We start from the raw sequence: 53725 nt of genomic DNA on the forward strand, positions 1-53725 counted from the left end.
CCTGCTCTTCTTCACGGCTCTGCTCCTCCCATCAGGGTCTCACAAAACCGGAAAACTCGCACTCAGGCCGGACCAAAGCGATGGGGGGACGTCAAGGGTCCGAACGTGAGCTTCCGGTTCAGCTGGCCCGAGAACCTGCCGAAGCGGTGAGCCGACAGATTGTGCGGGGCTGGCTCTGGCGCACGCATCCACGCGTCTCCTGCGATGCTGGCGAGGCATTTCTGCTGGCGCGGTTCTTCATCAGAATTGCTGGATCAAATCACCGTGTACCTTCCGAGAATTGCAGGATATTTGTGTAACAATTTTCTCTCTCGGACTTCACTATCGTGAAATCTAAATAACGCAGGATCTACTCCCGAATGCCACTCGAGCAGAGCCGACCTCGCGCCTGTCTAGGGAGGTTCCCGCCCCCGACCAGATGAGGCGAATTGTCCCGTGAAGATTGGTTGTCTGCGGAGAGGATTTGCCCATACTTTCCGTAAACTTAGCATTAAAACGCGCAATTTTGCCGCCATAAAGCGGAATTTAACCTGAGTTGTTTCTTCCGGATCCGGTTCCTGATCTACAGAGCTTTAAGTCCTCGCAGGGGAATATCGCATCTCGTGCCGGAATCCGTGCTCATCACCGGTGGCGCTGGCTTTATCGGCCGCCATCTCTTCATGGAGCTCTTGCGCCGCGGCTACCGCGTGCGGGTGCTCGATAACCTGATCGAGCAGGTCCACGGCGGCAACAGGAGTGGGGCTGCGGCGCTGCCGCCCGAGGTCGAGTTCCAGGTCGGCGACGTCCGTGACGGCGCGGCAGTGGCCAAGGCCCTGCGCGGGATCGACCGGGTCGTCCACCTCGCGGCCGAGGTCGGCGTCGGCCAGAGCATGTACGCGGTGGAGCGGTACGTCTCGGTCAACGATTGCGGCACGGCGGTGCTGTTCCAGCAGCTGATCGAGGCGCCGGTGAAGCGCGTGGTCGTGGCCTCCTCGATGAGCGTCTACGGCGAGGGACTCTACCGAACCTCGGATGGCGCCACCGCGGAAGAGGTCGTGCGCCGCCCGCGCCGGCCCGGCGAGCCCTGGGATCCCCTGGACGCGCGCGGGGAGCCGATGCGACCGATCCCGACCCCGGAGACCAAGCGCCCAGCGCTCGCCTCCGTGTACGCGCTGACCAAGTACATGCAGGAGCGCCTGACGCTGACGCTCACCCCCGCCTACGGGATGGAGGGCGTGGCGCTCCGCCTGTGGAACGCCTACGGGCCGGGCCAGGCGCTGTCGAACCCCTATACCGGCGTCCTGGCGATCTTCGCGGCGCGCCTCCACAACGGCCAGCCGCCGATGATCTTCGAGGACGGCGCGCAGCGGCGCGACTTCGTCCACGTGGAGGACGTCGCGCAGGCCTTCGCGCTGGCCCTAGAGCACCCAGCCGCCACCGGTCAGGTCTACAACGTCGGCAGCGGCCAGGACCGCACGGTCAGCGAGGTCGCCCGCCTCCTCGCCCGCGCCATGGGCCGCGAGGACATCGGGCCAGAGGTGACCGGCCAGGCGCGGCTCGGCGACATCCGCCACTGCATCGCCGATATCGGCAAGATCCAGCGGGAGCTCGGCTACGCGCCGCGCCGCGACTTCGCCGAGGGCCTCGCCGAACTCGCCGCCTGGGTGGCCGAGCAGCAGGCCGTCGATCGCGTCGCCGAGGCGCGGCGCGAGCTCGAAGCGCGCGGCCTCGTCGCGTGAGCGGCCGGCCGATCCTCGTCACCGGCGGCGCCGGGTTCATCGGCGCCAACCTGTCCGACAGCCTCGCGGCCGACGGCCACGCGGTGATCGTCTACGACATCCTCTCGCGCCCCGGCGTCGAGGCCAACCTCGCGTGGTTGCGGCAGCGCCACGGCAACCGGATCGTCCCGATCGTCGCCGACATTCGCAATATTCAGGAACTCGGCCGCGCGGTGGCGGAGGCCGGCGCGGTGTTCCACTTCGCTGCCCAGGTGGCGGTGACGACGAGCCTCGTCGCGCCGCGGGCCGACATGGAGATCAACCTCCTCGGCACCGTGAACCTGCTGGAGGCGCTCAGGGTGCAGGCGCGGCCGGTGCCGCTCCTCTACGCCTCGACCAACAAGGTCTACGGCGACCTGCCCGACATCGCCCTGGAGGCGGTCGGCGACGCCTATCTGCCGGCCGATCCGGAGCTGCGCCGGCGCGGCATCGGCGAGACCCGGCCGCTGGATTTCCACACGCCCTACGGCTGCTCCAAGGGAGCGGCGGACCAGTACGTCCTCGACTACGCCCGCAGCTTCGGCATCCCGGCGGCGGTGATGCGGATGAGTTGCATCTACGGCCCGCGCCAGATGGGCAACGAGGACCAGGGCTGGGTCGCCCACTTCCTGATCCGGGCGCTCGCCGGCGAGGCGGTCACACTCTACGGCGACGGACGACAGGTGCGCGACATCCTGCACGTGCGCGACGTGGTGGCGGTCTACCGGGCGGCGCTCGCCCGCATCGACGACGCGGCGGGCCACGCCTTCAATGTCGGTGGCGGCCCCGGCAACGCGGTCAGCCTGCTGCAACTCCTCGACCATGTCGGCACCCTGCTCGGGCACCCGGTATCGCGCAGCTTCCAGGCCTGGCGACCGGGCGATCAGCGCTACTACGTCTCGGACACGCGCCGGGCCGTCGCGCGGCTCGGCCTCGCCCCCTTCACGGGTTGGCACGACGGCGTCGCAGACCTCGCCGGCTGGCTCGCCGCCGCGCGCGTGTCGTCGGACGGCGCGGCACCGATCGCGGGAGCGGCCGCATGAGAGTCGCCCTGGTCAACCCGCCCTGGGACTACCGCAACAGCATCTATTTCGGCTGCCGCGAGCCGCACCTGCCGCTCGAACTCGGCTACGCCGCCGCGCTGCTGGTGGCCGCCGGCCACGAGACGCTGCTCGTGGACGCCCATCTCGAGGGCCTGACCGCCGAGGCCGCCGCCGACCGCGTGGCCGCCTTCGACCCCGCCATGACGGTGGTGGCGACCGCCCCCACCTACCTGTTCTGGCGCTGCGCCCCGCCGGAGCTGCGGGTGCCCCGCCTGTTCCTCGACACCCTGGCGGGCCGGGGCGGGACGACCGTGGCGGTCGGCCCCCACGGCTCGGCGACGCCGCGGCCGGTCCTCGACAAGCTCGGCTGCGCCGTCGCGGTGCGCGGCGAGTGCGAGGAAGTCGTCGCCCGGCTCGCCGGCCTGCCCGACCTGCGCCCGGATACGCTGCGGACCGTGCCCGGCCTCGCCGTCCGAGACGACGAAGCGGCCATCGTGACCGGCCCGCCCCAGGCCGGCCGCTTCACCGACCTGCCGGCCCTGCGCTGGCCGGAGGGCTGGATCGCCCGGCACCGGCACCACCACCACCGGTTCGACGCCGCGCCGGACGGCCCGGGCGCCGAGGTTGAGGCCTCGCGCGGCTGCCCCTACACCTGCTCGTTCTGCGCCAAGATCGACTTCCGCGACGCCTATCGCCGCCGGGAACTCCCCATCGTCCTCGACGAGATCGACGGGCTGATCGCGCAGGGCGTCACCTACGTCTACTTCGTCGACGAGATCTTCCTGCCGCAGAAGCCGCTTCTAGAGGCGCTGGTCGCCCGAAACGTCCGCTTCGGGATCCAGACCCGGATCGACCTGTGGAAGCCCGACATGCTCGACCTTCTCGGGGCGGCGGGCTGCGTCTCCATCGAGGCGGGGATCGAGAGCCTGACCGAGGCGGGCCGCGCCGCCCTCGACAAGCGCTGCCGCGCCTCGACCGACGACCTCGCGGAGCGCCTGATCCACGCCCGCCGTACCGTGCCGTTCGTGCAGGCGAACCTCATCGCCGTGGCGGGGGACGACCCCGACCTCGTGGCCGCGTGGCGCGACCGCCTGCGCGACCAGGGGGTCTGGGCGAACGATCCCGTCCCGCTCTACCCGTACCCGAGCTCCCCCGATTACCGGCGCCTCTGGGGCGCGCCCGACGACCAAGCCTGGGAGCGGGCACACGCCCACTACCTCGGCCAGTTCACCCAGTTCAGCGACATCCAGGACGAGCGCCCCCTCCCGTTATCCGAGCTGGAGGCCGCATGCGGGTGCTGCTGAGCCCCCCTCCGGCGACGGCGCCGCACGTCCTGATGAGCGCGGACGCGGTGGGCGGCGTCTGGCAGTACAGCCTTGACCTCGCCGCCGGCCTGGTGCGGCGGGGCTTGGCCGTGACCGTGGCGGTCCTGGGACCCGCGCCCGCCGACGCGCGGATCTCGGCGGCCGAGAGGGACACCGGCGCCCGCATCGTCGCCACCGGCCTGCCCCTCGACTGGACCGCCGGGACGCCGGACGCCGTGCTCGACGCCGCGCGGGCGCTGGCGGATCTCGCCCGCGCCTGCGGGGCCGACCGCGTGCACCTGCACAGCCCCGCCCTGGCCCTGGCGGCGTTTCCCGTGCCGGTGGCCGCCGTGTGCCATTCCTGCGTCGCGACGTGGTGGGACGCCGTCGAGACCGGGCCATTGCCGGCCGACCTCGCGTGGCGCCAAGACCTCACCGTGCGGGGCTGCCGCGCCGCCGACGCCCTCCTCGCCCCCACCCGCGCGCACGCCCTCGCCACCGCCCGGGTCTGCGGACTCGCGCGGCCGCCCGTCGTGGTCCGCAACGGGCGCGATCCGAGCGGCCTGCCGCCCCGGGCTGCCGCCCCCGTCGCCTTCACGGCCGGCCGCCTCTGGGACCGGGCGAAGAACAGCGCCGCCCTCGACCGCCTCGCGGCCCGCCTGTCCGTACCCCTGCGCGCCGCGGGCTCCGTCGACGGGCCGAACGGCGCCCGGGTCGAGACGCGCCACCTGCAGCGTCTCGGGCGGCTCGACGACGCGGGCATCGCCGCCGAACTCGCCGGCCGGCCGGTCTTCGTCTCGCTCGCCCGCTACGAGCCCTTCGGCCTCGCCGTTCTGGAGGCCGCCGCGGCCGGCTGCGCCCTGGTGCTCTCCAACATCCCGAGTTTTCGCGAGTTGTGGGACGGCGCCGCCGCCTTCGTGGACGCGGACGACGACGAAGCGGCGGCCGGTGCCGTGCGGGGCCTCCTCGACGATCCCGTCCGGCGCGAGGCCGCCGGCCAGGCCGCCGCGACGCACGCCGCCCAATACGGCGTCGCGCCGATGGTCGAGGGCGTGCTCGGCGTCCTGCGCGGCCTCGGCGCCGGGGCGCCGGCCCGGCTCGGGGGAGCCGCCGCATGAGGATCGCCTACTTCACCCACTCGCTCGCCTCGTGCTGGAACCACGGCAACGCGCATTTCCTGCGCGGCGTGCTGCGGGACCTGATGGCCCGCGGCCACGCCGTGACCGCCTACGAGCCCGAGAACGCCTGGAGCCTCGCGAACCTCCTGCGCGACCACGGCGAGGCCGGCCTCGACGCCTACCGGGCGGCCTATCCGGAGCTTGCCTCCACGCGCTACGCGGATGTCGACGCGGTGGTCGAGCGCGCGGCGGACAGCGACCTCGTGCTGGTCCACGAGTGGAACGAGCCGGCCCTGGTGGCGGCCCTCGGCGTCGCCCGGCGGCGCGGGGCGCGCTACACGCTCCTATTCCACGACACCCACCACCGGGCGGTGAGTGCCCCCGAGGAGATGGGGCGGTTCGATCTCTCCGGCTACGACGGCGTGCTGGCCTTCGGCGAGACCCTGGCCGCGGTCTACCGGGCGACAGGGTGGGGCCGCCGGGTCTTCGTCTGGCACGAGTCCGCCGACACGCGGCTGTTCCGGCCGCCCGCTCGGGAGGGCGCCCGCGCCGGCCTGATCTGGATCGGCAACTGGGGCGACGACGAGCGCAGCGCGGAACTTGAGACCTACCTGTTCCGGCCGGCCGCGCAGGTCGGCCTTCCCCTCGACATCTACGGCGTGCGCTACCCCGCGGCGGCGCTCGCGACGCTCGAGCGCTACGGCGCCCGCTATCACGGCTGGGCGCCGAACGCCGTCGCGCCCGGCCTGTTCGCCCGCCGTCTCGCCACCGTGCACGTGCCCCGGCGCTTCTACGTGGAGCGGCTGCCCGGCATCCCGACGATCCGGGTGTTCGAGGCGCTCGCCTGCGGCATCCCGCTGGTCTGCGCGCCCTGGGATGACGCGGAGGGCCTGTTCCGGCCGGGTCTGGACTATCTCGTCGCCCGCACCGGCGCCGAGATGGAGAGCCACCTGCGCGCTCTGCGGTCGGATCACGGCCACCGGCAGGCGCTCGCCACCGCCGGCCTCGCCACGATTCGGGCGCGCCACACCTGCGCGCACCGCGCCGAGGAACTCCTGTCCATCGCCGCGAGCCTGCGGGCGCCCGCCACCCTGGAGGCCACCGCATGAAGATCGCCTTCTACGGCTCCTCCCTGCTGTCGTCCTACTGGAACGGCGCCGCCACCTATTACCGGGGGATGCTCGCCGCCCTGGCGCGGCACGGCCACACGATCACCTTCTACGAGCCGGACGCCTTCGACCGGCAGCAGCACCGGGACATCGAGCCCCCGCCCTACGCGGCGGTGAACGTCTACCCGGCGACCATCGAGGCCGCCCGGGCGGTCGTTGCCGAGGCCGCGCAGGCCGACGTGGTCGTCAAGGCGAGCGGCGTCGGGGTGTTCGACGACGAGCTGCTCCAGGGCGTGATCGCGGCCTCCCGCCCGGAGGCGGTGCGGATCTTCTGGGACGTCGACGCCCCGGCGACGCTCTTCGAGATGCGCGCCGATCCCGACCACGCGCTCCGCCGCGCCCTGCCGGACCTCGACCTCGTGCTCACCTACGGCGGCGGCCCGCCGGTGGTCGCGGCCTACGAGGGCTTCGGCGCCCGGGCCTGCATCCCGATCTACAACGCGCTCGACCCGGAGACCCATTTCCCGGTGCCTCCGGAGCCGCGCTTCGCGGCGGATCTCGCCTTCCTGGGCAACCGCCTGCCCGACCGCGAGGCCCGCGTCGAGAAGTTCTTCCTCGCGGCGGCGGCGCGCCTGCCGGAGCGGTCTTTCCTCATCGGCGGCAACGGCTGGGAGAGCCGCGGCCTGCCGCTGAACGTCCGGCATCTCGGCCACGTCTACACGCGCGAACACAACGCCTTCAACACGACGCCCCTCGCCGTCCTGAATATCGCCCGCGACAGCATGGCGGCGGTCGGCTTCTCCCCCGCCACCCGGGTGTTCGAGGCGGCGGGTGCCGGCGCCTGCCTGATCACCGACGCCTGGGAGGGCCTCGGCCTGTTCCTCGACGAAGGCACCGAGGTGCTGGTCGCCCGGGACGGGCGCGACGTCGCCGACCACGTCGCCGCCCTGACCCCGGAGCGGGCCCGCGCCATCGGCGAGGCCGCCCGCCTGCGCATCACAGCCGAGCACACCTACGCGCGCCGGGCGGTCGAGGTCGACGCGATCCTGAGGGCCGCGGCGGCCCGCAAGGCGGACGCGACCCGGCGGAGCGTCGCGTGAGGGCGGCCCCGATGCGCCTCGTCGTCCTGGGGCTCAGCCTAACCTCCTCCTGGGGGAACGGCCACGCGACCACCTACCGGGCGCTGCTTAAGGCCTTCGCGGGGCGCGGCCACGACGTCCTGTTCCTGGAGCGCGACGTGCCCTGGTACGCCGCCCACCGCGACCTGCCCGAGCCGGGTTTCTGCGACCTCGCCCTCTACGCCGACCTCGACGGCCTCGACGCGCATCGCGCCGCCATCGCCGGGGCCGATGCCGTGGTCGTCGGCTCCTACGTGCCGGAGGGGATCGCCGCGGGCGACCGCGTGCTCGACTGGGCGCGGGGCGTCACCGCCTTCTACGACATCGACACGCCGGTCACTCTGGCAGCCCTGGAGGCCGGCACCTGCGCCTACCTCGCGGCCAGGCAGATCCGGGATCACGACCTCTACCTGTCCTTCACGGGCGGCCCGACCCTGCGGCGCCTGGAGCGGGATTACGGGGCGCCCGCCGCGAGAGCCCTCTACTGCTCGGTCGACCCGGATTCCTACCCGGCCCTCGACCGCCCGGCGCGCTACGACCTCTCGTATCTCGGGACCTACAGCCCGGACCGGCAGCCCACGCTGGAGCGCCTGCTGATCGAGCCTGCCCGCCGCGCGCCCGATCTCCGCTTCGCGGTGGCGGGTCCCCAGTACCCGGCCGGCATCGACTGGCCCGCCAACGTCGAGCGGATCGAGCACCTGCCGCCGGACCGGCACCCGGATTTCTACGCGGCGAGCCGCTACACCCTGAACGTCACCCGCGCCGACATGGTCCAGGCCGGCTGGAGCCCGAGCGTGCGCCTGTTCGAGGCGGGCGCCTGCGGCACGCCGGTGGTCTCCGACCGGTGGGACGGTCTCGACACTTTGCTCGTCCCGGAGCGCGAGATCCTGCTGCCCGACGGCGCGAACGGCGTCCTGGCCATCCTGCGCGGGCGCCCCGAGGCGGATCGGCTCAGCCTCGGCGCCGCCGCCCGCGCGGCGATCCTCGCGCGGCACACCGCCGCCGCCCGCGCGGAGGAATTCGAACGCTTCCTCGGCGAAGCGGGCGCGCGGCCCGGATCCGCGCGCTCCGGCGCGCCCGATCTCGCGATCATCGGTCACTAGGCACTCGGGAGAATGATGGTGGGAACCAGGAGCGGCATCCGAGTCCTCGTCGCCGGCGGCGCCGGGTTCATCGGCTCGCATCTGATCGACGCGCTCCTCGCCGACGGGGCGCGCGTCACCTGTGTCGACAGCCTGCTGACCGGGCGGCGGGCGAATCTCGCCCATCTCGCCAACGAGGCGCGGTTCGATTTCGTCGAGGCGGACGTGACGGAGCCGCTGCCGGCGCTGCCGCGGTTCGACTGGGTGTTCAACCTCGCCTGCGCGGCCTCGCCGCCGCACTACCAGGCCGATCCGGTCCACACGATGATGACCAGCGTGCTGGGCACCGGCCGGCTGCTCGAGATTGCCCGGGACGCCGGGGCGCGCTTCCTCCAGGCCTCCACCAGCGAGGTCTACGGCGATCCGGAGCGGCACCCGCAGCAGGAATCCTACTGGGGCAACGTCAACCCGACCGGGCCGCGGGCCTGCTACGACGAGGGCAAGCGCTCCGCCGAGACCCTGACCTTCGATTTCGAGCGCCAGCACGGCCTCGACATCCGCGTCGCGCGGATCTTCAACACCTACGGGCCGCGGATGCGCGCCGATGACGGCCGGGTCGTCTCCAACGTGATCTGCCAGGCGCTCGCCGGCGACGACATCACGGTCTACGGCAACGGCGAGCAGACCCGCTCCTTCTGCTACGTCAGCGACCTAGTGGACGGGCTCCTCCGGTTGATGGCGGCGGAGACGCCCCTCGCCGGCCCGGTCAACCTCGGCAACCCACGCGAGTTGACGGTCGGCGCACTGGTCGACCTCGTGGTGCGGATGACCGAGACCCCGTCCCGGATCGTGCGCCGGCCGCTGCCCGTGGACGATCCCCAGCGCCGCCGGCCGGACATCACCCGCGCCGAGACCCTGCTCGGCTGGTCGCCGCGGGTGCCCCTGGAGGAGGGCCTGGAGGCGACGATCGCGTGGTTCTCCCGCGAGATCGCCCCGCGCCGGGCGCGTCCGGCCATCGAGGAGCGCGCCGTTGTCGCCGGCTGAGCCACGCCCTGGGCGGCCGAGGCGCTGATGGACGCCGCCCCCATCCGCGTCGGCCTCGTCGGAATCGGCAACTGCGCCTCGTCCTTCGTGCAGGGGCTGCACCATTACCGCGACGCGGCGCCCGGCGAGCCCGTGCCCGGCCTGATGTCGCCGGATCTCGGCGGCTACCGAGTGCGCGACATCGCGGTCGTCGCGGCCTTCGACGTCGCCGCCGCCAAGGTCGGGCGCGACCTCGCCGCGGCCATCCTGGCCGCGCCCAACAACACGCAGGTCTTCACCGCGGTGCCGGAGACGGGCGTCACGGTGCGGCGCGGGCCGACCCACGACGGGATCGGCCGCTACCTCGAAGGGGTGGTCTCGGAATCGCCCGAGCCGGTGGCGGACGTGGTCGCGGAGCTGCGGCGCACCGGCGCGCAGGTGCTGGTCTCCTACCTGCCGGTTGGCTCGCAGGCGGCCACGGAGTTCTACGCGGACTGCGCCCTGCAGGCCGGCTGCGCCTTCGTGAATTGCATCCCGGTCTTCATCGCGTCGAACCCGGAATGGGCGGAGCGCTTCGCCGCCCGGGGGCTGCCGATCGTCGGGGACGACATCAAGAGCCAGGTCGGTGCCACCATCGTGCACCGGGTGCTGGCCAATCTCCTGCGCGAGCGCGGCGTCCGGCTGGACCGGACGTACCAGCTCAACTTCGGCGGCAACGCCGACTTCCTCAACATGCTGGAGCGTGAGCGGCTGGAATCGAAGAAGCTCTCGAAGACCCGGGCGGTGACGAGCCAGCTCGACGGAGCCCTGGCGCCGGGCGACATCCATGTCGGTCCGAGCGACCACGTTCCATGGCTGACCGACCGGAAATGGGCGCATATCCGGCTGGAGGGCACGGCCTTCGGCGGCGTGCCGCTCAACATCGAGCTGAAGCTCGAAGTGTGGGACTCGCCGAACTCCGCCGGCATCGTGATCGACGCGGTGCGCTGCGCCCGCCTCGCCCTCGACCGGGGCCTCGGCGGGGCGCTGGAGGGGCCGTCGAGCTACTTCATGAAGTCGCCGCCCCGGCAGTTCACCGACGCGGAGGCGCGGGACCGCACCCTGCGCTTCGCGGCGGGCGAGGGCGTGTGATGGCGATCCGCGCACCGGCGGGCGCGGAGCGGACGACGCGTTCGCTGACCCCGATCGCCGTGTTCCCGGCGGGCCGCCCCGCATGAGGCAGGTCTTCCTCGTCCGCCACGGCAGCCACGACCGGCTCGGCCGGATCCTGTGCGGGCGCATGCCGGGCGTCTCCCTGGGCGAGGCCGGCCGCGCCGAGGCGCGGGCGCTGGCCGACGCCCTTGCCCGCCGCCTCGCCGGGCGCGGCGCCGGCACCCTGCTGGCGAGCCCGCGCGAGCGCACCACCGAGACCGCCGCGCCGATCGCCGCGGCCGTGGGGCTGACGGTCGCGACCGAGCCCGACCTCGACGAGATCGAGACCGGCGTTTGGACGGGCCGCAGCTTCGACGCCCTCGCGGCCGATCCCCTCTGGGCCGCCTGGAACGCGGAGCGCGCGACCGCGCGCCCGCCGGGCGGCGAGAGCATGGCGGAGGCGCAGGGGCGGGTCGGCCGGGTCCTCGCTCGCTTCGCTCAGGACGGCGCGCCGGTGATCCTGGTGAGCCACGGCGACGTCATCCGGGCCGCCCTCCTCGGGCTCCTCGGCTTGGGGCTGGACGCCTACGACCGGATCGTCGTCGACCCGGCCTCCTGCAGCGAACTCGCCCTCTGGCCCGGCGGCGGGCGGGTCGTGTCGATCAACGAACGGACCGCACCATGACGGACCGCACCGCGACGGCCTCCGACCTGCGCCGGCAGGCCGACGCCCTCGGCCCCTGGTTCCACAACATCGACCTCGGCGGCGGCGTCTGGACCGCCCCGGACCATTTCCTGGGCGACTATCCGGGCGTGAAGTGGCGGCGCTTCGCCGACGCGCTGCCCGCCGACCTGACCGGCAAGAGCGTCCTCGACATCGGCTGCAACGGCGGCTTCTACGCCATCGCGATGAAGCAGCGCGGCGCGGCCCGCGTGCTCGGCCTCGATTCCGACGAGCGCTACCTCGCCCAGGCCCGCTTCGCCGCCGCCAGCCTCGGCCACGACATCGAGTTCCAAAACCTGTCCGTCTACGACGTCGGCACCCTCGGCGAGCGGTTCGACGTCGTGCTGTTCATGGGCGTGCTCTACCACTTGCGCCACCCGCTGCTGGCCCTCGACCTGATCCGCGAGCACGTGGCCGGCGACCTCCTGGTGTTCCAGTCGATGCTGCGCGGCAGCCGGGCGGTCGAGCCCGTCGCCGAGGATTACGACTTCTGGGACATGGACCAGTTCGAGCGGCCCGGTTACCCGCGGATGCACTTCGTCGAGCGCGCCTACGCGCACGACTGGACGAACTGGTGGATCCCCAACCGGGCCGGCATCGAGGCGATGCTGCGGGCGAGCGGCTTCGCCATCGCGGCCCAGCCGGAGGCGGAGATCTATCTCTGCCGAACCGCGCCGGTTCCCTACGGGCTGGGGGCCGAATACCCCGCGCGGTCGAAGCCGGACGAGAGCGGGCAAGGACGCGGAAACACGCGATGATCGACTCGGTGATGCTCTGGAACGAGCCCAACAACAAGTCCCACTGGGACCCGGAGATCGACCCCGACTGGCTGCTCTTCGCCGAGATGGCCAAGGAGGCGGGCCACGCGGTCCGGGCGGCGAACCCGAACCTGATCCGCGTGCTCGGCGGCATCTCGCCGATCGACCCGGTCTTCATCCGCAACATGCAGGGACGCGGCGTCCTCGACGCCGTCGACGCCGTGGCGGTGCACGGCTTCCCCCTCGACTGGAATCTGTGGTCGATCCACGACTGGCCGGCCAAGCTCGACGAGATCCGCGCCGTGACCGACCTGCCGGTCTGGGTCTCGGAGGTCGGCGTCTCGACCTTCGGCGCCGAGGAGGTGCAGGACTGGGGCCTGCGCCGCACCCTGGAGCTGCTCTCGGGGCGGGCGCCGCGGATCCACTGGTACAGCCTCTACGACCTGCCGCGGGAATGGGAGGCCACCACCCGCCACAAGGAGGCCGAGGGCTCCTCCTACTACCGGCACTTCCACATGGGCCTGCTCCGGCAGGACGGCACCCCGAAGATCGCCCTGGAGAGCTTCGCCCGCCACGCGCCAGAGATCGGCCTGTGCCAGTGGTTCCACTTCGAGGACCACCGGCTCGACGAGGCCGTCGCGTGGATGAGGCGGCTCGGTGTCCGCTACCTGCGCACCGGCCTGTCCTGGGCCGACAGCTTCCGGCCCGGGGCGCTGGACTGGTTCGACCGGCAGATGGCGGCGCTGCAGGATTTCGACGTCACCGTCACGTTCTGCTTCACCCCGGAGCACCGGGGCATCTCGCCCCACCACACCAGCGCGCCGCTGGTCCGCGCCGAGTTCGCGGAGTTCTGCGCCGCCATGGTCCGGCGCTACGCGCCCGCGTAGGTTAACATCCGCTTCCGGAGTACGGGCCAAGCCCTGCGCTGGCTGTTCCGGATCGGCGGCCGCACGGTCGAACTCACGCCGAACGCCGGCATCGTCACGGACTTCAGCGATGCAGTCGCGGCAATCTAGGTAGCCGAAGGCGGCATTGGCGTCTCGCCGATGTATATCGTCGCGTCCTACGTCGAGCGGGGCGCGTTAGTGCCGGTCCTGCAGAGCTTCGCCACTGAGCGTTCCGTGTTCACGGCGCTGTGGCCGGAGAGCCGACGCGGCGATCCAAACGTGAAGGCTTTCCTGGCATTCCTCGGTGGTATGCTCCCATCCCCGACACCTTGGGACAAGCTGTTCGAAGGTGCGGCGAGGGCGTGAGCGGTCCCCGTGGAGATGTCCGCTTCGGGACATCCGCCGGTCGGAAGCAGGCGGGCAGGAAGCCACCCGAAACAGTCTGGAAGATAGTCAGCAGAGCTTCCCAGAAACGGCCGTTCGCCGATCCGGCGCTCCGATCGTGTGCGTCCCGGGCGGCGAACTCTACGACCGAACGTGCTCCCACACCTTGGAGATGACGACCGATCCCTCGCCGACCGAGGCTGCGACCCGCTTGACGGAGCTGGCGCGGACGTCGCCGACCGCGAAGATTCCCGGATGCGACGTCGCGTAAGGCGAATGCGCGCCGATCGCGTCTCCGGTCAGGACGAAGCCGTGTCCATCGAGCTCGACGAGCCCCGAGAGCCAGCCGGTATTGGGGGCGGCGCCCACCATGACGAACACGGCGCAGGTCGAGATCCTGCGCGTCGCTCCGTCGGCGCCGGTGCGGATCGTGACCGCGTCGAGATGGTCGTCGCCGTGCAGGTCGGTGACTTCGGCCCCGTACTCGATCGTGATCGCCGGGTCTGCCTCGAGCCGGCTCGACAGGTACCTCGACATGGAGGTGGCGAGCGATTGCCCGCGCACCAGGACGCGAACGTGTCGCGCTGAGTGGCTGAGATACATCGCAGCTTGGCCCGCCGAGTTGCCGCCGCCAATAATGATTGCCTCGGCATTCCGGCAGTAGCGCGCCTCGATCTCCGTCGCAGCGTAGTAGATGCCGGCGCCCTCGAACGCTTCGAGGCGGTCGATCGGCAACCTTCGGTACTGGACGCCGGTCGCGACGACGACGGCCTGTCCCCGAACGCGCCGGCCGTTGTCAAACGTCGCACAGAACGATCCGTCCTCGAGCCGCTCCAACTTCGCCACCCGTCGCGGCATCGCGAAGCGAGTGCCAAACTTCATCGCCTGGATCTCGCCGCGCCAGACGAGGTCGGCGCCCGAGATCCCGGTCGGGAAGCCCATGTAGTTCTCGATCCGGCTCGATGTGCCGGCCTGACCGCCGATCGCCACATCCTCGATGACCAACGCGCGCAGCCCCTCCGCACCCGCATAGACGCCCGCTGCCACCCCGGCCGGCCCGCCGCCCACGATGAGGACGTCGAAGGCCTCGTCGTCGACGAGGTTGTAGTCGAGGCCGAGCAGCCGCGCGACCTTGGCGGGCGTCGGCTCGGCCACGACCACGTCCCGGCCGAAGATGACCGCCGGTCGGTTTGCCGAGATCGAGCAGGCCGTTGCGACGCTTGCCGCTTCCGGGCTGCCCAACGGATAGGTCCTGTAGGGAAGCCGGTTGCGGCTCGCGAACTCGGCGATCCGCCGAACGCTCCGGTCATCGTCCTCGCCGATGAGCACGAGCGTGCCGTCGTGCGAGTCGAGCTGCCGCCGCCGCCGTGCGGCGAGGACTGTGATGATGATGTCCGACATCTCCGGGATCTCGGACATCAGTCGCAGCATCTCGGGGCGCGGCACCTCGGTGACGACCGTATCTGCGCTCGCCCGCATGGGCATCGACCAAACGCCGCCGTTCAGGAACGAGATTTCGCCCATGAACTGGGTCGGACCGAGGGTGGATGGGAGATGGCGCTCGTCCGTGAAGGGATTCACGACTTCGATCTCGCCGGCCTCGACATACACGAAGCGATCGGCTGGCTCACCGGCACGGACGAGAAAGGCGCCTGCGGAGTAGTGCTTCTCGGCCCCGATCGCCCGCAATGCGGCGACATGCGATGCAGCGAGGGGTATGCGCTGCATCTCCCGCAGGTCACGGCCGATCGTTTCCAAGGGTCGCTCCCGTCGTAGGCCATCCGCTGCGGCGCAGCATCGATGGCTCGGCCGCTACAGGCAAGACCCTAGGCGGTGGCGATCGTTTGATCGAAGCAGGTAGCCCGAAGTGCCTTGGGTGGACCTGCAATTCGGACCTGGTCAACGTCCGCTTCGGAGAAGCCTGCGAGAATCCTTAATCGGCAAAGTTGGGCGCATAGCAAAACGTCCGGTTTGTGAGGATGCGTTGCAGTTGGATGAGATCTTCCGCTGATAATTCCGAGCTACGTAGCAGCGGAGCCTCAAAAATTGTCGAGCCACCTCAATGATATAAATGTTCGTGCTTTTTGTTCGGACTGACGCACCCGACACGATTCGAACGTATGACCTTTGCCTTCGGAGGATTAGCCTAACATGTTTTCTCGTGATTGCTAGAGTTTACTCGTTATTGCCAAACTGCTGCTGCCCCTTGTGAAATCGGCGCGCCGGGCTTTTCTCTGGTTTCCGCCGGATGGGCTCGGGTTGCTTCCGCGTGCTTCCGCAGTGCTTCCGCAGAACCGGAGGGGAGGGCATGCCCAAGCTCAGCAAGCGCGTGGTCGAGGCGGCCGAGCCGCAAGGCCGGGACTACTTCCTCTGGTGCGACGAGCTTCCAGGCTTCGGGGTCCGCATCTTCGCATCCGGCCGGCGCAGCTACCTCGTGCAGTACCGCGCCAGCGGGCGGTCCCGGCGCTTTACGATCGGGCTGCACGGCACCCTGACGGCTGACGAAGCCCGCCGTGAGGCGAAGGGGCTGCTGGGCCAAGTGGCGAAGGGTGAGGATCCGGCCGAGGAGCGCGCCACCCGTCGAGGCTCCATGACGATGGCTGAGCTGTGCGACGCCTACCTCGCGGCGGCCGACAGGGGCCTGATCATGGGGAAGAGCGGCCAGGCCAAGAAGGCCTCGACCCTCTACGTCGACAGGGGCCGGATCGAGAGGCACATCAAGCCGCTGCTGGGCCGGCGCCTGGTCGCCGAGCTGACGACACCGGACGTGCAGCGCTTCGTGCGCGACGTCCAGGCTGGCAAGACCGCTGGCGTGGTCAAGACGGGCTTCCGAGGCAAGGCGGTGGTCGAAGGCGGCCCGGGCACTGCGGCGCGCACTGTGGGGCTTCTGGGCGGGATCCTGAGCTACGCGGTCAGTGAGCGCGTCATCACCATCAATCCGGCCACGGGGGTGAAGCGGCCGGCGGACAAGAAGCGGAAGCGCCGCCTCACACCGGACGAGTACGCCGCGCTCGGCAAGGCGCTCGCCGAGGCGGAGGAGGGCGGTTCAGAGCGGTGGCAAGCCGTGGCCGGCGTTCGGCTGCTTGCGCTGGAGGAGCAGACGCGCGTCGCGTTGGCGCTCCTGCGGAGCAGGGGTGGGCGGCCTCAGGATTGGGCACCCTTCAACCCGGCGCTCCGTGCCGCCATTCGCCGGGGTGATCGAGCGCCGTTGGGCGTCGGTGTGGCTAAGGATGCGGCCGCGCTAGAACCCAAGCTGATCAAGGGCCTCGACGGTAAGGAAGGTCTCGACCTCGGCAACGGCACGATGCGGATGCCGGACGGGTCGATCCGGTCGATCACCCGCAGCGGGCTAGAGATCCCGGACGCGCCGGCGGGCGGCATCGGCGGCGGAGGATGCCGCGGCATGTCGGAGCTTCGCGAGCACGTGGCCGAGTTGAGCCGGCACATCGAGCGCTTCGGTCAGTCCGGCTTCCACGGTCAGATCGAGGTGACGGGCCTACGGCAGGCGGGCCTGCGGGCGACGGCAATTCGGGTTCGAAGCCGAGGCGGACTGACGGCCGACATGAGCATTACGTGCCCGAGCACGAAGGAGGACCTGTCGGATCGGAGTTGAGTGAGCGTCTACGTCGATACAATTCAGAAAACTTCCAAGAAGATGTCGAAATCGGCTGAAATCCCTCGAGTATCAGTAAACACCTCTTGACGAATGATCGAAATGGCCTTGTTCGTGACGCACCGATCGAGGAGATGCAAATGGACGAGAGCACTTCTGTTTCTGCGCCGGCACAGACCAATTTCATCGAACTCACCTCTGGCATCGTCGCGGCTTACGTGTCGAAGAACTCGGTTCGGCCAGCCGACCTTCCGCCTCTCCTGGCTGAGGTCCATGCGGCTTTTTCAGGCCTCACTGCTGCCTCTGCTCCCGTCGAGTCTAAGGCAGAGAAGGCGACACCCTCGCAGATTCGGAAATCCATCACTCCGGACGCACTGATCAGCTTTGTCGACGGCAAGCCCTATAAGACACTTAAGCGCCACCTCACCGGCGCCGGCCTGACGTTCGATGAGTACCGCGAGCGCTTCGGCCTGCCGCTGGACTACCCAACCACGGCGGCCAACTACTCGGCCCAGCGCTCCGCGCTCGCAAAGAGCACGGGCCTGGGCCAGCAGCGTCGGAATGCGGCTACGAAGGTGGTCGAGTCGGCAGTAGCTCCTGCCGAGAAGCCCACGCGCGCTCGCAAGACCAAGCAGGTCGCTGCCGCAGCGGAGTGAAGCTACCAGGCGGGGGAGCGGTGCGGAACCGCGCCGCCTCCCGCGGGTCTACCGAGCGTCACGAAGAGACCACCTCAAACCGCCCGGCTCCGGCCGCGGCGGTTTTTTCGTGCCGATGCCCCCCCGAACGGGTGATGTCGCGGCAGCCGACGCGCTGCTATCCGGTCGGCGAGACTCTACACCTTCAGCCCCGCCGGCACCGCCGCGCGGGGCTTTTCTTTGTTGGCGGCCAGCGTAGAATGAGGGTGGGTCCGACGCTTCCACCCGAAGCTCGGATCTGTGAAAGCCCGCCCGGTTCGCCGGCGCGGGCTTTTTCGTAGCCCCCCCACGCATCTAATCTGCGTAATAGCGTCGCCGGCTGGCCGCACTACCGTGCCCCTATTGCTGGCAAGCTCATCTGGGTGCCGGCGGCAGAGAGACAGGTGAACTTTCACCTCTCCAGTTTGGAGGCCGCATGCCGCGCTACTACTTCCACGTGCAGGACGGCGTCAGTATGCCGGATAGGGTCGGAACCGAACTCGTTGATTGGAGCCAAGCCCGCATCGAGGCTATCCAACTCGCCGGGCAGATCCTTCGCGACGATGCTCCGACCATCGCCATGGGCGAGGATTGGCACCTTGATGTGACGGACGAGTTCGGCCTCGTCTTGTTCCGGTTCGACTTCATCTCTCACGAGGCCGCAGCGCTCTCGAGCCACAAGAGAAGGCTAAGCAGGCCGTCGTAGAACCACCGTTCGATGTTGAGATCTTATCCGGAACGCCCGCGCAGCTGGCCTCGCCAAGCTCGGTAACCGCCTCCGGCCATCCTGCCGCCGAGCCAAGTCGCGTATCGGCTCGGCTCTTCGAACCGGCGCTGGCGCGTTGGGTTTGCTGCGTAGGGGGTATCCGTTCACGGAGGCCTGCGTGCCCCGCTACTTCTTCGAAATCAATGACGGCCGCAACGAGCGCGACGAAGTGGGCTTCGAGTGCGCTGACCTTCAGGCTGCGGTCAGGCACGCCAAGCAGGCGCTTCCCGAGATCGCGGCCGATGAAGTGCCTAGAGATGGCGAGCGGCATGCCCTGACTGTCCTGATCAGGGACGAGAACGGCCAGCCGGTCTATTTGGGCGCCCTTGCCTTCACGGGAACATGGTTGCTCGCTTAGCGCCTCAGCGAGGCTCGGCTCTCACACTGGTGAGATCGGACGCTGCCCCGCCCCGTGAGCAGATCGGGGCGGGGCCGAGCCTCACCGGATCACCCCCGCGCCGCCCGCCAGCCCGCAGCCTTCGCCTCGCCCTCGCTGCAGAACATGCGCTCGCCCGATCCCGTGGTGATGACGGTCCGGTCGTAGTCCCGCATCCCGGGGACGTGGTAGATCTTGTCGCCCTTGCGCGAGATGTTGCCCTTGATGGCGCAGGCGGCCTGTGTGGGCGCCGGAACGGCCGCCGGAGGCTTCTCCATCTCCGGCCGGGTCTCGACGCCCCCGGCGCGCTTGGCGCGGCGCCAGTCCGACGGCGGATCAAAGGTGCCGGCCCAGAGCCCGCGCTTCAGCGCCCTCGCAGTGGTCTCGGCCCCGACGTAGTCGCGCGACTAGCGCTGGTAGGCCGTGGCGTAGCCCTGGCTCACCATCCAGGCGTTCAGGTCCTCGTCGCCTTTCCGGCACACGGCAACCGTGCGGCCATATCGGTCTGTGTCGCGCGGCTCGCACGAGATGTTCGCCTCACCGATCCGGTCAGCCAGCGCGAGCGCCGCCACCTGCCCGCATCGGTAGGATTTGCCGGCGGTGTCCTGGCAGAGCTGCGCGCTCTCCGGCGCGTCGATGCCGTGCAGGCGGATGCGGGTTCCGCGGATCACCACCGTGTCACCGTCGGTGACCGAAGCACGGCCGACGATCGGCTCCGCGGCCAGGGCCGGTCCGGTGAGCAGTATGAGGGCGGCGAGGGCTTGGCGCATCCCCTAGATAAGAGTCATAGGAGTGACGTTGTCGAGAGCTTCAGGGCCGCTTGCCAAACTCAAGGTTGTACATACGCTGAGCTAGCTGTGATAATCGTTCTGGCGCGCTTGTGACAAATCAAGTTTGAGTAGTTATCTAAAAATTCATCCCGCTTTGTAAAGCTTTCAACAAATGAGGGAGTTGATTTACGCAACGATCTGGATCATGATACAAACAATTATAAACAAATAATCATATATAGCAGGTGGCAATCATACTCTTGAAAAAACGAACCTTACGAGCAAAAGAAAAGAATAAATCAGCATCTCGCCGAAATTATTGAAGGCCATCACACCGACCACAATACGGCACACATGCTTAAGCGGGCGCTAGGAATCTCCGCCTATGCATGAGGCGCCTCATCGAATGTCTGTTAGTAACGGATAAATTCCGTGGATCTCAGATCTCGGCCCACGAAATTGCCTATATATCAGACAAGGAATGGAGGGAACCATTCGCATCTGAGACGGCAGAATCTCTATCCGGAAACTATGACTTTACCACACGGATTCTGCGAAATCATAGCCCAAAAACCATGGCAGATAAGATACTTCATGCCCCGGTGATCGCCGTCATTATTGACAGCAGTGAAATACCAGACTGCGTTTTAATTGCCTCAGACATGCAGCGTAAATCATCGCTATTTCAATTCATGAAAGATGAGATCAGTGACTTGTTTGATAAGTTTTTGGATGACGAGGTTAGAATACAGATAGACAGCTGGTGTGACGAAAACGGAAAGCTGCTAGAAGGCAGCAGACCGAGGAGCGTTCGCGAGTGAGCTGCCCGTCTGCCCTGATTGGTTGTCTGCCATGGTCAGCTTTCCTCCTGCGCTCTCAGTGGCGCATGAGGGGGAACGGCTCAGCAGCGGAGGTGATCCCCCGTAGGGCTTAAGGCCTGCAAGGACCAACTCAAGCCGAGAGGAACGGTTTGTCCGGGAGGCTGCGTCATCGTGCTCCGGACGATAAGGCGGCCGGTCTCGTTGTAGCGGGCCGCTCGCTTAGTCAGGGCGGTTCGCAGTCCGAAGCCGAGATGAGGTGCGGAACCCGCCTCGAGCTCCGTCAACCTCTTCCTCGGTGGGTAGCTCGCACCGGTTATGGATGTCCGTGGCCGCCATAGCCGCATGGCCCATAGCGACCACCACCTGATCGAGGCCGCGGACCACGCCGCCGGCGGCGTAGAGGCCAGGTACCGTGGTGCGATTATGCACGTCAACGATGAGGGCTCCCGTCCCGTCGTGCTCGGCGCCCAATCCGAGTGCGAGCTCAGAGCGAAGCTTCAGCCCGAGGGCCGAGTAGAGAACCTCGAAGCGGTGTTCCTCGCCGCCCGCCGTGCGCAGAACCGTGATCCTGCCCGCCACGATGTCGAGGCTGACGACCGGCTCGTGGACGACCTTGATGCCGTGCTTGTCGGCCCGGCCGCGCTCGCTTGCATCGAGGTTCATGCCTTCGCCCAGCGTCAGCAGCGTCACGTCTGATGAGTAGGTGCGGGCGACGAAGACCGCCTCGCCCAGCCCCTTGTGTCCGTGACCGATCACAGCGACGCGCTTGCCTCGTGCCTCGTAGCCGTCGCAGATCGGGCAGTAGCGCACGAGACCACGCCGGATTGCGTCGGGTAGGTCCGGCAGGTCCGGCTCGGTGTCGTCGGCGCCGGTCGCGAGCAGCACCCGCCGCGCCCGTACCTCGCGGGTGACGTCGGTCCTTGGATCTTCCTCAACGCTGGCGATGAAGCTTCCCTCCGCCCCGCGCAATGTTGTGACGGTGCCTTCCACGGTCCTGGCGCTGTAGCGCGCCAGGTGCTCGCGTTGCCGGGCGAGGATCTCCCGCCCGGAGATGCCGTCGGCAAAGACCGGCATGTTGTGGCTAGTCGGGATCAAGGCCGCACGAGAGTCGCCCGCATCGACCAACAGGAAGCGGCGCTCGAAGCGGGCAAGGTACAGCGCGGCTGTCAGACCGGCCGGGCCGCCGCCGACGATCAGGCAGTCGAAGGGCTGGTCAAGCTCAACGGACGAGGTTCCTGCCATCAGCGCATCCGCTCCAGAGGAGAACCGCTCTGGAATGACCGACTTCAATCAGCAACGGTTCCATGCCCCTGAGACGTCAGGCGTGCCGCCGGAAGCGGCAACGGCATCGGGATCTTGGCTTGGCTAGGCCGAAACGTGACCGTCTGGCGTGTACCGGTCGACGTGGCCAAACACGTGCTTGCGTTCTCCCTTCGGCTTGAGAGTGGCCGGTGTCAGAGGCTCCTTGTGCAGGGTGGCGCCGCCCATCGTCACGCTCCTGAGGTCCGGCAGGATGTCGATCGGCGTTAGGGGGCCTTGCGGGGCAAGAAACCCGGCTAGCTCCTGCATGACACGGTCCCAGAACTCTTCGGTGCGGAAGAGGTCTAGCTGGTCGTCGAACTTGGCCAAGCGGACCTAGACGCAAACCCTCTCGGTTCTGACGTTCTCCGCGCTGGCTTCGATCGCGGCATTCTCGGCCTAGAGCTTCCAGGCGAGTGAAAGCCGGTGCTTGCGGTCCGCGGTCTTACGCGGTCATCTGCTGGAGGGTCCGATTCGGATAATGCACAGGAGTGAGCCGAAATGACCGGGTCGGGCGCGAAACCGAACGTCCGGTTATGCGCGTGACGGCGTTCCGGCATGACGTAGTCTGGCCGAGAGCGGAATGGCCGCCGTGGAGCGCGACCGCCGCAAAGGCGGATGGCCTCCCACCGACCCGACCCTGCCATCAGAGCGTATCGGCACGTCTCCCGGAAGCGATCCTCCAGCGTGCAGCGACCGGACGATGCGCGCCCAGCTTAGTGCGCCAGCGATCGGTCCGATGCGTCCGACCAGCGCCTCTTCCTCTTGCGCTTGCTCGCTTTCAAGACCACGTCCGCGTTGTCCTCGGCGATGCGCTCAGCCAGCGCGAAGTCGTGAAGCTCCGCGGTCGCACTCTCAGCGGCGGTCGGCCCTTCTGTCACGGCGTAGAACGCGGCGCGGACGATCTCTTTCTTGCTCGCCTCCGGATGCCGCTCACGGATGGCGGAACGGATCGCCTTCGGCTTCATGCCTGGCGCGGCGATCTTCCTCAGCGTGTCCGCGATCTCCCGGATCGATGCCATACCGCTATCTTCACCTGACCCCTTCTGCCGGCTCACAAACCCGTCAGCCGACGGGGCGTTCCGATGCCGCGGCCACACAGGTGGCTTCGGCCACACAGGTGGCTTCCCGCGCGACGCGCCGCACCCGCGGACGTGAGGTCGCGCCGACGCGCCGCGATCCTCCCGAGACCGGAACGCGCTCGGCGCGCGCGGGGCGCGCAAACGGTCCGCGTTCACCTCAGTAGCGGGTGATGGCACGCAGGCCGAACACCGCGGCGCCGCGCACCCGCTTGCCGTCAAGATCGCGCGGATTGGCGATCCCGCCACCCGGATGGGCGATGTACTGCACGGTCGGTTGCAGGGCGATGCCGGGAGCGAGCACGGCCTGATAGGTCGCTTCGAGCAAGATCTCGGCGCTCCGGCGGGGTGCGGGTGTCGTGCTCTGGAGCGCGGCGATCGCATCGAGCCGGCGTGCCGCCGGGGAGATGCGGGTGATGCCGACGGCGAGGCCCAACGTGTCGTCCGACCGGCCGGGAATCAGCCCGCGATAGGCGACGCCGCCGTCGATGTAGAGATCCACGAGATTGCGGTCCCCCGGCGAGACGGACGCACGCAGGAAGACGCTGGCGCCGTCGTTGGGATCGTCCGGCTCCTGGTAGATCGTCTGGTCGATGAGCCCGTAGAGGCCCGAATTGCCCGAAACCCTCCGATCGAGGCCACTCACCGGATCCGGCGTGAGGGCATCGACGCGGCCGAAGCGGCGCCAGCCGCCCAGCGTGACGGTGCCCGGCCGGCCTTCGGAACCCGGACGGGTGTTGTAGGCGTAGGCGACCTCGGCGATGACGAGCGGGGGGTCGAGGACGGGGAAGCGGATACCGTTCGGATTGCGGCGCTGCGGGTCTACGCCCGAGCGGGGATGGCCGCCGCCGGGTGTGCCGTCGATCACGCTCGCCTGGAACGAGAGATCGGGCGTCGGGACGTACTTCAGGCGGACGGTCGGCGCCGAGAGCGGATATGCCGGCCCTCCGTCCACCATGTTCGCGGCGAAGATCTCCGGCCAGCCGAAGGTACCGTTGGTGAACAGGATGCTGGTCTGGCTCACCATGTACTCGGTGTCGGCGGAGAGCTGGCCGACACGGACGGACAGCCTGTCGTCGAACAGGCTCTGCTCCAGCCACAGCTCCGAGAGCCGCGAAGCTGGCAGGGCCTCGATCTCGCTGATCGTCATGAGGTTGCCGACGCGGCTGCGGGAGGCTCCGCTACCCTGGATCTGGTAGACGGTGGCGTGGGCCGTGGCCCCCTTCCACCCGGCGAGCGTGTCGAGATCGACATCGACGTCGAGATCGAGCAGCGTCAGGCCCGTGGAGCCCCGCCGCAGGCCGCCCCGCAGGTTGCGGTATGTCTCGGCCACACTGATCAGGCCGAAGGTGATCCCGCGGCTCTCCAGGAAGGCGCGGTACCCGCCGGGATCGCCGGCGGCCCCGAGGAGAGGCTGGAACGAGGTCGTGACCTCCGCCGCGCGACCGGCCGAGAACACGGGCTGAGCGACCGAGGTCTGCGGATCGCCGCCTGCGCCGGAGGGTGAACCGATGGCGAGGCCCTCCGCGGCGACCCGCGCGGCCGTCGCCAGCGGATCCGCGGCCGGTTCGGCCAAGGCACGGCCGACCGGCGCGATGAGAACGAGCGTGATGCCAGCGAGGGCGCAGATGACAGAGCGCACCAGGACCTCTGGAGACATCGGGCTCGGCGAACGAAGGCATAGCCTCGTGACCATTCGACGACGGCGGTGGCGAGACATCGCCGCGAATTGATGGGACAGACGCGGCACTGACGCTGGCTCGTACAACCGCAGGTCGCTAGGGTTCTCCGCATCACCGGAGGTCCTCCACCGTGCGTACGCTCGCTCTCGCCTCGGCCCTCGTCTTCGCCTGCACGGTGTCCGTCCGAGCGCAGGCCCCCGCACCCTCGGCGGCTCAGACCGCGCAGCGGGATCGGATGAAATCCTGCAACGTGGATGCTGGGACGCAACGGCTGTCGGGCGCCGCGCGCAAGAGCTTCATGGCAGATTGCCTCGCGGGAAAGAGCGCCGCGCCGGCCAAGGAGCTGACGCCGCAGCAGATGAAGATGAAGAGCTGCAATGCGGATGCCTCGGCCAAGAGCCTCAAGGGCGCCGAGCGCAAGACGTTCATGAGCACGTGCCTCAGAGGTTAGTCGCCTGCGCCCATACCGCGTCCCTGTTCGGCTTCTGACCAATGTCAGGGCTGCGTGAAACGGATGCCGTTCGAGATACCGACCGATCTCGGGCGTCCTGAACGTCACTCGGGCTTCCACGAAGCGGTCGACGTCCCCCTCACTCTCCCCCCGCTCCGTCGCGGAACGGTTTTGCCAGCCTCGCCGTAACTGACCCATCGAGCCGCGACGGCGCGGGTCAGATGGCCGAGGCGGTCCCAGCATGAAGCGCGCTCCCTTCCGCATCCTGATCCGCATCGAGGGCGATCGGCGCGTCCTGCGCGCGACCTCGGAGCGCGAGGCGGCGCTCAAGGCCGAATCCGTTCTCCGGCGCTATGACGGCCCGCCCGGCGGCGCCGGCCTCATCATCGAAGCGTCGGACACCCGGGCGAGCGCGCGCATCGCGGCCTATCTGGCCGACGTCGCGCTCGAGATGGAAATCGCGTGATCGGCCTCCGAGGATGACGGTCTCGGACAGCGCGGTCCCCTACGTGCTGGGCGCTGCGGCGGTGCGCTCGGTCGAGGTCATCGACGGCGGCGGCACACTGGCGATCCGATTGCGGTCGCCCGACGACAGTGAGTTCTGCGTCCTGCTGCCGATCGGTGTCGTGGGCGACCTCCTCTTTCAACTCGCGGATGTGATGAGCGTCAGCCTTGACCCACGCCCATGACCGAGAGGATGCCCACCTGGGCGAAGGGGATGACCCGGTGCTCGACGCGGTCGCCGTGCTTCGGTGCCGCGGGTACACGGTCGAGCCGGATGACGACTGCGCGCGCTGGCGGATCGACGGTGCTGACTGGATCACGCTCAGCGACCTGTTCGCGCGGGCTCTGCGGCTCGGCTTGAGAGACGGGCCGGGACGCGCGCAGTAATCCCCGGCCAGACCGGGAGCCTGTCCGCTGAGGGATCGACCGGCGGGATCAAACACCTAGTTGATCAGGCAGAAGCCGGCTTCCGCCCTGTCGACGCCGCCGACGCGCCTCCCGGTCTCGCAACTCGGGGCGACGGCGCGCACCGCTTGGACACGCGGCGTTTCGGGCGGCGGGCGGAGGAGGGTGGGCTGTGGCCGAAGCTCCGGCTCGCGCGCTTCGGCCGGGGTGTTCGCCACCGCTGCCGCGGCCGCCGCAGGAACGGCCGCAGCGATGGGGGCCGGCGCGATCGCGATGGTGGGACGGTAGCCGGCACGGCCGCTCGGGGCCGTGTCGGTCGCGGCGACAGACGGAGGCAACGCGGGTCGCTGCGCCGTCGACGACCGCCCGAAGAACAGACGCCCGCGCCCCTCGACGGTGTCGATGCTACCCACAAGTGTAGAGAACGCCACACCTGCCACCAGCCACGCGCGCATGATGTCCCCCACCGCACGCGAGGAGTATGGCATCGAACCAATTCAATAGTGCTGCCATGACCTTTAAAATTCGATTGATTTGATGAATGCAGAACGCGGGATCTCCGCGCGCCTGACCTGTCGGCACCGAGCCGCGATCGACCGGACAACGCTGTCCTTCAGCAAGAGCGGCTCCCGGCGCGCCGATGACCGATTGCGCCGTGCACCGTCCGCCGTGTCGCGTGCTGAGCCGACCGATACGGTGTGGTCGCGCAGCCGGGAGGACACGCCCCCGCGGCAAGTCTCGCGGGCAGGACTTCCGGGCACGACCCAGCGGCAAGCCTTCTTACGCCCCCGGCCCCGCGGCGCCGGAGACCGGGGCCGAGACAGCCGGGCGTCAGGTACCGGGGCGGCCCAACCAACGACACCCTGGAGCCGCACCGCCCGGCGGGCCGCGCCGTGCCGGAGGGCCGGATGAGAACGGTGACTCCACCCGTTCTCGATCGAGGGCCCGTCGCCCGCCGGATCTCCTGCCCGTGTTTCGACGCCGCAAGACTTCTCCGACCGACGCGTCGCCCGGCGCCGGTTCAGGTCCCGCCGCGGGGCAACTCGCGGTGTCGGGCGTGAGCCGACGCTACGGCCGGACGCTGGCGCTGGACAACGTGTCGCTGACGCTCGGTCCGGGCGAGATCCTGGCGGTGCTCGGCGCCTCCGGCTGCGGGAAGAGCACGCTGCTGCGGCTCATCGCCGGCCTGGACGCGCCGGACGCGGGCGAGATCGCCTTCGGCGATCGCCGCGTCGCCGGGCGCGGCCGCAACGCGCCGCCCGCGAGCCGCGGCGTGGGCCTGATGTTCCAGGACTACGCGCTGTTTCCCCACCTCACCGTGCTGGCCAATGTCCGCTTCGGCCTCGCCCATCTCCGCGGCGCGGACGCGCGGGACATCGCCCGCGAGCGCCTCGATCAGGTCGGGCTGGCACACCGCGCCGACAGCTATCCGGGCACGCTGTCGGGCGGAGAGGCGCAGCGGGTGGCGCTCGCCAGGGCCCTGGCCCCGCGTCCGCGGGTGCTGCTCCTCGACGAGCCGTTCTCGAACCTCGATGCCGGCACCCGCGAGCGTGTCCGCGCCGACACCCTGGCGGTCCTGCGGCGGGACGGCATCGGCGCGATCCTCGTCACGCACGACGCGGCCGAGGCGGTCGCCTGCGCGGACCGCATCGTCCTGATGCACCGGGGTCGGATCGTCCAGAGCGGCAGCGCCGAGGCGCTGTACGCCGCGCCGGCGACGCCGTTCGCCGCCCGGGCGCTCGGCGAGATCATCGAGATTCCGGGCCGCGCCGTCGACGGCCACGTCGCGACACCCCTCGGCACGCTGCCCCGGCCCGACGCCGTGCCGGAGGGCGCGGTCAAGGTCTGCCTGCGCCCGGAGGCGATCCGCCTCGGGCCGGCGGGTGCCGGGGTGCCGGCCAGGATCCTGGGCCGGGCCTTCGCGGGGCCGCGTCTGCGCCTGGACATCGCGGTCGCGGGCCTCGGCGCGCCGCTGCGCCTCGACCTCCCGCCGGAGGAAGTCCCGGGCGAGCAGGTCGGCATCGAGCTGCTGCCCGGGCGCGCCCACGTCTTCCCGCTGCCGGACAGAGCTCAAGTGTTGTCAGATTGTAATTAGAACATATCTAAATAAATCCGCCTTGCGGGGCGCATTCTTACTGTATAGCACCGGCTCGTCGCTCGACGAACGGGGTTTATCATGTTGGACGTCTGCAGAACCGGAGCCTGGGCGAGCCTGTGCTTGTCTCTCTGCTTCGGCGGACCGGCCTACGCGGCCGAGGTCAACCTCTACACCACCCGCGAGCCGGGCCTGATCCGGCCGCTGCTCGACGCCTACACGGCGCAGAGCGGCGTCACCGTGAACACGGTCTTCGTGGAGAAGGGGCTGGCCGAGCGGGTCGCCGCGGAGGGCGCGCGCTCGTCCGCCGACGTCCTCATGACGGTCGATATCGGCAACCTGATCGAACTCGTCGACCGCGACCTGACCCAGCCGGTGCGCTCGCCCGTGCTCGAAGCGGCCGTGCCGGCGCCCCTGCGCGGCGCCGACGGGCGCTGGTTCGCCCTCTCGATGCGCGCGCGCGTGCTCTACGCCGACACGGGCCTGAACGATCTCGCGGCCGCGACCTACGAATCGCTCGCCGACCCGCGCTGGAAGGGCAAGGTGTGCCTGCGCTCGGGCCAGCATCCCTACAACACCGCCCTGATCGCCGCCTTCCTCGTCCGCCACGGCGCGGAGAAGACGGAGGCGTGGCTGCGGGGCGTGAAGGACAACCTCGCCCGCAAGGCGACGGGCGGCGACCGGGACGTGGCCCGCGACATCGCGGCCGACCTCTGCGAGGTGGGCCTCGGCAATTCCTACTATGTCGGACTGATGCGCTCGGGTCGCGGCGGGGCGGACCAGCAGAAATGGGGCGCGGCCATCAAGGTCGTGCTGCCGACCTTCGAGGGCGGGGGCACGCACGTGAACGTGTCGGGGGCGGTCGTCGCCAAGAACGCGCCGAACCGTGACCAGGCGGTCAAGCTCCTCGAGTACCTCGTCTCCGACGCCGCGCAGGCGCTCTACGCCAAGGTCGACTACGAGTATCCGGTGAAGGCCGGCGCCCCGATCGAGCCGCTGCTCGCGGAGCTCGGTCCGCTGAGCGTCGATCCGACGCCGCTCGTCGAGATCGCCCGCAACCGCAAGGCGGCGAGCCTGCTCGTCGACAAGGTCGGCTTCGACAACTGAGTTCGAGCCGGGCCGGATGTCGGTGACCCGCTCTCTGGGCTGGGCGGGGGCGGTCGCCCTGGCGGCGCTGCTGCTCGCGCCCGTGATCTCCCTGGGCTTCACGGCGTCCGAGGGCGGCGGCGAGCTGTGGCCGCACCTCGCCGCCTACGTGCTGCCGCAGGCGATCCGCGACACCGCCCTGCTGCTCGCGGGCGTTGGCCTCCTGGTGATCGGGCTCGGGACCGCGACGGCGTGGCTGGTCGCGGCGTTCGACTTCCCCGGTCGGCGCCTCCTCGAGGCCGCCCTGCTGCTGCCGCTGGCGATGCCGACCTACGTGGTCGCCTACGCCTATCTCGACCTGCTGCACCCGCTCGGGCCGTTCCAGGTCGGGCTGCGGAGCCTGCTCGGCCTGTCGAGCCCGCGCGATCTCGCCCTGCCGGACCTGCGCTCGCTGCCGGGCTGCAGCCTGCTGCTCGGCTTCGTGCTCTACCCTTACGTCTATCTGCCGACCCGCGCGCTGTTCCTGATGCAGGCCGGCTCGCTGCTGGAAGCCGCGCGCGCGCTCGGGGCCGGGCCGTGGCGCAGCTTCCTGCGGATCGCCCTCCCGCTCGCGCGGCCAGCGATCGCCCTCGGCACCGGCCTCGCCCTGATGGAGGCGCTCAACGATGTCGGCGCGGCCGAGTTCCTGGGTGTGCGCACGCTGACGGTGCAGGTCTACGCCACCTGGGTGAACCGCTCGGACCTGCCCGGCGCCGCGCAGATCGCGTTGGTGATGCTGGCCGCGGTGGTCGCGGTCGTCGGCCTCGAACGGCTCGCGCGGGCCGGCCGCGGCTATGCCGGGGGCGCCCGCCGCCACACGGCCGGCGCGCGCCGCCGGCTGGACGGCTGGCGGGCCGGGGCGGCCGTGGCCCTGGGCACGGCCCCCGTCGCGATCGGATTCCTGGTGCCGGCGGGCTCTCTCGGCCTCGAGGCGTGGCGCCGGATCGACGCGAGCGGCTTGCCCGACGCGCTCGCCGCCCAGGCCCTCAACACGGTCTACTACGCGGGCCTCGCCACGGCAGTGACGGTGCTGGCGGGCCTGGCGGTGGCGGCCGTTCCCTCCCTGCTGAGCGCCCGGGCCGGGCGCCTGCTCATCGGCGCGGCCGGGATCGGCTACGCCATGCCCGGAACCGTGCTGGCGGTCGGGCTCCTGGGTCCTCTGGCGCTGGTCGAGGCCGGGTTGTTCGAGGCCGGCCTGACGACCGCACGGGTGGGGCTCGGGACCGGCGCCGCCCTCGTCATCGCCTACGCCCTGCGCTTCCTGACCGTCACGGTGGGCGCCAGCGAGGCCGGCTTCGCGCGGATCCCGCGCACCATCCCCGACGCCGCGCGGGTGCTCGGGCGGGGTCGGCTCGCCACGCTGGTCACCGTGCAGCTGCCGCTGGCCTGGCCCGCGGTGCTGAGCGGCGGCCTCCTCGCCTTCGTCGACATCGCCAAGGAACTGCCGGTGACGCTGCTCCTGCGTCCCCTCAACGTCGAGACGTTGAGCACGCATCTCTACGGCGAGGCGGCGCGCGGCACGTACGAGGACGGCGCCGTCGCCGCCGTGCTCATCGTGATGATCGGTCTCCTCCCGGTGACGCTCCTGCTCAGGCTCGACCGGAACGCGATCGGGCCGGGACGGTTGGCCGGGGAAGAGCCGCGGACCGGCCGGGGATAGGCCGGGGAGAGGTCGGGGAGAGGTCGGGGAGAGGTCGGGGATCGATCGCCCGCCCTTCGCGGCGCCCGCTCCCCGCGCCGGTATCCGTCCCGCGCCCGTCTCCGCGTCGCGGGCCTCGGCGGTCAGGCGGCGGTCGGCACGATCCCGCCCTCGACCCGGAGCGCGGCGCCGTTGGTCGCTGCGGCGAGGGGACTCGCCAGGTAGGCGATCATGGCGGCGACCTCGTCCGGCTCGATCAGGCGCTGGATCAGCGACAGCGGCCGATGGAGCCGGAAGAACTCCGCCTCCATCGCCTCGGGCGACAGGTCGGGATCGGAGGCGACACTCTTCAGGAAATCGCCGATCCCGTCGGAGCGCGTGGGCCCGGGCAGCACCGTGTTCACGGTGACGCCGCTGCCCTTGGTGAGTTGCGCGAGTCCGCGGGCGATCGTCAGCTGGGCCGATTTGGTCACGGCGTAGTGGATCATGTCGGGCGGCGGCACGATCCCGGACTCGCTCGAGACGAACAGGACGCGCCCCCAGCCGCGCGCCTGCATCCCCGGGAGATAGGCCTGCGCGAGCCGGGCCCCCGACACGACGTTGACCGCGAACAGGCGGTGCCAGTCGTCGTCGGCGATATCCGGGAAGGCCTTGGCCTCGTAGATCCCGAGATTGTTGACGAGGATGTCGACCGCGGGGGCCGCGCGCACGAGCGCGGCAGCGCCCTCGGCCGTGGCGGGATCGGCCAGGATCGCGCGCGCGCGGCCCGCCGCGGCGACCGCGGCCGCGGCCGCGTCGAGCTTGGCCTGCTGGCGCCCCGCGATGATGACCTCCGCGCCCTCCGCGGCCAGCCGTTTGGCCACGGCGAGACCGATCCCGGCGGTCGAGCCGGTGACCAGGGCGCTTCGTCCCGTGAGCTGAAGATCCATGACGGTTCGTCCTCGTTGCCGTGTCGGTCCCGAGGAGATGGACGGCCGCCGGATTGCTGAGTAGCAGGCATCGCGGCACGATGATCGTGACTTCGATGCACGAGTGGCGGCGCGATGGACAATCGGCTCGGGGACATGGAGGCGTTCCTCCAGGCGACGCGGTGCGGCAGCTTCGCGGCGGCCGCCAAGGCCCTGCGGCAAACCCCCTCCGCCGTGAGCCGGGCCGTCGCCCGCCTCGAGGCGCGCCTCGGGGTCGCGCTGCTCCGGCGCACGACCCGATCCCTGACCCTGACCCCGGAAGGCGAGGCCTACCGCGAGCGGGCCGCCGAGCTGATGGCGGAACTCGACGCGATGGAGCGGGGCCTCACCCAGACCGCCGCCGAGCCGAGCGGGCGGCTCCGGGTGAACGCCTCGGTCCCGTACGGGACCCACGTCGTCCTGCCGGTCCTGCCGCGCTTTCTCGCGCAGCACCCGCGGATGAGCCTGGATCTCGCCCTGACCGACGAGGTGATCGACCTGCCCGCCACGCAGGCGGACGTCGCGATCCGGATCGGCCCACTCCGCGACACCCGCCTGCGGGCCCGACGCCTCGGGCGCAGCCGGATGATCGTGGTCGCCGCCCCCGCCTATCTCGCGCGGGAAGGTGTCCCGGAGCATCCCGACGGCCTCGCGGCGCACAAGTGCCTCAACTTCAGCTTCCGCCGCTCCCTCGATACCTGGCCGTTCCGCGTCGGAGCCGGTCTCAACCAGCGGCCGATCCAGGGGAATTTCTACGGCAATTCCGGCGAGGTGGTGCGCCTGATGGCGCTCGGCGGCGCCGGGATCGCCCGCCTCGCCCGGTTCCATGTGGCGGCCGATCTCGCGGCCGGTCGGCTCGTGCCGGTGCTGGAGGCGTTCAACCCCGGCGATGCCGAGGACGTCCACGTCCTCTATGTCGGCCACGCGCGCTTGGCGCTGCGCATCCGAAGCTTCGCCGATTTCCTCGCCGCCCACGCGACGGTGGAGGAATGACATCGGCGCAGCAGACGCTTCACGAGCGATGCCTCGACTGCAGTAATATTGAGTTTCATTGCTAGAAGACGCGCAATATTTGAGACGCTTGGGTCCTGAACAGGATCAGATCCGGCGACGGAGAGGCCGGCTCGCGGTCCGGGCGCTGGAACCGAGTGTCGCCGAGCCCGTCCTGCGCGGCCCGACCTCGGTGCAGCGCGCGCCTGCGCGCGACCCCGAACCGCTCTGGCAGCCATCGGCCGCTCTGAGTGCTAACCGACTGAGATCGCGGGCGATTCGGCGTTTGTTAACAGCTCAGCCGGCAACTTTCTTGCTTCGTCGTGGGTCACTGTCACGATGCGCGCAGGAGGGGCCGCCATGAGCGTTTCGACCGCCTTCCGTCGTCAGCTGGAAGGCTACAGCCTGACGACAGCCGAGATCCTGTATCACCTGCCCGACCATCCCCACCTGCTCCAGACCTTCATCTGGCAGCAGCACGATCTCTTCCCCGTCTTCCCGGAGCTGAAGCGCTTCCTGGCCTTCTGGCAGGGCGCCCTCGATGGGCCGCTGCATTCGGTGAAGGTGGCCCACAGCCGCCTGATCAGGCCCGCGGAATTGCGGGCCGTCGGCAGCGAGTTTCACCTCCACTGACGCCGGGGGCGGGAGCCGAGCTTTCCGCGGACCCGCGCGGGAAGCGCGATCGCGATGGTCGCGGAGATCGCGGAGATCGCGGAGATCGCCTGCGCCGGCCGGATGCGGGTGCCGGGTCCGCGCTCAGATCTCGCCGCGACTCATCCGCTTGGCGATGTGGTCCGCCTGCCGCAGGGCCAGCGCGACGATGGTGAGGGTCGGATTCTCCGCGGCGCCGGTCGTGAACTGGGAGCCGTCCGAGACGAACAGGTTCTCGACATCGTGGGCTTGGCCGAAGCGGTTGACGACGCCGTCCCGGGGCTTCGCGCTCATGCGGTTCGTGCCGAGGTTGTGCGTCGACGGATAGGGCGGGGTGCGGATGGTGCGGACCGCGCCGACGGCCTCGTAGAGGGCGCTGCCCTGCCTGTAGGCGTGCTCGCGCATCGCCTCGTCGTTGGGATGGTCGGCGAAATGGACCGACGCGACCGGCATCCCGTAGGCATCCGTGTCGTCCGACAGGGTGATGCGGTTGTCGGAACAGGGCATGTCCTCGCCCACGATCCAGAGGCCCGCCATGTTCCGGTACTTGTCGAGGGCGCCGGTGAAGTCGCGGCCCCACGTCTGCGGGTCGAGGAACGCCGCCATGAAGGGCAGGCCCAGGGAGAGCGTCTCGAGCTCGTAGCCGCCGACGAAGCCGCGGCTCGGATCGTGCCGGGCCTCGTCGCGCACGATGCCGGCCATCGTGGTGCCGCGGTACATGTGGACCGGCTTCTCGAAGATGGCGTAGACCGAACCGGTCGTGTGGCGCATGTAGTTGCGCCCGACCTGCCCCGACGCGTTGGCCAGACCGTCAGGGAACTTCGCCGAGTGCGAATTGAGGAGGAGTCTCGGGCTCTCGATGGAGTTGCCGGCCACGGCGACGGCCCGCGCTCTCTGCCGGTGCTCGACGCCGTCCTTGTCGGCGTAGACCACGCCGGTGACCTTGCCGCCGGGATCGTGCTCGATCCGCAGCACCTGGCAGCCCGAACGGACCTCGAGCCGGCCCGTGGCCTCGCCCTTCGGGATCTCCGCGATGAGCGTCGACCACTTGGCGCCCGACTTGCACCCCTGGAAGCAGAAGCCGAGCTGCATGCACGCGGCGCGGTCGTCGCGCGGCTCGGAGTTGATGGCCATCCGGCCGGTATGCACCTCCGTGTAGCCGATCTTGCGGGCGCCGGCCTCGAGCACCTTGAAGTTGTTGTTGCCCGGCAGGCCCGGGATGCCGTTGGTGCGCGTGACGCCCATCCGGTTCTCGGCCATGGCGTACCAGGGGTCCATCTCCGGGAGGTCGACGGGCCAGTCGAGGAGGTTGGCCCCCTTCACGGCGCCGTAATGCGTGCGCGTCCTGAACTCGTGCTCCTGGAAGCGCAGCGACGCGCCCGCCCAGTGCACGGTCGAGCCGCCGACGGCCTTCACGATCCAGGCCGGCAGGTTGGGGAACGTCTTGGCGATCGGCCACGGTCCGGTGGCGTGCCGCTTGTCCTTCCAGGCGAGCTGGGCGAACGAATCCCACTCGTCGTTGACGAAGTCGAAGGTCTCGTGCCGGTCGCCCGCCTCGAGGATGACGGTGTCGATGCCCTTGAGCGCGAGCTGGGTCCCGAGGGTCCCGCCGCCGGCGCCCGAGCCGACGATGACGAAGACGGAGCCGTCGCTGAGATCGTAGGGAGCTGACATGGTTTCCTCCTGCCGCGGATCGGCCCCGTCCCGTCTTCGCGCGGGATGGTCGGACCGAGCGGTGAATGCGTGTCGCGCGCGGCCGCCGGCGCGGGCGCCGGGCCGCCGTCAGAGCCAGTCGATGTCGTCGAATCCGCGCTCCAGGTAGCCGCCCTTGTCGAAGGAGGCGCCCTCGTAGCCGAAGATCGGCCACAGCTCCTTCTGGTTGTAGAGACCGACGATGAGGTTGGCCCGCACCTTCTGGAAGAACGGGGTCGGCTCGATGGTCTCGAGGAGGGCCGCCCGGTCCGTGTCCTGCGGAACTTTGGCGTAGGGCAGGCGGTGCCTCTCGACGGCCGTCCGGTTGAGCGCGGCCATCCCATCCTCGAGGAGCGTCAGTTCTCCTGGAGCGGTCCGCGCCGCGTCGTCGAGGATCTGCACCGCGGCGGCGTAGTACCTGTCGGCGACGCGGTCGTGCGGGTAGCAGTCGCGCGACATCTGCACGAGCGAGGCGAAGGTCTCGGGCTTCGTCGCCTTCGGCATCTGCGCCCAGGCCCGCCCGGTCACGCTGCCGTCCGGCATGACCGCGACCGCGAGCAGCGTCGAGCCGGCGGCGCCCAGGAACCCGCGGCGGGACAGGTGTGCGCCCGTCTCCTGCATCCTCATCCCGTCCTCCCCTGTCCGTGTCGGTCGTGCCGGTGCCGCGGCGGCCGATGGCGGGCCGTCGCGGGTCATCAGGCGAAGCGCCAACCGCGGGCGAGCACCTCGATCTTGTGCTCGTCCGGGTCGTCGATGAAGCAGGAGCGCGCCGTGCCCCGGGCGGCCCCCACGCCCAGGCCGCAGGCGCCGTCGTGGCCCGTGTTGACCGTCAGCGCCGACGCGAGACCGGACGCGGCATGCGCGAGATCGATCGGGGTGAAGGTTTCGAAGTCGGGCCGGTCGGCGGTGTCGAGGCGGAAGGTGATCCGGTAGAAACGCGCGGAGCGCGCCGCGTCCCGGACCCGGATCATCGCGGGGATCCGCTCGGGCATGTCGGACATGTCGCGCATGATCCCCCTGTCGAGGCCCGAGGCCGAAGGCCCCGAGGGGTCCCGCCGAGCGGAAACTTAGAGCCGCTCCAGCGTGCGGTGGTAGTATCATGCTACTGCGGAGCGGGCCCGCGACGATCCGCGGAGCGCGTTATGCCAGAGCCCGGAAGGCGGTGGAAACGGGCGCGCGCTGCATTATTGTTCCTCATCCCGGGGAAGCGCGGGCGGTCGCCGCGGGTGAGCGGCGCGGATCGCAGGGGTGGACATGTGCAATCTGTACTCGGGGATGCCGTCCGCCGACTACGAGGGCGAGACCCGCTCCATCCGGCTCGGCGGACACTCGACCTCGATCAGGATCGAGGTGATGTTCTGGAACGTGCTCGAGGACATCGCCGCCGCTCAGGGCATGACCCTTCCCCGCCTCGTGACGCTTCTCTACGACGAAGTGCTCGCTCTTCACGGTGAGGCACGCAATTTCGCCTCGCTCCTGCGGTGCGCGTGCCTGAGGCACCTCGAGATGAAGGCGGACCGCCTCGCCTCGGCGCAGCGGCGCGCCGTGGAACAGCGCGGCAGGGTCGCGGGGGACGTCGACGGCGCCCTGGACCGGATCGACGACCGTGACGTCGGCGTCGGACACGTCGCGCGGACCGCGCGCGCCCTGCGCGGCGACGCGGTCCGGCCGCGCGATGCCCGCGGCGAGGGCTGAGGCGCGTCCCCCCCCCCCGGCATGGCCGATGCAGAGGGCTGGCGCGGTCGGCCGCTCCGGCCCCGATGAACGGATACCCGACATGCCGCTGCAGGAAGCCCCGAGGTCGCCCATCCGCGGCGGTCGCATCGCGATCGCCGGCCTCGGCACCGTCGGGCTGGCCGTGGCGCGCGCGCTCGATGCGGGCGCCATATCGGGGCTGAGGCTGACCGCCGTCGCGGTTCGCGATGCCGCCAGAGCCCGGGCCGCCCTCGCGGCGCTCGCGGAGCCGCCGGAGGTCGTCACCGCGTTCGACGCCCTGGAGCCGCGGGCCGACATCGTGCTGGAATGCGCGCCGTCCCAGCATCTCCCGGCGATCGTGCGGCCCTTCGTGGCGGCGGGGAAGACCGCGATCGTGCTGAGCTGCGGCGCGCTCCTCGATCACGAGGACCTCGTGGCGACGGCCCGCGCCCACGGCGGTCAGATCGTCGTCCCGACCGGCGCGCTGCTCGGCCTCGACGCCGTGACGGCCGCCGCGGAGGGTACTATCCGCACGGTGCGGATGATCACCCGCAAGCCCGTGCGCGGCCTCGTCGGCGCGCCCTACCTCGCGGAGAACGGCATCGAGATCGGCGGCATCACCGAGCCGATGCGCATCTTTGCCGGCAGCCCCCGCGAGGCGGCCCGCGGCTTCCCGGCGAATCTCAACGTCGCGGTCGCGCTCTCGCTGGCCGGCATCGGTCCCGACCGGACCGAGCTCGAGATCTGGGCCGACCCCGGCCTGGAGCGCAACACGCACCGCATCGAGGTGGAGGCCGACGCCGCGCGCTTCGCGATGACGATCGAGAACGTCCCGACCGACGAGAACCCCCGCACGGGCCGCATCACGGCCCTGTCGGTCATCGCCTACCTGCGCAAGCTCACAGCCCCGCTCCGGGTCGGAACCTGACAGACCGGACCCGGCCGGCACGGCCCCTGCCGCCGCTCCCCCGCGCCCGGAGCGGTGCCCGGGCGCGGTCGCCTCTCAGAGCCCGGAGCGGTCCGTGACAGCGGCGAGCGGCGCGATCCCGTCCGCCATCGAGCGGGCCACGGCGGCCCCGTCAAGCGCGGGCGGCGCCGGTCGCGGGCCGCGCGGCGAGGTCGAGGCGCGGCCCCGCGGGCTCCGCGCCCACCTCCCGGACGCCACCCGCGATCTCACCCCGCCACTTGGCGACCGCCGCGGTGGCGAGCCCGTTACCGAGGACGTTCGTGACGGTGCGCCCCATGTCGAGGATCTGGTCGATGCCCATGATCAGCAGGATGCCGGCGGCCGGGAGACCGAACATCGGCACGGTGGCGGCCACCACGACCAACGAGGCCCGCGGCACGCCGGCGATGCCCTTGCTCGTCACCATCATGACGAGCAGCATCGTCAGCTGCTCGCCGAAGCCCATGTGAATCCCGAACGCCTGGGCGATGAACAGGGCGGCCATGGCCTGGTACATCATCGAGCCGTCGAGGTTGAACGAGTACCCGAGCGGCAGCACGAACCCCGTCACGCGCGGGCGCACCCCGAAGCGCTCCAGCACCTCGACGGTGCGCGGGAAGGCGGCCTCGCTGCTCGCCGTCGAGAAGGCGAGGATCATCGGGGCGCGCAGCAGGCGCAGCAGCTCCACCACGCGCCGGCCCAGCACGGCCCAGCCGGCACCGATCAGCAGCAGCCAGAGCAGGGACAGGCCCGCGTAGAAGCTGGCGATGAACTTGCCGTAATCGAGAAGGACGCCGAGCCCTTGGACGGTGACGACCGCCGCGATGGCCGCGAAGACGGCGATCGGCGCGAGCCGCATCACCGTGTCGGTGACCCTGAACATCACGCGGGCGAGGCCGTCGAGAAGCTGCACCATCGGCTCGCTGTAGCGCCGGTCGATCGTGCTGAGACCGAAGCCGAAGAAGATCGAGAAGACCAGGATCTGCAGCACCTCGTTGCCGGCCATGGCCGAGACGATGCTGGTCGGGAAGACGTGGACGAGGAAGTCGCGCAGGTTCAGCGAGGCGGCCTTCAGGCCGGTCTGCGCCCCCGCGTCGGGCAGCGGCAGGCCCAGGCCCGCGCCCGGCTGGAACAGGTTCGCGGTCAGGAGCCCGAGGGTGAGCGAGACGACCGAGGCGGTGACGAACCAGCCCATGGCCAGCGCGGCGACCCGGCCGACCGAGCGGGCGTCGCCGAAGCTCGCGATGCCGGCCACGATGGTGGCGAACACGAGCGGCGCGATGATCATCTTGATCAGACGCAGGAAGATGTCGGTCGCGAGGGTGAAGTGCGCCGCGAACGCCTTGGCCTCGTCGGGTCCGGCCGCCAGTCCGTGCAGGACGGCGCCGACGAGGATGCCGAGTGCCAGCCCGAGCCCGGTATAGAGCGTGAGCCGGCCCGAGCGCGATGTCGTGGAATCCGGGTCCGTATCGGCGTGCGTCATCCGTTGTCCTCCCATGGGATCGTGTTGTTCGGCGTGCGGGATCCGACCGCTGGCGTCGCGGGCGCGGATCCCGGATTCTGGATCAGGCCCCGGCGACGGCCCGGGCGATGACCGGATCGGGGGCTTGCGGGCGGGTCAGCCGCTCGGGCCGGAGGACCGCGTCGAGCTGCGCGCGGGCCATCAGCCCCTTCTCGAGCACGAGGTCGTAGACGCCGCGGCCGGTCGCGTGCGCCTCCATGGCGACGGCCGTCGCGTTGCGGTAGCCGATATAGGGGTTGAGCGCGGTCACGATCCCGATCGAGTGCTCGACGCTGGCGCGCAGCCGTTCGCGGTTGGCGGTGATGCCCCGCACGCAGTGGAGATCGAGCGTGCGGCAGGCGGCTTCGAGATGCGCGAAGCTGCGGAACAGGCTGTAGGCGATCACGGGCTCGAAGGCGTTGAGCTGCAGCTGGCCGGCCTCGGCCGCGAAGCTGATCGTCACGTCGTTGCCGATCACCTCGAACGCCACTTGGTTCACCACCTCGGGGATCACCGGATTGACCTTGCCGGGCATGATCGAGGAGCCGGCCTGCCGGGCCGGCAGGTTGATCTCGCCGAAGCCCGCGCGCGGACCGCTGGAGAGCAGGCGCAGGTCGTTGCAGGTCTTGGACAGCTTCACGGCCACCCGCTTGAGGACGCCGGACACCTGCACGAAGGCGCCGCAATCCTGGGTTGCCTCGACCAGATCCTCGGCCGTGACGAGCGGGATGCCGGTGATCTCGGACAGCCGCGCGCGGACCGCGGCCGCGTAGAGGGGATGCGCGGTGATGCCGGTCCCGATCGCGGTGGCGCCCATGTTGATCTCGCGGATCAGCAGCTCGGCCTCGCCCAGCCGGGCCTCGTCCTCGCCGAGCATGCGCGCGTAGGTGCCGAATTCCTGGCCGAGCGTCATGGGCACCGCGTCCTGCAGCTGGGTGCGGCCCATCTTGAGCACGTCCGAGAATTCGGCGGCCTTGGCCTCGAAGCTGCCGCGCAGCGACGCCATCGCGGCGACGAGCCGACGGATCGCGCCGATGCCGGCGATCTTGAGGGCCGTCGGGTACACGTCGTTGGTGCTCTGGCCCATGTTGACGTGCTCGTTCGGGTGCAGCTGCCCGTAGGCGCCGCGGGCGTGGCCGAGCAGTTCGAGCGCGCGGTTGGCCACGACCTCGTTGGCGTTCATGTTGGTCGAGGTCCCGGCCCCGCCCTGGATGAGATCGACCACGAACTGATCGTGCAGGCCGCCGGCCCGGATCTCCTCGCAGGCCGCCACGATCGCGTCGCAGCGCGCCGCGTCGAGCAGGCCGAGTTCCCGGTTGGCGAGCGCCGCCGCCTGCTTGATCGCCGCGAGCGCCCGGATCAGGTCCGGGCAGGTGGCCAGCGTGGTGCCGGTGATCGGGAAGTTCTCGACCGCGCGCAGGGTATGGATGCCCCAGTAGGCCGCCTGCGGAACCTCGCGGTCGCCCAGGAGGTCGTGCTCGGTGCGGGTGGCGGCGGCGGAAGCGATCTCGGACACGGCTCTCTCCTCGCGCGCGGAAGCGATCCGGCGCGCCGTAGGGCAGGACGGTTGGGCAGACGATTGCGCGTGAGCGACCGGCCCGCGTGAGGGGGCGTCGACGCTCTCGACGGTGCGCGATGAAGGGTCGCCGCCAGTCGCCCCGCCCTCACGGGCGGCCGCGCCTGACCGGCCGGCGTCTGATAGTCCCGGTGCCGGCGGGCCGCCAATGCTAGTTGCGACCAGAACTATTCCGAACCGGAATAGTTCTTCGAAGCAGCGGCGGCGGCCGACCAGACAGCCTCCAGGAACGGCCGGGCCCGCTCCGCGCTGCGGTACAGCCGGATCTCCATCGACATCTCGGGGCTGACGATGGCGAGCGCGCCCGCCGCGATCTCGCCGGCCACGAGGCTCCTCGGCAGCCACGCGACCCCGTGTCCCGCGAGCGCCATCGACCGCAGGGCCTCGGCCATCGAGTTCTCGTTCGTGTGGACCGGATAGGTCGCGGGCGCGCCCTCCCGGGCCTGGGCGATGGCGGCGAGCCGGCCCAGGAAGGAGCCGCGGGAATATTGCAGGAGCGGCAGGCGGCCTTCCCGGTCGCGGGGGAGATCCGCCGGCGCCGCCACGGCCACGAGGCTGTCCTGGCCGACGACGAGGCAGGGAAAGCGATCGGGCCCGAGCGGGATCGGGATGCCCGGATGGTGATAGGTCAGCATGAGGTCGTAGCCGCCCTCGACCAGGGCCTGGAGGCAGATGTTGAAGTTCTCCGGCAGCACGCGGCTGCTCATCGCACCGAGCTCGCCCCGGAGCGTGCCGAGCCAGCGCGGCAGGAAGGAGAGGCAGAGCGAATGCAGGGCCGTGATGGCGACGACGGGCAGGCTCGACCGCTCGCTGCGGTTGCGGAAGTCGGCGCGGCTGAGGGTGAGGAGGCGCACCACCTCCTCGGCGGTCTCGAGGAAGTGGCGCCCGTCCGCCGTGAGGGTGATCGGGTAGGTGCTGCGGTCGAGCAAGGCCGTGCCGAGCCAGACCTCCAGGGAGCGGATGCGGCGGCTGAACGCCGATTGCGTGACGTGCCGCGCCTCGGCCGAGCGTGAGAAGCTACGGGTCTCGGCGAGGCTGAGGAAGTCCTCGATCCACTTCAGTTCCATCGCCGGCCGGGCCACGTCCAGGGGTCACGGCCTTGAAACGCCGAAAGGGCGGGCCCGGCAAGCGGGGCGGGCGCGTCCGCGCCGACGCGGTCCGGCGCCCGATCGTGGCCGATCCTGCCGAGAACCGCGCGCGCCGACGGCGCGGCCCGGAGCGGCTCAGAGCGGTCCGCCAGGCGCCCCTCGGACGAAGTGAGGCGGCACGATCGTGGGCTGCGCGATAAGTCTCAACGCGACGGTGGCCGTCACGACGGCGTCGGAGGAGCGGCGCGGGGCGCTCCCCCGGCAGGCGGGCTCAGGCGAAGTGCGTCGGCAGACTCAGGGCCTGCGCGTAAGTCACCAGCGCGATCGCGCCGCCGATGAGGGTCGCGGCTATGGTGATGCGGTTCGTCCAGGTCATCGTCGTCTCCATCGGGCTCGCGACGGTCGTCGCGGTGTGATCCCGATGTAGGCTCAAGCTTTCAGGCCCGGCGTGTTCCGGAGCACCCGCGCTGGCGGCGTTGCCGGAGCGACGGGGTCGCCGTGGCCGCCGGCTCGGACCGCGGCCGGCTCGGGGAGCGCCCGACCGAACGGCCCCTCCGGCGGCTCCGCGGCAATCGTGCAGGCGTGCGGCACATCGAACGACACGGCGCAGCGATGTGACCGCGGGGCCTCAGCCGCGGGCGCGGCGGCCCGCGACAGGGTGCTACGTCCTTCGGTCGAGCACCGAGCACCACAAATGATGGCGACGGAAACGCCCGCGCGGGCTCTGCGCCTGGACAGGACTGGTCCGAGTCTGGGTCAGCCTCGGCGGCCGGCCGCAAGATCAGCATGAGCCGGCTGGCCGCGATCCGAGAGCGTCGCAGGACACACATGCAGGAAACACCCCGCAGAGTCGTGATCCGAACGGATCCCGATTTCGAACAGGCCGTGATCGGCGGATTCAAGCTGGTCGAAGACGCCTACGCGCGCGGGATCATCTCTTGGATGCGCCGGTGCGCGTTGCTGGACCTGTTGGCGAGCGGCGAGTCCGAGCTGTACGAGAGGCGCACCTATGTGACGCCGCATTCGGACCCGGATGCGATCCAGATCGGCGTCTACTTGGAACCGACTTCGGCCTTCCTGATCGAACTCGGTCTGCTGACGCCGGAGATGACCGCGCCCGAACAGGCCGATTCCGGGGCCGACCGCGAGCGCTAGGGCCCGAGGCGCCGGGACGGAGGCTCCGGCCCGGCGGACGCGGGGTCGTGCAGGGGGCTCGCGGCGCGAGTTGCCCCGCCTCTGTGCCCCGGGCACCGCCCGCTGACGCGGCCGCGCGCGGCGGGGCGCGGCCCCGCGTTTGCCTCGCTGCCTCTCCGAGGGCACCATGCGACGCGACGAGGGTGACGGGCGCACGGTCTCCGATGGCATCCAGCACGAGCGCTCGCCGATGAGGCGCCGCGAGGTCCTCGCCGCCCTGGCCGCCGCCGCGGTCGCGCGGCCCGCCGTCGCGCAGCCCGCCAAGGTCCTGCGCTTCATCCCGGAAAGCGACGTCGCGGTGATCGACCCGATCTGGACGACGGCGACCGTGACGCGCAACCACGGCTACCTCGTCTTCGACACCCTCTACGGCCAGACCGCGGGCTACGAGTTCCAGCCGCAGATGGTCGAGGGCCACGCCGTCGAGGCGGATGGCCGCCTCTGGCGCCTGACCCTGCGCGAGGGCCTGCGCTTCCACGACGGCGCGCCGGTGCTGGCGCGCGACGTGGTGGCGAGCGTGCGCCGCTTCGCCGCCCGCGACGCCTTCGGCCGGGCGCTGATCGACGCCACCGACGAACTCGCGGCGACCTCCGACCGCGTCGTGCAGTTCCGCCTCAAGCGGCCGTTCCCGCTGCTGCCCGCGGCTCTGGGCAAGACCGGTACCTCGATGCCCTGCATCATGCCGGAGCGCCTGGCGAAGACCGACCCGAACACGCAGGTCACCGAGATGGTCGGCTCGGGCCCGTTCCGCTTCAAGGCGGACGAGCGCGTCCCGGGGGCGCTCACCGTCTACGAGCGCTTCGACGGCTACGTGCCCCGCCCGGACGGCGCGGCGAGCTTCACCGCCGGACCGAAGCGGGCCCATTTCGAGCGGATCGAGTGGCGGATCGTGCCCGACGCCTCCACCGCCGCGAGCGCGCTGGCGGCCGGCGAGGTCGACTGGTGGCAGAACCCGACGCCGGACCTGCAGGCGCTGCTCAGGAGCAGATCGGGGATCCGGCTGGAGGTGCTCGATCCGGCCGGCGGCATCGGCTGCCTGCGCTTCAACCACCTGCATCCGCCCTTCGACAATCCCGCGATCCGCCGGGCGCTGCTCGGCGCCATCGACCAGACCGAGTTCATGAGCGCGGTCGCGGGCGACGAGCGCGCCTTGTGGAAGGACCATGTCGGCGTCTTCAGCCCCGAGGCGCCGATGGCGACGCGCGCGGGCACCGACGGGCTGGTCGGCCCCCGCGACTACGCCGCGGTCAGGCGCTCCCTGGCGGAGGCCGGCTACCGGGGCGAGCGCGTCGTCATGCTCGACCCGACCGATTACCCGGCCACCCATCCCCTGGCCCTCGTCGCGGCCGAAGCCTTCCAGAAATGCGGGCTCGCCGTGGACCTCGTCGCGATGGACTGGGGGACCCTGGTGCAGCGCCGGGCGAGCCGCCAGCCCCCGGACAAGGGCGGCTGGAGCACCTTCGTCACCTACCTGAACGGCACCAACAACTTCGATCCCGCCGGCCAGCTCGGCATCCGCGGCAACGGCGACCAGGCCTGGTTCGGATGGCCCCGCGCGCCCCGTCTCGAGGAGCTGCGCGCCGCGTGGTTCACCGCGCCCGATTCTGCGGCGCAGAAGGCGATCTGCGCCGAGATCCAGCGACAGTTCTTCATCGACGTGCCGTACCTGCCGCTCGGCGCCTATTACGAGGCGACGGCCTATCGGGGCCTGACGGGCGTGCGCAACGGCTTCCCGCAATTCTACGACGTCAGGCCGGCCTAGAGCGCTCTCCACCGAAGTGGATACCGGTCCGGCGCACGAGAGCGCGTCGAAACAGAGGCTTAGAGCCGCGCCCGGTCCGTACGTGGCGCGCCATCCTTCGCCGGGCCGGACCGTCGCCCCGGCGCGCGGCGCCCCGAGGACACCGGAACCGATGCACGTCGCCGTCCGGCCTTTCGCGGCCGCGGCGATGCGGGCGCGGTGGCGCGCGCTACATCGGTGCCATGCGGACTGCGCCAGCCTTCTCCTCCCGCCACCTCGACCGCCTCGGCGACCGCCTGACGGCCGATGTCGACAGCGGCGCGATCGCCGGGGCCGACATGCTCGTCGGCGGCGCGGACGGGGCGATCTGGCGACGCACCGTCGGCTACCGCGACCGCGTCGCGCGCGCGCCCCTCGGGCCCGACGCGCTCTGGCGCATCTACTCCATGACCAAGGTCGTCGTCTCCGCCGCTACCATGGTGCTCGCCGAGCGCGGCGCCCTGCGCCTCGATCAGCCCGTGGCGGCGTTCATTCCCGCCTTCGAGCACCTGTCGGTGCTCGATCCGGACGGCGGCCTCAGGCCCGCCAGGGCCAGGCCGACCGTTCAGGATCTCCTGCGCCACACCGCCGGGATCGCCTACGGCTATCTCGGCGACGGGCCGGCGCGGCGCGCCTACGCGGCCGACGGCCTGCTCGCCGAGGATCTCGACAACGCGGCGTTCGCCGACCGGATCGCCCGCCTGCCGCTGGAGCACGAGCCCGGCACGGTGTGGCACTACTCGCACGCCACCGACGTGCTCGGCCGCGTCCTGGAGATCTCGGGCGGCGCGGATCTGCAGCGGGTCCTCGACGCGACCGTGCTCGAGCCGCTCGGCATGGCCGACACGCTGTTCCAGATCTCGGCCGCGATGGGATCACGCGTCGCGCAGCCGCTGCCGCAAGCACCGGGGCAGCGCCCTGTCTTTCACGATCCGGCGCAGCCGCGGCGCGGCCAGAGGGGCAATGGCGGCCTCGTATCGAGCACGGCGGACTGCGCCCGCTTCCTGCGCATGCTTCTCGCCGGCGGCAGTCTCGACGGCGCGCGCGTCCTGGCGCCGGCCAGCGTGCGACTCATGACCTCGGATCATCTCGGGGCGGCGATCGCGAAGGCCGCCTACTATCCGCCGGGGCCGGGCTACGGCTTCGGGCTCGGCGTGGCGGTCCGCCTCGCGGCGGGCGAGGCGCCGTTCCCCGGCAATGTCGGCGACTGGTTCTGGAGCGGCGTCGGAGGCACATACTTCTGGGTTGACCCTGTAGAGGGGTTCTTCGCGCTCCTGATGATGCAGACCTCCTCGGCCGACCAGCGCCAGCACTACCGCACGCTGACCCGCACCATGGTCTACGCCGCCGTGGAAGACCGTCGACTGTCCGAGACGTCTCCCTGAGGGACAAGGTCCGCCCGACGCATGTCTACGCCGGCGGCACGACCGAATCCGGAGCGGTCATGGCGCGGACTCCTGCCGCGCCGCCTGGACAAGGCGGTCGCCGTCCTCGCGCAGGAGCAGGCGATCCCGAACCAGCGCGTCCACGGACTTGGTCACGGCAGCCAGGTAGGCATTCGGATCCGGGTAGCGCTCCTCCAGCGAGGGCCGCGGATCCCCGTTGGCCTCCCGCTCCGCCCGGGTCCGGGCGAACGGAAGCTGGCTCCCCTCCCGGTCGCAGAGGGCCCCCGCCGGGAAGGGATCGGCGTAGAGATTCCAGCCCGTGAAGGTCGCGCGCGGTGCGGCGACGGCCGGCAGGCGAATGCCTGCCACGTCGTTGCCATCCGCGTCGACGCGGGGCACGAGCGGCCGGTACTGCGGCCCGCTCTCGGGCTTGGGATCGACGTAGGTGCTGAAGCGGGCGATCGTGTTCGGGGCGGTCGGGACCGGCACACCGACGATGAAGGGATAGCCGGCCTCGGCCGGCTCCACCAGCGTGCCATCCGACAGGCGCGGGATCCGGCTGTCGGGCGGGGGCGTGCCGAGCGTCACCCAGTCCTCGAGTGCGACGAGAAGCGCCCGGAGGGCAGGCGCCGGATTGAGGGTGCTGCGCATGTTGGCGCAGGGGCCTCTGCTAGAGGTCAATCCGGCGCGCCCGTAGTGGAAGCCGCTCGAGACCAAGTAGACGCGTGTCGTGTCGGGCAAGGCCAGGTCGGTGCGGCCCAGGGGATCCGTCGCCAGCAGCGAGGCACCCTTCTGCCAGTACTCGGTGCCGGTGTTCACCTCGATCAGCAACGGGTCGAAGCCGTCGTCGCGCAGCAGCGCGCCAGTCCGTCCCGTCACCGGGTCGTGCTGAGCCGCCGCGGAGAACGGGAAGGCATTCTCCGGATAGAGATGGTCCTCGTGCTGCGTGTTGGTGCGGGACGGTTGGCCGAAGCGCGCGTTCAGGAAGACGCCGCCGATCCCCGCGATGTGCGACAGCACGCCGTCGAAGACCCGGCGCCCGGCCTCGTCGCGATTGAAGCCCTGGGCGATGAAGTCGCGCAGGTACCGCCCGCTCTGGGAGATGCCGAGCGCGACCGCGTGCCGGATCGCTCCGTCCGCCGGGTTGGCGCCACCGGCGGCATCGCCGCGCAGGTAGGCGACCACGTCGCGCGTCGCGGCGAAGCCGATGCCGAGCACCTTCGGCTCGGTGGCGCGGTAGGTGAACTGGTAGATCGAGCCCGGCAGCGGCTTCGTTCCCTTGGGCAGGAGCTCGAGTTGCCGCGGCGACGCGTAGTGCCACGCCTCCTCCGGAACCGGCCGAGGCGGGTCGGCCTCCCGGCGGCGCACGGTCAGCTGCGTGCCGGCCTTGTCCTGGCTGGCCGCTTTGAAGGTGAGATAGAAGGGCGCCTCCGGCGGCCCGCGCGTCGCGCTCACGAGTTCGTCCCGCACGATCTCCACGATCGGCTTGCCGTTCCTGGAGGCGACCGGCACGTCGATGGCCATGCCGCCCTGCTGGCGCAGCGCGTCCGCCTCCCAGCCCGACCAGACGATCGTGTCGCCGCGACGCAGGACGAGGCCGGTTCCGGCGTCGACGGCGTTGCGCGGATCGTTGACAGCCTGGGCCCCTTGGGCCGGCGCGTCCAGCACCCAGTTGAAGAGGAACTTGCGGCCGCGGTTCAGCACCTCGAACAGCAGCGTACCGCTGCCGCGGGCAGGGTCCTTCGGGCGCAGGATGAACAGGTCGGTCCTGTATTCGACCATGCCGCGCGCATTGCGCGGCGCCAACGCGATGTCGACGATGCCGGCATTGGCCGGATCTGCCGGATCGAGCTCGCCGCGGGCGGCACCGACGACCCGCTCGTACGCGCCGGCAGGTCCGAATTCAGCGCCGTCGGCGAACGGCTCGACGGTGACGACCTCGATCTGAGTGATCCGCGCCTGTGTCGGCGTGACGCCGAGCGCGCAGCCGAGCGCGCCGGCAAGAACCCAACCGGTCCGCATGGTCCCCCCTCCCGCGCGGCTCGTTCTCCTGGCCGACCGTGTCAGCAAACACAGATGGAACGGGCCGTCGAGCGCGCTGCCCGCGAAGGCATTGCGTTCCCGGACCGCCTGTCAGCCGGTCTCGGGAGGCCCCCGGGCGGGCAAGGCGAGCATCCGCGAGGGGCAGCCTAGCGAGGCGCGAAGATCGTCACGTTGCTGTTGATCTGGTAGGCGGCCGTCGGCTTCGTGTTGACCAACCGCAGATAGATCGGGCTCTCGCCGAGGATCGCGCCGAACGCCCGTGTCACCTTGAGCGGGAAGCAGCGTGCCAGCACAGCGGATGCCGCCTCCTCGTAGCGACGGTGCGCGTCCTGGTCGCCGACCAGTCGCCGCGCGGTGATGAGCGGCTTGCCCCGGATGGCACCCGTCTTGTCGAGGCCGAACCGGTAGGCAATCAGGGATCCCTCCGTGCCGGGCGGCACCGTCCAGCACGCCGCCATAGCCTCGCGGAACTCAGCCCAGTTGTTGACGGGCGCGACCTGAGATCGCGCCGGCAGATCTGACAGAACAGAGACGGCTGCTGCGAGCAGCAGCGTGGCAAACGGTTTTGCCAAGGGCACCTCCGCGATGACCGCCGTATCTCCGAAGTATTCTGCTCGAACAGGGCCGCGATCTCGTTGCCGCGGCTTCAGCTCGTCGCCGACAGGGGAGGATGTGCCGTCGACCCCGATGCCAGTGACCCGGGCCGATCCCGGGGCGTGTTCGACGTCGCGGACCCACCATCGACGCGCCCGGATTCGCTCACTGACGCGGTGCCGGCGCGGGGTTCTGCGGCGACGCCCCCGGCTGTGCGGGTGCCTGCGGGATCGAGTTCTGAGGCGGAGGCGGCGGCTGCTGACCGGTGCTGGCCGGCGCCTGATCGTTCTGCAGGGTCTGGTTCGCCTGAGTCTGGATCTTGTCGGCCGTCTGCTGGCTGATGACTCCGTAGGAGACCGCAGCGGCGAGCGCGACGGCGATAACGGCTCCGATGATGGTCTTGGTCAGCTTGGGCGGCATCGTTGCGTCCTCCACGATCAAAGTCAGTCCGACGGCGGCTCCCGGTCAGATGACATAGGCGGCAACCGTGCCTGAGGTAGTTCCCCGGCCCGGATCAGCAGCCGCCCGGCCTCTGAGATCGGGGGGTCTGCCGGGACCGGAGCCGTCGGGCCCGAAATGCGGCCAGTGCCCGGGCTGGTGAGGGAAGGCGCGTCGCCGCGGCGATCAGGGCGGACTACCCGAGGGAGAAGGATCTCCAGCGCGCGCCGGCGCCGTCGGAACCCGACCCTGCCACCGGGTTGCAATCGGTTAAAGAACGGTTAAGCTTCTACGTAGGTAATACGGGGGAGCGGTCATGAAACCAATCTATCCGCAGCGTGAGGACGGTCTGCGTGTCCCGCAATCGACCGCGATCACAGTTTTCCCTCAGCACGAAGACGAGATCCTCCAGGAACAGATGCGGCGGCAGCACAATGCGCGTGCCCGCCACCGTTCGGCGCGCCGCCATCTCGCCGCGCGGGCCCATAGCTGAGGGCACGGCCATGCTCGAACCATTGCTCTTCATCGGCCTCATCATCGCCGCTGCGGCTGCCGCGACCCGAATCGGGATCGCCGCCGCGGCACCGATGGCGCCGTCGCGCCTCGACGCGTGGGACGGACGCGCCGACGCGGACGCCTGAATCGGCAGCGTCCTCCCGACAGCACCGTCGTCGCGCCCGCGGACGGGCGGGCTGGACCCCAGGCGTCGCCGAGCGCCGCGCCCGTCTTCCCGGGTTGTCGGGTCCCCGCCGCGGAGGCTCACGGGGGCGGCGCGTCGGAGACCGTGGCGGTGTCGCCTGAGACACCGATCGTCGCCTATGAGCCAGTCGATCCGTCGGCGATCCGTCCCGACGCGAAGGTCTCCGTCACCGCCGAGCGGGACGGCGGCAAACTGACGGCGCTCCGGGCCGGCGGGGGCGGGGACGGCCTCACGCGGACGTTGTGGCCGACAATGTGGCCGGTGGCGGCCGGTCGCCGCGCGGTCATCGCTTCGCGGCGCATCCCGGAGGCGTGCCGGCGATCGCACGTGGCGCCGTGGATCGCTCACCGAGAACGGCGTCTCAACTGATTTTGTGCAATCCGACGCAATAATCGAAGCAATAACGGCGCAATCCAGCTTGGCCATATGACCGTCCTGGGACAGCCGATTTACGGCTGCACGGATGAGGCAACCACCGATGGCCACCAAGATGATGACCAAGGGCATGACCGTCACCGACCACATCGTGGCTTGGTCGATGCGGACTGGCTTGGCGCTCGCCGTCCTCCAGCTCGCCCTGACCGCGGCGCTGCCGACGCACTTCGTCTGATCCGCCGAGAGTGATGCCTGCTGGGAGGGGTGTGGGGATGGCTCGGGTTCGGGATAGGCGGAGTGTCGGCAGCGTGGCGCTGCGAGGCCTGTTGACCGCGGTGTTCCTGGTGGCCGCCGGCATGAAGTTCGCCGCTGTGCCGTTCGAGGTCGAGGGCTTCGTCCGCTTCGGCTACCCGCTGTGGTTCATGGACGTGGTCGGCGCCCTGCAACTCCTCGGCGCGGTGCTCCTCTGGACGCCCGGTTGCGTCGCCCTCGGCGCCTGTCTGCTCGCCGTGCTCATGGCCGGCGCGGTCGGCAGCCATCTCCTCGCGGGCGACCCCGTTCTGATGCCGCTTCCCGCCTTCGTGCTTCTCATCCTGCTGGGCGGCGTCGCTCACGCGCGCCGGTCCGAGCTTCTGCCGTCCGGCAGCGACACGGAGATGCGGCAGGCCTGACCGTTCCGACAGGGCGGATTCGGCCATTCACGTCCGCGCGGGGGCGCAGTGGGGGCGCAGTGGGGGACCAGTGGGGGCTTCTCGGTTCGAGCCTTGATCGGCGAGGCCGCGAGCGGAGTGACGGGCACGCGGCAGTCCGGACACCACGCCCTGGCCGCCGCGGCTCGGTGCCAGCGACGTGGAAATCGTCCCCGGGCGCCGATCGATCTGCGGCGACGGTCACGCATGTCTGCCGTGCCGACACGGGTGTGGCGACCATCGCGAACCGCCGTTAAGCCCTCCGGCCCTACCGGCGACGCGGTACATGCGCCGGGCCTGGCCCATTGGGACCCCCATGAGAAAGTTGCTCGCGTTCGCCGTGGCCGTCGTCGTGTGCGCGGGTCCCGTGCTCGCCCTGGCCGATCAGCCGGCTCGGGATTGCGACCGGGACCCCGAGACGACGGGCGCGTTGCCCGGTGATCCCCGCAGTCTGTACCTGCCTGGCGAGCGACCGGTGAAGGCCGACCGAGACCCGCCAGAGGCCAGTTGGCAGGACGAGGCCCGAGAGACGTCCGAGCAGCGCAGGCGCGATCTGCTCGCCTGCGGCGTGGACTGAGGCGGGTGGCCGATCACCGCGACGGAAGGATCGGCGGCGTCAGCGTCAGCCTAGGACATCTTCGGTCCCCCGCCGGTGACGATCCCCTAACCGGGCCCAGGCACCGTGATGGCGGGCCGCGTTGCGTATCGGCTCACGGGTGATGACACCGGACGCGCTCCCGCCCCGTGACGGAATCGGTGGCGCAGGACGGCCGATGCTTGGGGGGCCTGCACGCATGAGGGACGAGCCGGACCAGACGCTCTCGGACGAGGAGCTGGACCGTCTGGCGCGCGAGCTGTTCGCCGAGGTCCGCGGCGAGTACTCGGAAGCGAAAGTGGAGCGGGCCCTGAAGACCGCCGGTGAGGTCGCCGGGGAAGTGCTTCCCGGGATACCGGACTGGCTGCTCGACGGTAGCGACGACGCCAGCGCCGGCGACAGCGGGACCTGAACCTCGCCGTGATGCGTCCCAGCATGCGCCGGCGCGGCTCTCCCGCGCCGGCGCACGCTGGGCTGGCCACCGTCAATGCGGCACGGACCCTACGCCCCGCGCCGCCAGCACAGCCCCCAGCGCGCCGGCCAGCCCCTCCGGTGTGAACGGTTTGCGCAGGTAGCGAGCGCCCATCGGCATCTGCTCCTCGGCGGGCCAAGCCACACCCGACACGATCAGGATCGCCAGTTCGGGCCAGCGCGCCGCGACGGCTTTGGCCAGGGTGAAGCCACTCAAGGGCTCGCCTGCCAAGTCCACGTCCGCGACCATGGCCACAAGTTCGGGACGGGCCGCCAGATGAGCCTGGGCGGCTTCGACAGTGGCGGCCTCCGCGACTTCGTATCCCGCGTCGCGAAGGGCTGCAGCCGCATCCATGAGCTGCACGGGATTGTCCTCGACAATCAGCACAGCGCGTTGCGACGCGACGGCGTCTGCCATCCTGGATCTCCACACTTCGTCGCCGCAGTAACGCAGCGGACCCCGATTGCGTCCCACGCAAACCTGTCCGATGGGGACCGGGTTCGGGGCGATCACGCGCCGAACCCCTCGCACCGAGAGTGCCGGGTGCCGCGGAACCTGCTCGGCCTCCTGGCGGAACGGCACTGCAGGCGCCCGACCAATCCGGCATCGCTCACCGACACGTCACCACGGCGGTCTTCCGTGAAGCGAGGGCACCTGCCCGGCGCCCGCAGGGATCGGACTCTTCGCGTGGTGGTCGGCGCGCTAGACCCGAATCTCCTCGATGGCGAGTCCACCGGCCCGGAGATGGTCGGGGATATCGGAATGATCGTAATACCCCGCCTCGTGGGCCATGGCGTCCAGGGCAGCGAGCGGGTCAGGCGCCGACCCCGTCCAGAGGATGGCGCCCGTCACCTCGTGCCGGATCTGAAACACCTTCACCGCTAGCCTCCCATGTTCAATGGCCGCGCAAGCGTAGCGTGAGTTCCGGGATCCGGAGCCTACCTACATCGGTCAGGATCCGGGGGCCCGGATTCGCTGCCGCGGCGTGGCGCATCTGCAGGGCTTGGCGGTCCGGGGCAGGTGACGTTCGCCCGAGGTCACGTCATCTTCCTCCTGCGCATCGCCATGAGCTCGGCTTCGAGCCCGTAGCGACCTTCGGAACACAGGCGGACGAGCTGCCTGAAGTAGCCGCCTGGGTTCTTGATGCGGATCTCACCCCGGCGCACGTCGTCGTCGTGGAGCTGCGCGACGATCAGCACGAGCACCGAGGCCCGGAACGGACCGAGGGCTTCGCAAGCCTCGCTCCAGGCCGACGGATGCGCGCCGATCCCGCCCCGCATCAGCCGGCCGATCTCGATGACATCCGCTTCCGTTCTGAGGGTGACGCCGAATTCGGCAGCGACAGGGCAAGCAGCCGCGACGAGTGACGGTTCGGGCCTACGGGTCGGCTCAGGCTCCTTCTCGGGAGTCTTTGCACAAGGATCGGTAGGAGATCCGGTGTCTTGTTCTAAGTGACGGCCGGAATTGCCGGCAGAGGCGGCTTGATAGAAACGATCCTCCGCCATGACTTGCAGTTCTCCCCAGGCGTCGAGGACGACGTCAGGGGCCACGCCGGAAGCGCGTCTCCTCGGCGTGCTGCGCTCCAGGGCCTCCTGCGCCGCGAGCAGATCGGCGGCATCCGTGGCCGGGAAGCGGGCGCGCAAGGCGGCGAGGGCCTC

The 53725-nt window shown here is 70.3% G+C and carries 59 protein-coding genes (1 of these 59 cut by a window edge); 38 read left to right on the forward strand and 21 right to left on the reverse strand.

Translation table 11 applies throughout. From position 1 onward, the window contains the following. Positions 1–602 precede the first annotated feature (602 nt). From ACQKQD_RS29450 to ACQKQD_RS29505, 12 genes are all read left to right on the forward strand, one after another. On the forward strand, positions 603–1718 hold the full coding sequence (locus ACQKQD_RS29450) for an NAD-dependent epimerase/dehydratase family protein (protein ID WP_427510326.1): 1116 nt from the start codon (positions 603–605) through the stop codon (positions 1716–1718). Beyond that, positions 1715–2779 (forward strand): SDR family NAD(P)-dependent oxidoreductase, encoded by a 1065-nt coding sequence (locus tag ACQKQD_RS29455; protein ID WP_427510327.1) that lies wholly within the window; start codon positions 1715–1717, stop codon positions 2777–2779. The genes ACQKQD_RS29450 and ACQKQD_RS29455 overlap by 4 nt, the downstream gene beginning before the upstream one ends. Continuing rightward, the gene (locus tag ACQKQD_RS29460; RefSeq protein WP_427510328.1) at positions 2776–4083 is read left to right on the forward strand and encodes a TIGR04295 family B12-binding domain-containing radical SAM protein; all 1308 of its coding nucleotides are present in this window, start codon (positions 2776–2778) and stop codon (positions 4081–4083) included. The genes ACQKQD_RS29455 and ACQKQD_RS29460 overlap by 4 nt, the downstream gene beginning before the upstream one ends. Further along, complete coding sequence (locus tag ACQKQD_RS29465) at positions 4068–5201, forward strand: glycosyltransferase family 4 protein (protein WP_427510329.1); 1134 nt, start codon at positions 4068–4070, stop codon at positions 5199–5201. Before ACQKQD_RS29460 ends, ACQKQD_RS29465 begins: the two co-directional genes overlap by 16 nt. Further along, positions 5198–6310, forward strand: a complete 1113-nt coding sequence (locus ACQKQD_RS29470) for a CgeB family protein (RefSeq protein WP_427510330.1) — start codon at positions 5198–5200, stop codon at positions 6308–6310. The genes ACQKQD_RS29465 and ACQKQD_RS29470 overlap by 4 nt, the downstream gene beginning before the upstream one ends. Then, complete coding sequence (locus tag ACQKQD_RS29475) at positions 6307–7410, forward strand: CgeB family protein (protein WP_427510331.1); 1104 nt, start codon at positions 6307–6309, stop codon at positions 7408–7410. Before ACQKQD_RS29470 ends, ACQKQD_RS29475 begins: the two co-directional genes overlap by 4 nt. 11 nt (positions 7411–7421) lie before the next feature. Then, a complete protein-coding gene (locus ACQKQD_RS29480) occupies positions 7422–8531 on the forward strand; it encodes a CgeB family protein (RefSeq protein ID WP_427510369.1) in 1110 nt (369 codons plus the stop codon). Between the two features lie 15 nt (positions 8532–8546). After that, positions 8547–9554: a UDP-glucuronic acid decarboxylase family protein gene (locus ACQKQD_RS29485; RefSeq protein ID WP_427510370.1), complete on the forward strand. Its 1008-nt coding sequence runs from the start codon at positions 8547–8549 to the stop codon at positions 9552–9554. A 27-nt stretch (positions 9555–9581) separates the two neighbouring features. Further along, positions 9582–10664 (forward strand): inositol-3-phosphate synthase, encoded by a 1083-nt coding sequence (locus tag ACQKQD_RS29490; RefSeq protein ID WP_427510332.1) that lies wholly within the window; start codon positions 9582–9584, stop codon positions 10662–10664. Positions 10665–10746: 82 nt separating this feature from the next. Further along, positions 10747–11349: a histidine phosphatase family protein gene (locus ACQKQD_RS29495; RefSeq protein ID WP_427510333.1), complete on the forward strand. Its 603-nt coding sequence runs from the start codon at positions 10747–10749 to the stop codon at positions 11347–11349. Next, positions 11346–12146, forward strand: a complete 801-nt coding sequence (locus tag ACQKQD_RS29500; RefSeq protein ID WP_427510334.1) for a TIGR04290 family methyltransferase — start codon at positions 11346–11348, stop codon at positions 12144–12146. The genes ACQKQD_RS29495 and ACQKQD_RS29500 overlap by 4 nt, the downstream gene beginning before the upstream one ends. Next, complete coding sequence (locus tag ACQKQD_RS29505) at positions 12143–13033, forward strand: beta-xylosidase (protein ID WP_427510335.1); 891 nt, start codon at positions 12143–12145, stop codon at positions 13031–13033. The genes ACQKQD_RS29500 and ACQKQD_RS29505 overlap by 4 nt, the downstream gene beginning before the upstream one ends. Positions 13034–13558: 525 nt before the next feature. On the opposite strand, the gene ACQKQD_RS29510 is transcribed toward ACQKQD_RS29505, so the two are convergent. After that, positions 13559–15175, reverse strand: coding sequence for an FAD-dependent oxidoreductase (locus tag ACQKQD_RS29510; protein ID WP_427510336.1), 1617 nt, complete (start codon positions 15173–15175; stop codon positions 13559–13561). A 550-nt stretch (positions 15176–15725) separates the two neighbouring features. Between ACQKQD_RS29510 and ACQKQD_RS29515 the strand changes: the two genes are divergently transcribed. The 4 genes from ACQKQD_RS29515 to ACQKQD_RS29530 all read left to right on the forward strand — a co-directional run bounded on the left by ACQKQD_RS29515 (position 15726) and on the right by ACQKQD_RS29530 (position 18828). Continuing rightward, positions 15726–17030, forward strand: coding sequence for a tyrosine-type recombinase/integrase (locus ACQKQD_RS29515; RefSeq protein WP_427510337.1), 1305 nt, complete (start codon positions 15726–15728; stop codon positions 17028–17030). 140 nt (positions 17031–17170) lie between these two features. Further along, a complete protein-coding gene (locus tag ACQKQD_RS29520) occupies positions 17171–17686 on the forward strand; it encodes a MucR family transcriptional regulator (RefSeq protein WP_427510338.1) in 516 nt (171 codons plus the stop codon). A 454-nt stretch (positions 17687–18140) separates the two neighbouring features. Further along, positions 18141–18410 (forward strand): DUF6894 family protein, encoded by a 270-nt coding sequence (locus tag ACQKQD_RS29525; RefSeq protein WP_427510339.1) that lies wholly within the window; start codon positions 18141–18143, stop codon positions 18408–18410. A gap of 178 nt (positions 18411–18588) precedes the next feature. Beyond that, the gene (locus ACQKQD_RS29530) at positions 18589–18828 is read left to right on the forward strand and encodes a DUF6894 family protein (RefSeq protein ID WP_427510340.1); all 240 of its coding nucleotides are present in this window, start codon (positions 18589–18591) and stop codon (positions 18826–18828) included. Between the two features lie 89 nt (positions 18829–18917). Here the strand turns inward: ACQKQD_RS29530 and ACQKQD_RS29535 are convergent, their stop codons facing one another. Both ACQKQD_RS29535 and ACQKQD_RS29540 read right to left on the reverse strand, forming a co-directional pair. Next, positions 18918–19124: a nuclease gene (locus ACQKQD_RS29535; protein ID WP_427510341.1), complete on the reverse strand. Its 207-nt coding sequence runs from the start codon at positions 19122–19124 to the stop codon at positions 18918–18920. A 129-nt stretch (positions 19125–19253) separates the two neighbouring features. Beyond that, on the reverse strand, positions 19254–19616 hold the full coding sequence (locus ACQKQD_RS29540; protein ID WP_427510342.1) for a thermonuclease family protein: 363 nt from the start codon (positions 19614–19616) through the stop codon (positions 19254–19256). 389 nt (positions 19617–20005) lie between these two features. Here ACQKQD_RS29540 and ACQKQD_RS29545 point away from each other — a divergent pair, with 389 nt between their 5' ends. Next, positions 20006–20437: a hypothetical protein gene (locus ACQKQD_RS29545; RefSeq protein ID WP_427510343.1), complete on the forward strand. Its 432-nt coding sequence runs from the start codon at positions 20006–20008 to the stop codon at positions 20435–20437. Positions 20438–20656: 219 nt separating this feature from the next. On the opposite strand, the gene ACQKQD_RS29550 is transcribed toward ACQKQD_RS29545, so the two are convergent. From ACQKQD_RS29550 to ACQKQD_RS29565, 4 genes are all read right to left on the reverse strand, one after another. Next, on the reverse strand, positions 20657–21679 hold the full coding sequence (locus ACQKQD_RS29550; protein WP_427510344.1) for an NAD(P)/FAD-dependent oxidoreductase: 1023 nt from the start codon (positions 21677–21679) through the stop codon (positions 20657–20659). Positions 21680–21802: 123 nt separating this feature from the next. Further along, positions 21803–22066, reverse strand: a complete 264-nt coding sequence (locus ACQKQD_RS29555) for a hypothetical protein (RefSeq protein WP_427510345.1) — start codon at positions 22064–22066, stop codon at positions 21803–21805. Positions 22067–22452: 386 nt separating this feature from the next. After that, the gene (locus ACQKQD_RS29560) at positions 22453–22758 is read right to left on the reverse strand and encodes a hypothetical protein (RefSeq protein WP_427510346.1); all 306 of its coding nucleotides are present in this window, start codon (positions 22756–22758) and stop codon (positions 22453–22455) included. A 217-nt stretch (positions 22759–22975) separates the two neighbouring features. Next, complete coding sequence (locus ACQKQD_RS29565) at positions 22976–24475, reverse strand: carbohydrate porin (protein ID WP_427510347.1); 1500 nt, start codon at positions 24473–24475, stop codon at positions 22976–22978. A 152-nt stretch (positions 24476–24627) separates the two neighbouring features. Here ACQKQD_RS29565 and ACQKQD_RS29570 point away from each other — a divergent pair, with 152 nt between their 5' ends. The 4 genes from ACQKQD_RS29570 (at position 24628) to ACQKQD_RS29585 (ending at position 25839) form a co-directional block, all read left to right on the forward strand. After that, positions 24628–24948 carry a PsiF family protein gene (locus ACQKQD_RS29570; RefSeq protein ID WP_427510348.1) on the forward strand — a complete coding sequence of 107 codons (321 nt, stop codon included), beginning with the start codon at positions 24628–24630 and terminating at the stop codon, positions 24946–24948. A gap of 241 nt (positions 24949–25189) precedes the next feature. Then, positions 25190–25414, forward strand: a complete 225-nt coding sequence (locus tag ACQKQD_RS29575) for a hypothetical protein (protein WP_091981226.1) — start codon at positions 25190–25192, stop codon at positions 25412–25414. 13 nt (positions 25415–25427) lie between these two features. Then, positions 25428–25637 carry a hypothetical protein gene (locus tag ACQKQD_RS29580; protein ID WP_020095938.1) on the forward strand — a complete coding sequence of 70 codons (210 nt, stop codon included), beginning with the start codon at positions 25428–25430 and terminating at the stop codon, positions 25635–25637. Next, a complete protein-coding gene (locus ACQKQD_RS29585; protein WP_020095937.1) occupies positions 25621–25839 on the forward strand; it encodes a hypothetical protein in 219 nt (72 codons plus the stop codon). Before ACQKQD_RS29580 ends, ACQKQD_RS29585 begins: the two co-directional genes overlap by 17 nt. A gap of 56 nt (positions 25840–25895) precedes the next feature. Here the strand turns inward: ACQKQD_RS29585 and ACQKQD_RS29590 are convergent, their stop codons facing one another. After that, complete coding sequence (locus ACQKQD_RS29590; RefSeq protein WP_139215686.1) at positions 25896–26312, reverse strand: hypothetical protein; 417 nt, start codon at positions 26310–26312, stop codon at positions 25896–25898. Between the two features lie 593 nt (positions 26313–26905). Between ACQKQD_RS29590 and ACQKQD_RS29595 the strand changes: the two genes are divergently transcribed. The 3 genes from ACQKQD_RS29595 (at position 26906) to ACQKQD_RS29605 (ending at position 30737) form a co-directional block, all read left to right on the forward strand. After that, a complete protein-coding gene (locus tag ACQKQD_RS29595; protein WP_427510371.1) occupies positions 26906–27952 on the forward strand; it encodes an ABC transporter ATP-binding protein in 1047 nt (348 codons plus the stop codon). An 81-nt stretch (positions 27953–28033) separates the two neighbouring features. Further along, positions 28034–29059 carry an extracellular solute-binding protein gene (locus ACQKQD_RS29600; protein ID WP_020095934.1) on the forward strand — a complete coding sequence of 342 codons (1026 nt, stop codon included), beginning with the start codon at positions 28034–28036 and terminating at the stop codon, positions 29057–29059. 16 nt (positions 29060–29075) lie between these two features. Next, positions 29076–30737: an ABC transporter permease gene (locus tag ACQKQD_RS29605; RefSeq protein ID WP_427510349.1), complete on the forward strand. Its 1662-nt coding sequence runs from the start codon at positions 29076–29078 to the stop codon at positions 30735–30737. Between the two features lie 122 nt (positions 30738–30859). Here the strand turns inward: ACQKQD_RS29605 and ACQKQD_RS29610 are convergent, their stop codons facing one another. Beyond that, positions 30860–31645, reverse strand: a complete 786-nt coding sequence (locus ACQKQD_RS29610) for an SDR family NAD(P)-dependent oxidoreductase (protein WP_427510350.1) — start codon at positions 31643–31645, stop codon at positions 30860–30862. Between the two features lie 114 nt (positions 31646–31759). Between ACQKQD_RS29610 and ACQKQD_RS29615 the strand changes: the two genes are divergently transcribed. Beyond that, positions 31760–32656, forward strand: a complete 897-nt coding sequence (locus tag ACQKQD_RS29615; RefSeq protein WP_427510351.1) for a LysR family transcriptional regulator — start codon at positions 31760–31762, stop codon at positions 32654–32656. Between the two features lie 357 nt (positions 32657–33013). Beyond that, positions 33014–33286 carry an usg protein gene (locus tag ACQKQD_RS29620; protein ID WP_020095930.1) on the forward strand — a complete coding sequence of 91 codons (273 nt, stop codon included), beginning with the start codon at positions 33014–33016 and terminating at the stop codon, positions 33284–33286. 123 nt (positions 33287–33409) lie between these two features. On the opposite strand, the gene ACQKQD_RS29625 is transcribed toward ACQKQD_RS29620, so the two are convergent. From ACQKQD_RS29625 to ACQKQD_RS29635, 3 genes are all read right to left on the reverse strand, one after another. Next, positions 33410–34978, reverse strand: coding sequence for a GMC family oxidoreductase (locus ACQKQD_RS29625; RefSeq protein WP_091927600.1), 1569 nt, complete (start codon positions 34976–34978; stop codon positions 33410–33412). A gap of 108 nt (positions 34979–35086) precedes the next feature. Next, positions 35087–35623, reverse strand: coding sequence for a gluconate 2-dehydrogenase subunit 3 family protein (locus ACQKQD_RS29630; RefSeq protein ID WP_427510352.1), 537 nt, complete (start codon positions 35621–35623; stop codon positions 35087–35089). Between the two features lie 68 nt (positions 35624–35691). Beyond that, a complete protein-coding gene (locus tag ACQKQD_RS29635) occupies positions 35692–35997 on the reverse strand; it encodes a lactoylglutathione lyase (RefSeq protein ID WP_427510353.1) in 306 nt (101 codons plus the stop codon). A 253-nt stretch (positions 35998–36250) separates the two neighbouring features. Here ACQKQD_RS29635 and ACQKQD_RS29640 point away from each other — a divergent pair, with 253 nt between their 5' ends. Further along, positions 36251–36691 carry a ribbon-helix-helix domain-containing protein gene (locus tag ACQKQD_RS29640; protein WP_020095926.1) on the forward strand — a complete coding sequence of 147 codons (441 nt, stop codon included), beginning with the start codon at positions 36251–36253 and terminating at the stop codon, positions 36689–36691. An 82-nt stretch (positions 36692–36773) separates the two neighbouring features. Beyond that, entirely contained in the window at positions 36774–37619 is an 846-nt protein-coding gene (locus tag ACQKQD_RS29645) for an aspartate dehydrogenase (RefSeq protein ID WP_427510354.1), read from the forward strand. 151 nt (positions 37620–37770) lie between these two features. On the opposite strand, the gene ACQKQD_RS29650 is transcribed toward ACQKQD_RS29645, so the two are convergent. The 3 genes from ACQKQD_RS29650 to ACQKQD_RS29660 form a co-directional block, all read right to left on the reverse strand. After that, positions 37771–39120 carry a dicarboxylate/amino acid:cation symporter gene (locus ACQKQD_RS29650; protein ID WP_427510355.1) on the reverse strand — a complete coding sequence of 450 codons (1350 nt, stop codon included), beginning with the start codon at positions 39118–39120 and terminating at the stop codon, positions 37771–37773. An 82-nt stretch (positions 39121–39202) separates the two neighbouring features. Continuing rightward, positions 39203–40654: an aspartate ammonia-lyase gene (gene aspA, locus ACQKQD_RS29655; protein ID WP_100253099.1), complete on the reverse strand. Its 1452-nt coding sequence runs from the start codon at positions 40652–40654 to the stop codon at positions 39203–39205. 227 nt (positions 40655–40881) lie between these two features. After that, positions 40882–41781 carry a LysR family transcriptional regulator gene (locus ACQKQD_RS29660; RefSeq protein WP_427510372.1) on the reverse strand — a complete coding sequence of 300 codons (900 nt, stop codon included), beginning with the start codon at positions 41779–41781 and terminating at the stop codon, positions 40882–40884. A gap of 807 nt (positions 41782–42588) precedes the next feature. On the opposite strand from ACQKQD_RS29660, the gene ACQKQD_RS29665 reads away from it, so the two are divergent. The 3 genes from ACQKQD_RS29665 to ACQKQD_RS29675 all read left to right on the forward strand — a co-directional run bounded on the left by ACQKQD_RS29665 (position 42589) and on the right by ACQKQD_RS29675 (position 46161). Further along, positions 42589–42957: a hypothetical protein gene (locus ACQKQD_RS29665; RefSeq protein WP_132368888.1), complete on the forward strand. Its 369-nt coding sequence runs from the start codon at positions 42589–42591 to the stop codon at positions 42955–42957. Positions 42958–43186: 229 nt separating this feature from the next. After that, positions 43187–44758 carry an ABC transporter substrate-binding protein gene (locus tag ACQKQD_RS29670; protein ID WP_427510373.1) on the forward strand — a complete coding sequence of 524 codons (1572 nt, stop codon included), beginning with the start codon at positions 43187–43189 and terminating at the stop codon, positions 44756–44758. 221 nt (positions 44759–44979) lie between these two features. Further along, positions 44980–46161, forward strand: coding sequence for a serine hydrolase domain-containing protein (locus ACQKQD_RS29675; RefSeq protein ID WP_427510356.1), 1182 nt, complete (start codon positions 44980–44982; stop codon positions 46159–46161). Positions 46162–46218: 57 nt separating this feature from the next. Here the strand turns inward: ACQKQD_RS29675 and ACQKQD_RS29680 are convergent, their stop codons facing one another. The 3 genes from ACQKQD_RS29680 to ACQKQD_RS29690 form a co-directional block, all read right to left on the reverse strand. Next, positions 46219–48183 (reverse strand): alpha/beta hydrolase domain-containing protein, encoded by a 1965-nt coding sequence (locus ACQKQD_RS29680; protein WP_427510357.1) that lies wholly within the window; start codon positions 48181–48183, stop codon positions 46219–46221. Between the two features lie 167 nt (positions 48184–48350). Continuing rightward, the gene (locus ACQKQD_RS29685) at positions 48351–48782 is read right to left on the reverse strand and encodes a hypothetical protein (RefSeq protein ID WP_234083319.1); all 432 of its coding nucleotides are present in this window, start codon (positions 48780–48782) and stop codon (positions 48351–48353) included. A 181-nt stretch (positions 48783–48963) separates the two neighbouring features. Beyond that, on the reverse strand, positions 48964–49218 hold the full coding sequence (locus tag ACQKQD_RS29690) for a hypothetical protein (RefSeq protein WP_026605357.1): 255 nt from the start codon (positions 49216–49218) through the stop codon (positions 48964–48966). 334 nt (positions 49219–49552) lie between these two features. Between ACQKQD_RS29690 and ACQKQD_RS29695 the strand changes: the two genes are divergently transcribed. The 7 genes from ACQKQD_RS29695 to ACQKQD_RS29725 all read left to right on the forward strand — a co-directional run bounded on the left by ACQKQD_RS29695 (position 49553) and on the right by ACQKQD_RS29725 (position 52007). Then, on the forward strand, positions 49553–49729 hold the full coding sequence (locus tag ACQKQD_RS29695; RefSeq protein ID WP_158684253.1) for a hypothetical protein: 177 nt from the start codon (positions 49553–49555) through the stop codon (positions 49727–49729). Between the two features lie 10 nt (positions 49730–49739). Further along, positions 49740–49877 carry a hypothetical protein gene (locus tag ACQKQD_RS29700; protein WP_427510358.1) on the forward strand — a complete coding sequence of 46 codons (138 nt, stop codon included), beginning with the start codon at positions 49740–49742 and terminating at the stop codon, positions 49875–49877. Between the two features lie 149 nt (positions 49878–50026). Then, positions 50027–50305, forward strand: coding sequence for a hypothetical protein (locus tag ACQKQD_RS29705; protein WP_427510359.1), 279 nt, complete (start codon positions 50027–50029; stop codon positions 50303–50305). 109 nt (positions 50306–50414) lie between these two features. Further along, entirely contained in the window at positions 50415–50546 is a 132-nt protein-coding gene (locus ACQKQD_RS29710) for a hypothetical protein (RefSeq protein ID WP_427510360.1), read from the forward strand. A 37-nt stretch (positions 50547–50583) separates the two neighbouring features. After that, positions 50584–50982, forward strand: a complete 399-nt coding sequence (locus ACQKQD_RS29715) for a DoxX family protein (protein WP_427510361.1) — start codon at positions 50584–50586, stop codon at positions 50980–50982. A gap of 334 nt (positions 50983–51316) precedes the next feature. Continuing rightward, on the forward strand, positions 51317–51577 hold the full coding sequence (locus tag ACQKQD_RS29720; RefSeq protein WP_427510362.1) for a hypothetical protein: 261 nt from the start codon (positions 51317–51319) through the stop codon (positions 51575–51577). Positions 51578–51794: 217 nt separating this feature from the next. Next, positions 51795–52007: a hypothetical protein gene (locus ACQKQD_RS29725; RefSeq protein WP_020095911.1), complete on the forward strand. Its 213-nt coding sequence runs from the start codon at positions 51795–51797 to the stop codon at positions 52005–52007. A gap of 72 nt (positions 52008–52079) precedes the next feature. Here the strand turns inward: ACQKQD_RS29725 and ACQKQD_RS29730 are convergent, their stop codons facing one another. From ACQKQD_RS29730 to repC, 3 genes are all read right to left on the reverse strand, one after another. After that, a complete protein-coding gene (locus tag ACQKQD_RS29730; protein WP_020095910.1) occupies positions 52080–52484 on the reverse strand; it encodes a response regulator in 405 nt (134 codons plus the stop codon). 285 nt (positions 52485–52769) lie between these two features. Continuing rightward, positions 52770–52946 carry a hypothetical protein gene (locus tag ACQKQD_RS29735; protein WP_020095909.1) on the reverse strand — a complete coding sequence of 59 codons (177 nt, stop codon included), beginning with the start codon at positions 52944–52946 and terminating at the stop codon, positions 52770–52772. Between the two features lie 158 nt (positions 52947–53104). Continuing rightward, a protein-coding gene (gene repC / locus ACQKQD_RS29740) for a plasmid replication protein RepC (RefSeq protein ID WP_427510363.1) crosses the window boundary here: on the reverse strand, positions 53105–53725 show its 3' portion. Its footprint extends 510 nt past the window's final position; the window shows 621 of its 1131 coding nt (coding positions 511–1131); its start codon lies off the right edge, out of view — the gene reads right to left on this strand; it ends in the stop codon at positions 53105–53107.

It is taken from the genome of Methylobacterium sp. NPDC080182 (genome assembly GCF_050281105.1).
Classification (GTDB): domain Bacteria; phylum Pseudomonadota; class Alphaproteobacteria; order Rhizobiales; family Beijerinckiaceae; genus Methylobacterium.

What these genes read in the sequence shown, in the direction of transcription:
- ACQKQD_RS29500 (WP_427510334.1), top strand. Translation starts at nt 11,346, where the DNA reads ATGACGGACCGCACCGCGACGGCCTCCGACCTGCGCCGGCAGGCCGAC.
- ACQKQD_RS29620 (WP_020095930.1), top strand. Translation starts at nt 33,014, where the DNA reads ATGAGCGTTTCGACCGCCTTCCGTCGTCAGCTGGAAGGCTACAGCCTG.
- ACQKQD_RS29710 (WP_427510360.1), top strand. Translation starts at nt 50,415, where the DNA reads ATGGCCACCAAGATGATGACCAAGGGCATGACCGTCACCGACCACATC.
- ACQKQD_RS29575 (WP_091981226.1), top strand. Translation starts at nt 25,190, where the DNA reads ATGAAGCGCGCTCCCTTCCGCATCCTGATCCGCATCGAGGGCGATCGG.
- ACQKQD_RS29715 (WP_427510361.1), top strand. Translation starts at nt 50,584, where the DNA reads ATGGCTCGGGTTCGGGATAGGCGGAGTGTCGGCAGCGTGGCGCTGCGA.
- ACQKQD_RS29465 (WP_427510329.1), top strand. Translation starts at nt 4,068, where the DNA reads ATGCGGGTGCTGCTGAGCCCCCCTCCGGCGACGGCGCCGCACGTCCTG.
- ACQKQD_RS29470 (WP_427510330.1), top strand. Translation starts at nt 5,198, where the DNA reads ATGAGGATCGCCTACTTCACCCACTCGCTCGCCTCGTGCTGGAACCAC.
- ACQKQD_RS29730 (WP_020095910.1), bottom strand. Translation starts at nt 52,484, where the DNA reads ATGGCAGACGCCGTCGCGTCGCAACGCGCTGTGCTGATTGTCGAGGAC.
- ACQKQD_RS29540 (WP_427510342.1), bottom strand. Translation starts at nt 19,616, where the DNA reads ATGCGCCAAGCCCTCGCCGCCCTCATACTGCTCACCGGACCGGCCCTG.
- ACQKQD_RS29615 (WP_427510351.1), top strand. Translation starts at nt 31,760, where the DNA reads ATGGACAATCGGCTCGGGGACATGGAGGCGTTCCTCCAGGCGACGCGG.
- ACQKQD_RS29480 (WP_427510369.1), top strand. Translation starts at nt 7,422, where the DNA reads ATGCGCCTCGTCGTCCTGGGGCTCAGCCTAACCTCCTCCTGGGGGAAC.
- ACQKQD_RS29580 (WP_020095938.1), top strand. Translation starts at nt 25,428, where the DNA reads ATGACGGTCTCGGACAGCGCGGTCCCCTACGTGCTGGGCGCTGCGGCG.
- ACQKQD_RS29690 (WP_026605357.1), bottom strand. Translation starts at nt 49,218, where the DNA reads ATGCCGCCCAAGCTGACCAAGACCATCATCGGAGCCGTTATCGCCGTC.
- ACQKQD_RS29660 (WP_427510372.1), bottom strand. Translation starts at nt 41,781, where the DNA reads ATGGAACTGAAGTGGATCGAGGACTTCCTCAGCCTCGCCGAGACCCGT.
- ACQKQD_RS29680 (WP_427510357.1), bottom strand. Translation starts at nt 48,183, where the DNA reads ATGCGGACCGGTTGGGTTCTTGCCGGCGCGCTCGGCTGCGCGCTCGGC.
- ACQKQD_RS29535 (WP_427510341.1), bottom strand. Translation starts at nt 19,124, where the DNA reads ATGGAGAAGCCTCCGGCGGCCGTTCCGGCGCCCACACAGGCCGCCTGC.
- ACQKQD_RS29700 (WP_427510358.1), top strand. Translation starts at nt 49,740, where the DNA reads ATGCTCGAACCATTGCTCTTCATCGGCCTCATCATCGCCGCTGCGGCT.
- ACQKQD_RS29475 (WP_427510331.1), top strand. Translation starts at nt 6,307, where the DNA reads ATGAAGATCGCCTTCTACGGCTCCTCCCTGCTGTCGTCCTACTGGAAC.
- ACQKQD_RS29550 (WP_427510344.1), bottom strand. Translation starts at nt 21,679, where the DNA reads ATGGCAGGAACCTCGTCCGTTGAGCTTGACCAGCCCTTCGACTGCCTG.
- ACQKQD_RS29565 (WP_427510347.1), bottom strand. Translation starts at nt 24,475, where the DNA reads ATGTCTCCAGAGGTCCTGGTGCGCTCTGTCATCTGCGCCCTCGCTGGC.
- ACQKQD_RS29560 (WP_427510346.1), bottom strand. Translation starts at nt 22,758, where the DNA reads ATGGCATCGATCCGGGAGATCGCGGACACGCTGAGGAAGATCGCCGCG.
- ACQKQD_RS29645 (WP_427510354.1), top strand. Translation starts at nt 36,774, where the DNA reads ATGCCGCTGCAGGAAGCCCCGAGGTCGCCCATCCGCGGCGGTCGCATC.
- ACQKQD_RS29695 (WP_158684253.1), top strand. Translation starts at nt 49,553, where the DNA reads ATGAAACCAATCTATCCGCAGCGTGAGGACGGTCTGCGTGTCCCGCAA.
- ACQKQD_RS29485 (WP_427510370.1), top strand. Translation starts at nt 8,547, where the DNA reads ATGGTGGGAACCAGGAGCGGCATCCGAGTCCTCGTCGCCGGCGGCGCC.
- ACQKQD_RS29600 (WP_020095934.1), top strand. Translation starts at nt 28,034, where the DNA reads ATGTTGGACGTCTGCAGAACCGGAGCCTGGGCGAGCCTGTGCTTGTCT.
- ACQKQD_RS29725 (WP_020095911.1), top strand. Translation starts at nt 51,795, where the DNA reads ATGAGGGACGAGCCGGACCAGACGCTCTCGGACGAGGAGCTGGACCGT.
- ACQKQD_RS29665 (WP_132368888.1), top strand. Translation starts at nt 42,589, where the DNA reads ATGAGCCGGCTGGCCGCGATCCGAGAGCGTCGCAGGACACACATGCAG.
- ACQKQD_RS29625 (WP_091927600.1), bottom strand. Translation starts at nt 34,978, where the DNA reads ATGTCAGCTCCCTACGATCTCAGCGACGGCTCCGTCTTCGTCATCGTC.
- ACQKQD_RS29650 (WP_427510355.1), bottom strand. Translation starts at nt 39,120, where the DNA reads ATGACGCACGCCGATACGGACCCGGATTCCACGACATCGCGCTCGGGC.
- ACQKQD_RS29545 (WP_427510343.1), top strand. Translation starts at nt 20,006, where the DNA reads ATGAGGCGCCTCATCGAATGTCTGTTAGTAACGGATAAATTCCGTGGA.
- ACQKQD_RS29515 (WP_427510337.1), top strand. Translation starts at nt 15,726, where the DNA reads ATGCCCAAGCTCAGCAAGCGCGTGGTCGAGGCGGCCGAGCCGCAAGGC.
- ACQKQD_RS29670 (WP_427510373.1), top strand. Translation starts at nt 43,187, where the DNA reads ATGAGGCGCCGCGAGGTCCTCGCCGCCCTGGCCGCCGCCGCGGTCGCG.
- ACQKQD_RS29525 (WP_427510339.1), top strand. Translation starts at nt 18,141, where the DNA reads ATGCCGCGCTACTACTTCCACGTGCAGGACGGCGTCAGTATGCCGGAT.
- ACQKQD_RS29630 (WP_427510352.1), bottom strand. Translation starts at nt 35,623, where the DNA reads ATGAGGATGCAGGAGACGGGCGCACACCTGTCCCGCCGCGGGTTCCTG.
- ACQKQD_RS29460 (WP_427510328.1), top strand. Translation starts at nt 2,776, where the DNA reads ATGAGAGTCGCCCTGGTCAACCCGCCCTGGGACTACCGCAACAGCATC.
- ACQKQD_RS29520 (WP_427510338.1), top strand. Translation starts at nt 17,171, where the DNA reads ATGGACGAGAGCACTTCTGTTTCTGCGCCGGCACAGACCAATTTCATC.
- ACQKQD_RS29505 (WP_427510335.1), top strand. Translation starts at nt 12,143, where the DNA reads ATGATCGACTCGGTGATGCTCTGGAACGAGCCCAACAACAAGTCCCAC.
- ACQKQD_RS29495 (WP_427510333.1), top strand. Translation starts at nt 10,747, where the DNA reads ATGAGGCAGGTCTTCCTCGTCCGCCACGGCAGCCACGACCGGCTCGGC.
- ACQKQD_RS29610 (WP_427510350.1), bottom strand. Translation starts at nt 31,645, where the DNA reads ATGGATCTTCAGCTCACGGGACGAAGCGCCCTGGTCACCGGCTCGACC.
- ACQKQD_RS29490 (WP_427510332.1), top strand. Translation starts at nt 9,582, where the DNA reads ATGGACGCCGCCCCCATCCGCGTCGGCCTCGTCGGAATCGGCAACTGC.
- ACQKQD_RS29675 (WP_427510356.1), top strand. Translation starts at nt 44,980, where the DNA reads ATGCGGACTGCGCCAGCCTTCTCCTCCCGCCACCTCGACCGCCTCGGC.
- ACQKQD_RS29720 (WP_427510362.1), top strand. Translation starts at nt 51,317, where the DNA reads ATGAGAAAGTTGCTCGCGTTCGCCGTGGCCGTCGTCGTGTGCGCGGGT.
- ACQKQD_RS29605 (WP_427510349.1), top strand. Translation starts at nt 29,076, where the DNA reads ATGTCGGTGACCCGCTCTCTGGGCTGGGCGGGGGCGGTCGCCCTGGCG.
- ACQKQD_RS29590 (WP_139215686.1), bottom strand. Translation starts at nt 26,312, where the DNA reads ATGCGCGCGTGGCTGGTGGCAGGTGTGGCGTTCTCTACACTTGTGGGT.
- ACQKQD_RS29640 (WP_020095926.1), top strand. Translation starts at nt 36,251, where the DNA reads ATGTGCAATCTGTACTCGGGGATGCCGTCCGCCGACTACGAGGGCGAG.
- ACQKQD_RS29635 (WP_427510353.1), bottom strand. Translation starts at nt 35,997, where the DNA reads ATGTCCGACATGCCCGAGCGGATCCCCGCGATGATCCGGGTCCGGGAC.